Below are 57,671 nucleotides of genomic sequence, written 5' to 3'. Positions count from 1 at the left end.
ACCACACGGTAACCTCTTTTTTCCAGATAAGCATTCAGAAAGATTTCCTCTGCAGTCATAGATTTAGATTTTGCAATATTTTGAACGCCTTCTTTTCTGGCAATTTTTTCAATAATATCGTTAGCTTCCAGTGCGGTGCGAGCTCGATACACCACCGCTCCCAATTCTTCGGCTTTTTCTTTGAAGCGACTATACAGTTCTTCCAGCCTTTCAATCGCTGATTGACGGTATGAGGAAAGCTCCAGTCGCAGTTTCTCGAAATCAATTCCTTCAAAAGCCCGCTCACGTGCTTCTCTGTAGGACACAGCAAAATTATCCAGGGTTTTTCTTAGGTATTCGTTTTTCAGCGCCTTTTTCAAGCGCAGGTGGTATTCTTTTATGCTGGCAGGTGCTCCGTGCATTAAAATTACTCCCCGTATAAAATAACCGTAACCCTTTTAGGTCCATGAACCCCAATTGTAAGAACCCTTTCTATATCCGCCGTGCGACTCGGTCCCGTAATAAAAGCAACGTATAAAGAATCTCCTTTAACCATCTTTTCAAGAATCGGTTCTACATCAGGAAGTTCTCCGTAAAGAGCCGAAACGGGCAAGAGAATTATATGGTGATCTGCAAGCATTGATGCCAGCCTCACATTTTCTGATGTGCTTTCAATTATTATCGTTCCTGTTTCAGAAATTCCTGCATGACCGGGAGTAACAGAACACAGGAATCCGGGAAGACAATCTCTCACGGAACCGTTGAAACACTCTATTCCCTCTGCAGACAACCGCTTCAGGATCAAATCTGTCACCTGAGAATCAAAACCGCTTAAAACAACATGCTTGATGGCGGTCTCTTTCAAGTATGAAACGAGCTTTTCACAGGCATCACCAAGAGCACCGGCTATTAAGACTTCCGTCTGGACCGCTTTCGCCCTGTTTATAAATGTTTCGATTAAACTGCTCATCCCCTTAGCTCCTGATTAATTTGCCGGGTTTTAGCGGAAGAACAAAGAAGGAAGCCACGTAACAGTTTTAGGAAAGATGGCAACTATAAGCAACCCCAGAAGCTGCAATCCTACGAAGGGCACAATGCCTCTGTAAATGGTCATCATGTTATATTCTTTTGGCGCTACCCCTGCAAAGTAAAACAGCGCATATCCAAAGGGAGGAGTAAGGAAGGATGTTTGCAGATTAACACACACGAGCATGGAAAACCAGAGAGGATCAAAGCCTAATTCCATAGCTATGGGCATAAAGATGGGAACGGTTACCAGTAAAATAGCTGCCCAGTCGATAAACATACCCATGATAAAAATTATTGCCATCATTATGAATAGGACAACCCATCTGTTAAGGCCTCCTCCTATGAGGAAGTCGGAAACCACATCTCCTCCACCCATGCTGAGAAAAACCGTGCTGAAACATTTTCCTCCGATGAAGAGCATCATGACCATGCAGGTTATGCGCAGAGTAGCTACAGAAGAGCTTTTCAACATCTCCCAGTTTAAGGCTTTATTGAAGAGAGCCAGAAAAAAAGCTCCAAGCACACCCATGCCTGCTGCTTCTGTGGGAGTGGCAATGCCCAGAAGGATCGTTCCCATTACCAGAAAAATTAGCGCCAGTGGAGGAAGCAAAGATTTAAGAGTCATAGCCAATTTTTGGGAAGTTGTATACCTGGATGATTCTTCCTTTGATATGGGGGGACCAAGGGATGGATTAAGAGTGCAACGTATGAGTATGTAGAAAAAATACAGCCCTGATAAGATCAGACCTGGTATGACGGCTCCCGCGAAGAGATTTCCCACCGAGGTTTCTTTAAGTCCGGTCAACCCACCGTAAACAACCATCATAATGCTGGGAGGGATGAGGATGCCAAGTGTTCCCGCCGCGCATATGATTCCACTCGTGAGTTCCTTCTGATAGCCCTTCTGCAAAAGGGCGGGTGTTGCTAAAAGCCCCATGGCAACAACAGATGCTCCAATAATACCTGTTGTTGCGGCAAAAACTGTGCACACTACAACCACGGCAAGCCCCAGGCCTCCACGGATACCACCAAGGACGATGTAGAGCGCATCAAAAAGCTTTTTGGCAACTCTTGACTTGTCCAGGAGTTGCGCCATGAAGATGAAGAGAGGTATCGCTACGAGAACGTAGTTGTTCATAATGCCCCAGGCGTTATTAACGAACAGGTCAAATAAGGCTGGAACATTAAAGCCATTATCTATTAATCCGAAAATCGTAGCAACCCACATCAGGGTAAAGGCTAGAGGGTGCCCGAAAGCAATAGCAATGATAAGAGCAACAAACATTAACAGGGTAAGAATCTCCGGACTCATCAATGCTATCTCCTGGATAATTTTCGGTATTCTTGAACTTTCTCAATAAGCCTTAAAACACCTCGAAACCACAGGAAAAAGAAACCAAGAGCCATAAGTCCTTTTATGGGGTAGATGGGCGGAGCCCAGCTTGTTGAGTTGAGTTCGTTCTGGATTGTTGAAACATAAGCAAACTTAAAAGACCAAACCATTAAAAGAGTCATTAGCGGGATAAACATTAGACCGTAGGTAAGAATTTCCATAAGAGCTTTAGTCTTTTTGGAAAATCTGGAAGTGACTATATCAACTTTCACGTGGCCTTCGTAATGCTCCGTATAGCCAAGTCCCAGCATATAGTGGATTCCGTATAAAAAGGTTGTCAGTTCAAATCCCCAGATGCTGGGAGCGTTAAAAACATATCTTCTTATAACTTCCTGAACGACAACCAGAACCAGGGGGATGATAAGGAGCGAAGAAACTTCTCCCGTCCAGATAAAACAGTTCAGGACTTTTCCTGACAAATCCTTACCCTTTTCCATGATTGACCCTCATTGAGAGTTTCAGGAGAGGGAGCAACCCTCCCCTGATGAAAGACTTATTCGGTTGTGCGTCCCGATATGTAAATATCGTAGGGCCAGGGAGTAGCACCGCTTCTGGCATCGCGCCAATCGGCAAATTCCTTTATAAAAGCTTCCTGGCTTTCAAGAACTTTCTTCACATCCGGATGTTTTTCTTTGAGCGAGTCGAGATACTCTTTGGTGGTTTTTCTGAAGGATATGAGAGCTTCTTTGTTCATTTTCACAATTTCGATTTTCTTTTCTTTAAATCTTCTAATTGCTTCTGCGTTAAGGCTGTTTATCCAGTTATAAGCCCAGAGCTGAGTCTCTTTGGCAGCAATATCAACGATCCATTTAAGATCTTCAGGCAAGCTGTCCCACGCTTTCTTATTGAAGAAGACAGCACACTGAATCCCCGGTTGATGCACACCGGGCTGGATTGCATATTTTGTGATTTCATCAAACCCCATAGGATAATTGATCGCCGGGGAGGAAAACTCAGCCGCATCAATTACACCTCGTTCCAGAGCAAGATAGATTTCGCCTCCGGGAAGAGGACTGACCGACGCTCCAAGCATGTTGAGAATGTCCATATACCACCCGACAGTTCTGACTCTAAGCCCTTTGAAATCTTCCATTTTTTCGGCTCTTTTATTTGAAAAGAGACCCATTTCCTGTCCCAGCTGTCCGCAGGGAAGCGCATGCAGTCCGTAGCGACCGTAGAGTTCTTGCATCATCTCAAGACCACCCTTTTCATAGAGCCATATATTGTAGCCTTCTCCATCAAGGCCGAAAGGCACGGAGCCGAAGGCAACGAAAGCTTCATTTTTACCCTTCCAGTAGCCGGGCCAGTCATGTCCCACTTCGGCTGTGCCCTGAACAACGGCATCAAAGGTTTGCATAGCCGGCACAAGTTCACCCTCAGAGTAGGGTCTTATGTCCAGACGACCTCCTGATGCAAGTCTCACGCTATCACAAAAATGAACAGCGATGTCGTAAAAGAGAAGCCCTTTGGCCCATGGCATAACCATTTTCCATTTAAACTTTTGAGTAGAAGGCTGAAATTCAACTTTTTTTGCTATTTCGTGACGCTTATCGACACCGAATTTTTCTCTTTTTTCCGCCTTTTCCGCCATTGAAGGATTCAAACCAAAAAGGAAAACAAGGGCTATAAATGTGGTCAGGGATAAAACTTTTCTCATGGTTAACCCTCCTTTTTGTTAAGGCATTTATAAGGCTTTGCCCGGGTAGGCACTGATGCCGATTGATGTCTGACCATTGGACTGACATCCTTTCCTTTAGACATGGAAGCCGCAAAACATTGTTATTTATGGTTGCCATTCGAATGAATAGTCTATATGATAGAGGGTGTCAAGAAAGAAGTTACAGTGGTTATACCATAATGACATAAGACCATCTGGAGGATTCGATATGTCCGAAAAGGCTTTAATCAAAGATCTGAAGACAATGTTAGGAAACGACAGAGTTCTCACCGCCCCAGAAGATAAGGTAGCCTACTCCTATGATGCAGCAGTTGTTGAACAGGTCATACCAGTTGCAGTGGTTCAGCCCGAAAGCGAAGAAGAAATGGGCATGGTAGTTTCCTACTGTCACCGAAACAGTATTCCCCTCACAGTCCGCGGCGCAGGAACAAACCTGAGTGGCGGAACCGTGCCCCATGAGAAGGGAATCGTCCTCCTTACCGGAAGGCTCAACAAAATTATCGAACTCAACACCGAAGACATGTATGCGGTGGTTCAGCCCGGAGTAATAACAGCTCATCTGGCTAAAGCCGTCGAAAAACAGGGTCTTTTTTACCCTCCTGACCCGGGAAGTCAGGCTGTATCAACCCTGGGAGGAAATGTAGCTGAAAATGCAGGAGGTATTCGGGGACTTAAATACGGAGTTACAAAAGATTACGTCCTGGGACTTGAATTCTTCAGCGCTGAAGGGAATTTAATCAAAACAGGGTCAAAAACGGTAAAATGCGTATCAGGTTATAATCTTGCGGGTTTGCTCGTCGGATCGGAGGGCACTCTGGGGGTTATATCGCGAATAACCCTCAAGCTCATACCTCAGCCCCCCGCCAGAAAGTCCATGATGGCACTATTTGCCGATATTCGTTCAGCATCCCAGACCGTTGCCGCCATCATAGCGGAAAAAGTAATTCCAGCAACTCTGGAGTTTATGGATAAATTTACCATTGATGCAGTGGAAAGGTTCAGCAGAGCAGGACTTCCAACTGATGTTGAAGCTATGCTTCTAATTGAAGTTGACGGCCATCCTGCCCAGGTTGAGGACGAAGCCGGGAAAGTTGAAAAAATTTGTCGGGAGTGTGGATTTATTAAAATTCGTGTAGCGGAAAGCGAAGAAGAAAGAAACAAAGTCTGGGAAGCTCGTCGCAGTGCTCTCTCCGCACTGGCTAAACTCAGACCCACGGTGGTTCTCGAAGATGCAACGGTGCCCAGAAGCAAAATCCCCAACATGGTGCAGGCTATACAAAAAATAGCAGAGGAATATGATGTTAAAATCGGCACATTCGGTCATGCAGGAGATGGTAATTTACATCCAACAATTCTCACGGACAAACGCAACCATGAGGAATGGAAAAGGGTCGAAAAAGCCGTGGAAGCTATTTTTGATGCAGCGCTAAAACTTGGTGGGACTCTTTCTGGAGAGCATGGAATTGGCATAGCTAAGGCGCCGTTTCTATCAAAGGAGATAGGAAGGGACTCTATCTCTTACAGCATGCGTATAAAAAGGGCTCTGGATTCCCGCAATATACTTAATCCCGGAAAAATTTTATGGCTTAACGGTTCATATAGGGAGTAGCAAATGGCATCAATAACTAGATTGATTACCATGCTTGAAGGTCTTGAAGAAGATCTCATCGTCTGTATGCGCTGTGGTATGTGTCAATCTGTTTGTCCACTTTATAAAGAAACAAGACTGGAAACCGATGTAGCCCGCGGAAAACTGGCAATTATTGATGGGTTAAAAAAGGCGCTGTTTGAAAAGCCCGATGGAGTAGCCGAAAGGTTACATAGATGCTTGCTTTGCGGATCCTGTCAGGCTCAGTGCCCCAGTGGTGTAAAATCCATAGAAATCTTTCTGAAGACAAGAGCAATCATTGAAGAATACAGGGGACTTTCGCCCCTGAAGCGATTTATTCTCAGAAAGATTCTTTCAATACCGGAACGGTTTCACAGGGTTCTAGATATTGCAGCTAAGTGTCAGAAAATCCTGTTTAAAGAAGCGGATCCCGTCGTGGGAACATCCTGTTCCAGAATTCCTCTACCCCTAATCGGAAAAAGACATATAAAACCGCTTGCTCCTGAACCCTTTCATGAAAAGCTACCTTCATTTTATCGCCCGGCGTCAAATGGCCCTACGGTAGCGGTATTTACCGGATGTCTTATCGACAGAGTTTTTCCCTCTGTTGCGGAATCCACAATCAGAATCCTGGAAAAAAAAGGTGCAGGAATATACCTTCCCGAAAATCAGTCATGCTGTGGTATCCCTGCTCTTTCAGCAGGAGATAGATCTACCTTTGATGTTCTCGTCATGAAAAATATCGGAGTTTTCTATGGCGAGAAGTATGATGTGCTCGTTACTGCTTGTGCCACATGCACGGCTGTGATAAAAGAAATATGGCCAATTATGATGGAAGGAGAAACCCCTGCCTTGGTCGACAAAGTAAAAAGTTTATCTCAAAAGACGATGGATTTAACAGAATTTCTTGTTAAATACGGCTACATAGAAAACTCTGGAAAATTTCATAACCGGGCAAAGGCGACTTACCATGATCCCTGCCATTTGAAGAAATCTCTTGGCATATGGAAAGAGCCCAGAAAAATCCTTGATTCTTTGCCGAATTACGATTTTGTTGAGATGCTGGATTCTGATTCGTGTTGTGGGCTTGGTGGAAGTTTCGGTCTTGAGTATGGTAATCTATCTGAGAAAATAGGATTAAAGAAGGCACAGAACGTTATCGATTCCGGTGCAGATGTAGTTGCAACTGCATGTCCTGCCTGTATGATTCAGTTGTCTGATATGCTTTCTAGAATTGGGAACGGCAAACCAGTAAAACACATAATTGAACTTTATGCGGAGAGCCTATGACACTGCCATCAATACCTCTAAAGCCCATTAAACCCAGGAAAATTTCCGATCAGGTGTGTGACCAACTGATGGAGTTAATATATCGAGGTTATCTGAAGTCTGGTGAAAAGCTCATGTCTGAGCGGAGTCTGGCTGAGGTGCTGGGAGTAAGTCGTCAGACGGTAAGGGAAGCCATAAACAGGCTGGTCGCTATGGGGTTGCTTGAACACCGTCAGGGTCAGGGAACCTTCGTCCGTCACCCCGCTAGAGCGGAACGCAATCCTTTTCTTGAAGCTCTTGACATAGACAATGCGTCCCTTGTTGAGATTCTGGAGGTAAGGATGGGTCTTGAGTGTAATGCGGCATCTCTTGCGGCTTTGAGAGCTGATGAAAGGGATATTGAGTTCCTTAAAGAAAGTCTTGAAGAGATGAAAAAAGACGTGGAATCTGGCGGGTTGGGACATGAGGCAGATGTGTCTTTTCATATGGCCATTTCTTATGCAACCAAAAATCCAGTTCAGGTAAGAATCATGCGAAGTATGTATGATATTCTGTTTTTCGGCATTAAGCAGAATCTGCAGGGTCTTTACAAAAATCCAAAGAACATCGAAATAATAATATCCCAGCACAGAGCAATCTTTGAAGCTATTCAGAATAGAGATCCCGAACGAGCGGAAGAGGCTATGCGGCAACATATAACTTTTGTGAGGGACTACTTCGCAAAGAAACCGGAAATCATTTTGTCAGAATCAGGAGTATGATAGAAGGGCTATTTTTCATATTCCTTTTTCTCATAATAGGAGAAGCTATTTCAAAAGCGGCCGATTTGCCTGTGCCAGGTAATGTAATTGGTATGGTGCTCTTGACCTTTTCTTTAAGCAGGGGTTGGGTAGATATTTCAAAAGTGAAAGGAGTTGCTGATATTCTTGTAAAAAATCTTGCCCTTCTTTTTGTTCCGCCTGGCGTTGGACTTATGGTCTATTTTGATCTTTTAAAGAAAGAATGGCTCGCAATTTCAGTATCGTGGTTTTTGAGCACATTTGTGGTGCTTGGTGTGGTAGGTATTGTGCAAAAAAAGTTTGATGACAAGAGGAGACAAGGTGATTAGCTTTCTGGAAACTCACGCCTTTTCTATTTTCATAACCGTTGCTGTATTCTTCTTATCTCAGAAAATATATCTTCGCTTTAAGTATTTCTGGCTAAATCCTGTAATGATTTCCATAATCTTCCTGATGATATATATAAAACTCACAGGAATACCCTATTCAACTTATTTCGAGGGAGGCAAAATCATCAGTTTCTTCCTGGGACCATCTGTTGTGGCTCTGGGAGTCCCACTTTACCTGCAGTTAGAGGAAATAAGAAAGAGAGGCATTTCAATTTTAGTTTCAATTCTGGTCGGAAGCATATCTGGAATTATAAATGCCGCAGGTCTTGCGTTTTTTATGGGCGGCAGCAGAGAAGTAATTGTTTCTATAGTCCCAAAATCGGTAACAACTCCCATTGCTATGGGCATATCGGAAAAACTGGGAGGTATTCCCTCTTTAACGGCTGCCATTGTTATTGCAACAGGAATTCTGGGAGCCGTAATGGGACCGGTGTTTCTCAGGCTACTTAAAGTAAAAAATGGTGTGCCCTTTGGTCTCGCCATGGGAGCTGCATCTCACGGGATAGGAACTTCACGAGCCATAGAAGAAGGAGAAATTGAAGGTGCAACCGGAGGACTTGCAATATGCCTTAATGGTGTTGCAACAGCTATTCTGACGCCCATTTTTATAAAAATTTTCCCTCTATAATTGGGTCGTGAAGGAGTAATCTTTTATGTCTTTTGATGAAAAAAGACGGTTTTTTTAATACTATTTTTCAAAATTTGAAGTAGATAATCCCTCCGATTTGCATCAATCCACTGGAATCCTGGTTCCTTCCTAAACCATGTGAATTGACGTTTGGCGTAGCGCTTTGTCTCTAGCTGGATGTCTCTTATGGCGTCGTCAAGGCTCATGCGTCCTTCAAGGTGTTCGATGATTTGACGATATCCTATGGATTGAAGGGGCTTAAGGTCGGGCGAATAACCCATGTTGAGTATCTTTATTACTTCTTCGCATAGTCCCCGCTCTATCATTTCAAGCACTCTAAGTTCGATTCGTTTAGCAAGTTCTTGTTTATCTCGATACAGGAAAATCTTTACGCTGTGGTAACGTTCTGAAGCAAAACGATGCTGTTTTTGAAAATATGAAAGGGGTTTTCCGGTAAGGAGGAAAACTTCGAGTCCTCTGAGGATACGCTGAGTGTCGGAAGAGTGAAGTGATGCGGCTAATTCAGGATCTACTTTCCGAAGTTCCTGGTAAAGAGTCGCCAAACCATCTTCCTGTAGTCTGAGTTTCAATTCCCGGCGGATTTGATCTTTTCTGCTATGATCATCATCAGGGATCTGGCAAATACCTCTTGTGAGAGCTCTTATGTAAAGCCCTGTTCCTCCAACCACGAGAGGCACCACGCCTCGATTCCAGAGTTTCTGGATTACATCATCAGCCATTTCCTGATAGGTTCCGGCGTCGAAATTTTCATCAGGGTTAACGACATCAATGAGATGATGGGGAACCAGACGCCGCTCCTCTTCCGTTGGTTTTGCCGTTCCGATGTCCAGAAAGCGATAAACCTGAAGAGAGTCAGCATTTACGATTTCCATGCCGAAGGCTTGAGCAATCTCAAGCGCCACTTCGGTTTTTCCCACGGCTGTCGGTCCAGAAAGGATGACAATGAATTTTCCGGAAAGCTTCATAGGCTCCGCCCAAAACGCCTGGCTATTTCCTGTTCTGTGATGATAATCCACGCAGGACGTCCGTGAGGACAGGTGAGCACCTGGGGATTACGGTGGAGTTCATCCATCAGCCAGGAAATGGTTTCGCGGTTTATTGGAGTTCCGGCTCTTAGAGCTCTATGGCAGGCTACAGTGCTTGCAAATCGTTCAAGTAGTCTTGCCTCTTGACTCTGGGTTTCGTCAAGTCCGGTTCTTATAATTTCGCCAAGTATATCTTCGTGCCGGATTCCTGTATCAACTGCCGGGACGGCTCGAACAGCAACCGAGTCGGTTCCAAAGGGTTCCACCTCATAGCCCAGAAGACGAAGATCGGATCGCCTGCTTTCGATCATTTCGACCTCTTCGGGAAGCAGAGAAAGCAGGAACGGGATAGCAAGCTGTTGAGATGGAAGAGGCAGGCTCTGGGAGATAAGTCTGTTGTAAATGATGCGTTCATGGGCTGCGTGAAAATCAATAAGCACAAGACCCGACGGCGACGAACAAACAATGTAAGTGTTGTTTATAACTCCCAGGACGGTAAGGGAAGGAAGTTCGAGCTTATTTTTGGCAGGTTGAGAGGAAGTTACAGGAGGGGGTAAGGTATTTTTCCGTTCGGTAATTTCGGGATCGAGCAAAGGAATATCTTTTTCTTCGGAACTGTGAAGATTGGTTGTAAAAGGGCTGAAGTCGAATTTTTCCGTTGGTAGGGGGAGATCTTCTTTGCTTTCTCTGAAAGATGTTGAAATAAGGATTTGGGCTTTTGGTTCTTCGTTGAGGCAAATACCAGAGTGGGAAGCGGATGTAGTTGAAATTGAAGCATCCAGTAATGGTGCAAGCAGAAAGGGAGATTTTTTTTCATGCCCGGTTCGTCCTTCCATAATGGCGTCTTTAATGAGAGCGATTATAGCCCCGGTGTTTTTGAACCTTACTTCCTGTTTTGTGGGATGCACGTTTACATCCACGTCCTGTGGATTCATTTCGATAAATAGCACCACAAACGGAAAGATTCCTTCGGGGACAAAAGATCTGCAGGAATCTCGAATGACCTTCTGTATGAGAGCGTCTCTAAAGGGTCTGCCGTTTATGAAGAGAAAAATTGAAATAGGTGTGGGACGTCCTAGAGATGGATCCCCGAGATAACCTCGAACGGCTGTTCCATCTCTAGCGAGCTGGAAGGAAATCAAGCTTTGGGAAGCTTTAAGACCAAAGACCTGCGAAATACGCTCCCTGAGGTCTGATGTGGCGGGATAGTTGAAAAGCGGTTTTTTACCTTCGTAGAGTTCAAAGTGGACAAGGGGATTAGAAATAGCCAGTCGGCGAAATTGATCCAGAATATGCTGACGTTCGGTGTTTTCGGATTTAAGGAATTTTCTTCTCGCCGGGACGTTGAAGAAAAGATCACTAACGGTAACGGAACATCCCACAGGGCAGCCCACAGGTTCAACTGATTTTAGGGTTCCTCCTTCGGCGTAAACTCGAGTTCCCACGTCTTCTTCAGATGTTTTTGTGATTAGTTCAAAGCGGCTTACAGCGGCAATGCTTGCAAGAGCTTCACCGCGAAAGCCGTAGGAACTGATTCTATGAAGATCATCCACTGTTTTGATTTTACTTGTTGCGTGGCGTTCCAGAGCGAGCAAAGCGTCTTCTCTATCCATGCCTTCTCCGTTGTCCACTACGGAGATGAATTTAATACCTCCTCGCTCATAGCTGACAATGATGTGAGAACTTCCCGCATCGAGGCTGTTTTCCATAAGCTCCTTAACGACCGCAGCGGGTCTTTCCACAACTTCTCCAGCGGCTATATGGTGACAGAGAGCATCTGGTAAAATACGAATTTTTCCCATAGGTTTTTCCCTTGACTCATCAGAGTGTCATTTTTTTGAACATTTTATAATAAAATTTGTTGCATCTCCATAATATTCCCATTATATCCTGTTTCAAGCTAAAGTTCCGTGGATGGGGATTAGGGAGAAGAAAGAGTTTTTGGGGGTGGCTTTAAAGGGTTAAAAGCTCGAGAAAGGGGCAGAAGACATGGTAGAAGATCATGGCATTCTTCAGAAAACCGTGTGTTTTCTTGCCAACGCATTAGAAGCCCATACGGTTGCTTATGTAGATCATGATAAAAAGAATGGGGTTTTATCCTGTATCGCTTGTCATTCTCTTGGTGATTGTTTTCGCCGAGATATAATAATTCCAGTTGAGCAAAGCGGTATTTTGGGGGAGGTGCTAAGGCAGAACAGACTTGTAGAACATGGACGGCTCCCGAGCAAAAGTATTCATAGTTATGTGCCCTTCTACATGCCAAACCGTGAGGATCTTATTAAGGCTTTGTGTGTAATACCTATCGATTCTGGAAGAGGGCTTCTTTATGCCGATACAAAACAGAAATGGAATTTCGGCAGAAAAGAAATGTGCCTCATGCAAAATGCTGCAAACCTTATAGAGAAACTTATTGAAAATCTCGAGTATTCGTTGAATCACGATAAATACGTTGATATGCTCACCTGCTTCTATGAAACCGACGGTTTGATTGAATCGGCCAATTTGTTGAAGCCACAGACTCTGGATGCTCTGCTTGGTAAGATTTCTAATTTTACCGGTGCTGATTGGGTGTTTTTGGTAAGTCGAGATTTGCCCGGAGGACAGATTCAAATTAGGTCTTCTTTTCCAGCTTTTTCTTTGCCTTACAGCAAGAAGAAAATTTCTGGCGGATTGGTTGATTATGTCTTCGGCAGAAAAAAATTGACAGTGATTTCTAAGTTTAATGGAAAACGGTATGGAAATCATTTCCTCTTTGCGCCTGGAGAACCAATTCCCCGTGAAGGATCTTTGCTTGGGTTATACGGCACAACGGCAGGGAGTGAATGGGTGCTTGCGTTGCTTTCCAAAACAGGACGATTATGGGATTCAGACGACGTTTATACCGTGGACAGAATATTCAGACATTTCCTGATGGCAGTTGATAGGTTTGTTTTGCAGGAAAAGTGCGAACATCTTCTAAAGTATGATTGCTTCACAGGACTTTTACACATTAGAGCCTTTGAAGAATATGTTCAATCATGTTTTTCACACGCTGTTGGTAATAACTACAACTTGACTCTTGTTGTTATACAATGGGAACCCTATTTGAAGCTTTGCAGCATGGTTATGCCTTCGGAGTTGTCGCTCATAAATCACAGGATCGTGAACGCTTTACAGAAAGAAGTGCTTGGTGAGCGTGCAATAATTGGGCATCTTGGGGAAAATCGGCTTGGTATTCTTCTGGAGCAGGTCAATTCCTTCGATATTAAGAAGTGCGAATATTTTCTACACAGGCTCGGATTGGGAAAAGAGTTTGGCTGTCAGATAGAGTTTTATTCTGGGATGGCCAGGTATCCTCAAGATTCAAGCAATGTAACGGAGTTGTGGGGAAAAGCTTACCAGTCTTTAAGGGAGAGAATTGAGGGAAGGTTGTCTTCCACTGTTACCGCTTACGACGAAGCGGCTATTGATGTGCTTGTAAGAAGAGATCTTGCTCGCCTTGCGTAGTTCTTAGTTTCCACCATGTCTTCGTAAGTAAAGTTTTTGTTTCTACAGGCAAAGAAAGAATTGTTGTGATAGAGCGGTTCTCTGGCTAAATCGAAGGAAGAAATACGACAAGCTTCTTCCCATAGTTTGGTTCCGGGGAGAGGGGAGTATTCTGCAATAAAAGGAAGAACTTCCTGTTCTGCCACAAAATCTACGGCAAACCGAACATCTTCTGGCTTTTGACCTGGAACACCGCAAAGAAGATATACTCCGATCTGGTAAGTGGTAAAACCGACTTTTTTCAGAATTTTTACGGCTTTTATAAATTCACGGTTTTCAACCTTATTCCCCCAGGTTTTTTGATGAACCGGGGATGAAGTTTCCAGCCCCAGGCGTATGGTTTTAAAACCTGCTGCGAAAAGAAGTTCGCTTTTTTCCTCGTCAATGGCTCTTATGTGAATTGCGTTGGGGGTGTGGAATCTGAAAGAACGTCTCTCGCTGATGAGACGTCGCAGGAGAGGTGCTACACTCTGCCAGCCATAAATAAGCAGAGCATCGTCATAAAAGGCGAAGTCGCAGACGTTTCGGTTATTGAGCATCATAATTTCTTCGTAGAGACTTTCGGTTGAGCGGATGGCCATTTTTGGCTGCAATGCAGACGATGCACAGTAAGGGCAGGAAAAGGGGCAGCCAACACTGGCAAGAAGCACTCCGTAGAAGAGCTTTTCGTAGGCTTTCCAGAAAGGATGCGGAAAGCGAGATAAATTCTGCCATTGATCTCTGTTTCTGATTGTAATTCCAGCTTCTTTTTCCAGGATGTCTGGAAGATGGTTTGTAGGGTTGTCTATGACTCGATCGGCTCCAGAAAACTGAATGGCATGTTCTTTACATAGTTTGGCGTAGATTCCTCCAAGCCAGACGGGCACATCGGGGAAATGCAGTTTTAGCCGCTCTATGGTTTGCTGAACCCCGGGATACCAGTAAGTCATGATGGAAGTGACCATAATAAGTCGAGGTTTTTCCGGAAGTTTTGTGAGTATTTTGTCAAAGATATCTTCAGTTATGCCGTAACGATAATAGGTTCTCGGAAAGCCTTTGTAAGGCTCGGGCGGATCGATTGGTCGTTTGGGATACTTTCCTGTGCCGTAAAATCTATCCTGTCCGGGGATAACGTTTTTTGCCTGTTGAGCTTTCCCGCGATCCATACAATCTAAAAGCACCACGTCGTGCCCGCTTGATGATAGCAGAGATCCGATAAAAAGTAGTCCCAGCGGTTTTGCCCAGAAATCATAGGCTGCAAAATCGGTAACCCAGGGATTTACAAGCAGGATCAGTGCCACTTTTTATTACCGTTTGTCTAAACCGCTTCAGAAAGATTTCCTGCCTAACAGCACGGTCTTACCTTTTTTCCAGAAACCACTTTACGGTTTTAGCGATTCCTTCGGGGAAATCGGTCCATGCAGAAAACAACTTACTGATGGAGCTATTATCGAGAACGCTAACTTCTAGATCTCCCGGTCTGGGATTTTCAAAATTGATTGTTGGACGGCAATTTAGAGTGTTAGCTATGGCTTCGAGCACTTCCATGGTGGTTTTTCCCGTTCCTGTAGAGACGTTAAAAACTCCTTCAAGCCGCTGAGAAATCACCAACCTGTGGACATTTACCACATCATCTACGAACACATAATCCCGGATGCAACCAACATCACCTTTCGTGCGGCGTGCAAAAACAGTTACAGGCTTTTCATTTATAAGCCGCTCTGTAAATATAGCCACAACACCGGCTTCTCCGAAAGGATCCTGTCTGGGACCGTAAACGTTAGCATAACGCAGCACCGTGAAGGGCAAGCCAAACTGGGCGTTATAGACTTTCAGGTAGATTTCAAAAGACGCTTTTGCTGCAGCATAGGGGCTTTTGGGGTTAAGAGGCCATTCTTCTTGAGCAGCCTCGCCTTCGGGCACTTCACCGTAAATTGCTCCCCCGGTGGAGGCAAAGATGAAGTGACTTACACCTGTGGCAACGGATGCATCAAGCACGTTTACTCCCCCCACGACGTTTACAAGAGCGTCAAAAGCCGGGCGTTCCATGGATATTTTTACCGAAGCCTGAGCCGCCTGGTGGGAAACGATGGATGGTCTCCAGGTCTTGAAAACTTCAAAAACCAGGTCGCGGTCTGTAATGTCTCCTTCAAAAATTTTTATTTTATCAATGATTTCTGAAAGATTTTCCAGCTTTCCTGTGCCGAAATTGTCCAGCACCGCCACTTCGTAACCGTTTCGGACGAGATTATCCACTATGTGGCTTCCTATAAAACCTGCTCCGCCTGTTACTAACACTCGATTTGCCACTGTTAACCTCCGGTTGCTTAATTTTAAAAATAGTTTGACACGCAATAACAGCCGGTTTAACTTTTAGTGAACTGACTATGGCAGGAAAGGCGGAGAAAGTGTAGAAAAATTTTATTTGGGCATCGATGCCCTTACCAGCAGGCGGTTATGATGTTATCTTCGCTTCGTTTTGAAATTTTCTGGGGGAAGCAGGTGAGTGCGCCGGCATTTGGACTCTCACCTAGGAAAAAATATTTTTCGGTTGTCCGTATCAGGAGTTTGGATGACTAAGGGAAGTCATTATTTTTTGCTTTCTGATTCGGAGCCGAAGGGTCTTTTGTATTTAGAAATGAAGCGAAGATTTCTTTGCTCCCTCTGGGGAAGGCGTCGGAGGGGGATTATAATTACGCCCGATTCTGCTTGGAAGCGACAAATTTATCTGAGGAGGGAACACTGATGGGAACAAAGATGTTTTCAGAGTCTGCCATCGAACGGATTGAGCAGGAATACAAAGAATGGCTTCATGAGTATGAGAAGGCTTTGCAGAAGCTTCCTGAGCGGCTGGAAAGGTTTTCAACGGTTTCTGACATGGAGGTGAAGAACCTATATACGCCGCTTGACATCAAGAATAAGGATTTCATGGAAGACATAGGCTTTCCCGGTTGCTATCCTTTCACCAGAGGCGTTCAGACAACGATGTATAGAGGACGACTCTGGACGATGAGAATGTTTGCCGGGTTGGGAACGGCCGAACAAACTAACGAGAGATTCCACTATCTCATTGACCACGGTGAAACCGGCCTGAGTGTAGCCTTTGATTTTCCTACTCTAATGGGTTATGACACCGATTCTCCCCTTGCTCGAGGTGAATGTGGACGTTGTGGTGTTGCTATTGACACCATAGATGACATGCAGAGACTCTTTGCGAGAATTAACCTTGAGGAAGTTACTACGTCCATGACCATTAACCCGCCAGCTTCGGTCATATGGGCAATGTATATTGCCAATGCTGAGAATGAAGGCTACTCAAGAAAAAAGCTGGGTGGAACCATCCAGAACGACTGTCTTAAAGAGTTTATAGCTCAGAAGACCCTTATGCTTCCTCCGGAACCAAGCATTAGGCTGGTTGTGGATACTGTAGAATTTGGCACTCGAGAGGTGCCTCGATGGAACACCATAAGCATCAGCGGTTATCACATCCGCGAAGCCGGTGCTACGGCGGTCCAGGAGCTAGCCTTTACTATCTATGATGGTATTACTTATGTGGAAGAATGTATCAAGCGCGGGCTCAATGTGGACGACTTTGCAGGCAGACTTTCCTTTTTCTGGAACTCCCATATAGACTTTTTTGAAGAAATAGCCAAGATGAGAGCTGCCCGCCGTATGTGGGCTCGCATTATGAAAAATCGCTTCAAAGCTCAGAATCCTAGATCAATGATGTGCCGTTTCCATGTTCAGACAGCAGGATGTTCTCTGACGGCGCAAGAACCTTACAACAACATTATTCGCACAACTACCGAAGCTCTAGCTGCTATACTTGGAGGCTGTCAGTCGCTCCATACCAATTCTCTTGACGAAGTTTACATGATTCCCAGCGAATTTGCTGTTAAGATCGCTCTTAGAACTCAGCAAATCCTTGCCTATGAAGTAGGAGCGGCGAATGTTATTGATCCTCTTGCAGGTTCCTATTATCTCGAGGCTTTAACTGATCGGATGGAGGAAGAAGCTAACGAATATATTCGGAAGCTTGACGAAATGGGTGGCATGGTAGCGGCCATAGAAAAGAACTATCCACAGATGGAAATAGCTGAAAGTGCCTATCGCTTCCAGCAACAGGTGGAGCGAGGTGAAAAGGCCATTATTGGAATCAATATGTTCCCCTCCGAGATCCCACCGCTTGAAGTTCTCAAGATCGATCCGGAAATTGAGCGGCTCCAGATCGAGCGGCTCCATAAATTCAAGGAGAAACGCAATAAGGTTAAACTTCAGAAGGCTCTTGACGAACTTCGCCGCCGCTGTGAAGGGAAGCCCTGTTGGGAGAATAATGTTATGCCGGCTCTCATCGAAGCGGTTAAAGCTGGAGCTACGGAGCAGGAATGCTGTGATGTCTATCGAGAAGTTTTTGGCACTTATACCGATCCTGCATCGTTTTAAAAAGTGGAGGAGGAACATAAGATGGGAAATGAAAGAAAACTCAGAATACTTGTTGCAAAGCCGGGACTGGATGGACACGATCGAGGTGCACGAATTATAGCCAGGGCATTGAGAGACGCAGGATTTGAAGTGATCTACACGGGATGCCATCAGACTCCAGAACAGATTGTCCAGACCGCTCTGCAGGAAGATGTGGATATGATAGGGCTTAGCATCCTTTCGGGGGCTCATAATTATTCATTCCCGCGCATTATGGAGCTTCTCAAGGAAAATAATGCTGAGGATATTGTTGTGGTCGGAGGAGGTATCTTCCCGCTTGAGGATATCCCGAAATTGAAATCCATTGGGATTAAAGAAATCTTTACGCCTGGTGCAAAACTTGAAGACATCATAAAATGGGTCAGGGAAAACGTTAAGCCTAGAAAGGTAGCGGCTTAGGAAGCAAGAGCAAAAGCAGGGGCGTAGCAGCACACTGCGCCCCTGAAATATTAATGCGAACGATTGAAGATGCAAACTAGCGAGAGCTAGACAGTTTTTAAGCCTATACGGCGAATTAAATAACAAAAGAGGTGTTCTCATGGAGATAGTGGATCAAGTATTGAGAGGAGATGTTCGAGCGGTCGCTCGACTTCTTAGAGATATTGACGATCAGATTCCATCTACCAGGAGTATCCTTAAGGAGCTTTATCCTCACACAGGTAAGGCATACGTAATAGGATTTACTGGTCCTCCTGGAGCAGGAAAGTCCACCCTGGTTGATCAGATAACGGCTTACTACCGAAAAATTGGAAAAACTGTGGCGATCATTGCTATAGATCCTACCAGTCCATTCAGTGGAGGCGCCATCCTTGGTGATAGGATTCGCATGCAGAGGCATTTTCTCGACAAGGATGTCTTCATCAGGAGTGTGGCAACTCGAGGTCATTTTGGTGGGCTGACTAAATCGACTCACGATATGATTACAGTCTTTGATGCTATGGGAAAAGATATAATCGTTGTAGAGACTGTAGGAGTTGGTCAGGGGGAAGTGGAAATTGCCGATTGTGCCCACACAACCATAGTAGTGAGTGTTCCAGGTCTCGGGGACGATATCCAGGCCATTAAGGCTGGAATTATGGAAATTGGAAACATCTTTGTGGTTAATAAGGCTGATCGTGAGGGTGCCAAGAAGACCGTTCAGGAACTTCGGAATCTTCTTGAAATGGGAAGGCGATTCAGGATGGACATCGGGGAAGCCGACGATTGGGAGCCCCCCATCGTGGAAACTCAGGCTCACAAAGGCATAGGTATCGAAGAATTGTGTGAAGCTATTGATCGTCACCGTGCCTACCTAACCACTCAAAAACCAGAACAATTTCGGAAAGTTATGCTTAAACGCACGCTTCATCAATTTTCTGAAACTCTAAGGGATGAACTTTTCAAAGAGATGGTAAGGCGTATTGAAAGGCGGGGAGAAAGCCTTGAAGCTATAGCAGAAAAGATTTTCCAGAAAGAACTTGATCCTTACTCTATTTCCAGACAGCTTATTAGAGAAGAATTCGTTCAGCCCGATGATCAATAAATTAAGTGATAATAACCTTCTCCTTTTATAATTCTGCCATTTATCCCTGCCCGCAATAGTGTTAAAAAGATTTGTGTAAGGGGCGCACTTTGGGTGGGTGCGCCCGCTTATGTTTCTATAGCCATTCTCGCAGGATAGGAAAATGGGAATGTAAATTATCATTTTGCAAGAATACAGGTTAGGAACTGAGTAGTCAGGATGATATCTATTCCCAGTGCTCCACCATGGTTTTCGGAAAAGCTGGCCAGGAATGCTTTAGAAGCTGGATGTGTTCTAAATGATGAGCAAATTAAGCTTTTGCGGCTTCACGCTGAATGGGTATTTTTCTGGAATAGGGTTACAAACCTTACGGCAGTGGAAACCTGGGAAGATCTTATATTTAAGCATTACCTTGATGCGATTATTCCGGCGTGCCGATGGCTTCCTAGGGTTGGGCGAGTCCTTGATATAGGATCTGGAGCCGGTTTTCCTGGCATCCCCATAAAGATTTTTTCGCCAGAACTTGATGTTACCCTTTGTGAACTTCGCAGGCGTAAGGCTAGTTTTCTTAAAAGCTTTATAGCTTATGCGGGGTTGAAGAATATTAGAGTCGAGCAGTTGAAATGGCAGGAAGCGATTAAACAGGAATCTGAAAAGTTTGATCTTGTTACTGTCAGAGCGCTAAAGCTGGAACATAAGGAAATAGAAGGTCTTTTCAGAGAAGGGCTCAAAGATGGAGGTGTTATAGCTTGTTGGAGCACGCCTCACCTTGCTGAAAAGAGCCTTTCAAGAGGGATATTGGAATATGAATGGGAAAAAAGCATAACCACGGATTTGCTCTTTTACTCACTTCCGGGCGGGATTGAAAGGGTAGTAGTGCTGTTCAAGAAAAGATAACATATTTGAGCGTTTAAGTTGCAAATTATTTGCGGTTTTGTAAAAGATGGTGGAAGAAATGCGAAAGCTGTGCGATATTATTATATTGGAGCTTGAAGAAATATAAACCGAGTTGCAGGGCTTAAAAATAATGAACTGGCAGCGAGATAGGAAGACAGAGCAAAAAGATAAAGTGCTCATCGTGGATGATGATCCTGTAGTGGGTTCCTTTCTTGCTCATACAATAAATTCCAGAGGTTATGAAGCGGTTTATTACCAGAATCCTATAGAAGCTCTTTATCATGCTCAAAAAGAAGCCTTTTCTCTGGCTTTTATCGACGTTCAAATGCCGGAGATGAGCGGACTGGAACTTATTTCTCTTCTTAAGCGCTACAATCCTCGCATAGAGATTATTATGGTTAGCGGATACGGGTCTCTTGATGATACCGTAAAGGCAATCAAAATTGGTATCTCCGATTATCTTAAAAAACCCTTTTCTGTGGACGAAATTTCCTTTTGTCTAAGTCATTTTGAAGAGCGAGTTCGCATTCGCAAGCAACTTGAAAAGACCGAGGAGAGATATTCGAGGTTGGTTGAAAATGTGCCTCTTATAATTTTTTCCATAAACCGTGATCTTCAGCTTACGTTTGTTAACAAAACTTTGGAAACCATTCTGGGTTATACTTCCGATGAAATTACAGAGGACGAAAGGTGGTTTGAGAGAATTGTTCATCCTGAGGATAGAGAGCGGTTGAGGAGATCTTTTTTGAGGTTTTTCGGGGGCGAATGCACCCCTTTCAAAGAGGAATGCCGTTTTATACATAAAAGTGGACATATTGTTTACACTCTGGTCCAATCTCTCCCACTTTATCTGGATAATTCAGGTGTCTGTGAGATGGATGGTATTGTAGTGGATATAACCGATCGAGTATTTTATGAGAAATCTCTTGTTCAAGGGGAAAAGCTCAAAACTCTTGGAGCTATTGCCACCGAAGTAGCTCATGAAATCCGCAATCCTCTAACATCCATTGGCGGGTTTGCCAGAAGAATCAAGAAAAAATATCCGGAATTGAAAGAAGCCGATATTATTTTGCAAGAAGTGCACAGATTAGAACAACTCTTAAACCGCATTAGACAATATCTACAGCCAGTGGAGGCTCGTCGAGCCTGCCTTAATGCTAACGAGATGGTTGCTCGCTGTTATGAACTCCTGTTGCCCGAAATGGAGCAGAAAGGGGTAGAGTGTGAACTTTCCCTTGGTCAATATATGCCATACATTTTCGTTGATCCGAATATGCTTCTTCAGGTCCTTATAAACCTTTTTAGAAATGCCATAGATGGATGTAAGTGCGAGAAGAAATTCAGAGTAATAACCTTTGCGACTGAAAACCACGTCCACATTCAGTGCATTACACCTTTACAACCCGGGGAAGAATTAAATTGTGAATCAGTGTTTTTGCCGTTTTCAGAGGGTGGTAAAAGCATTGGACTTCCTTTGTCTTACCGTCTTGTGAAAAATATGGGAGGGGTGCTAACTTGTTTTCAGGAAGGAAATTATGCAATATTTACAGCTACTTTCCCTGTGGCTCAGCTTGAAGAATGTAGCTTAAGGGGCGAAGATGATCCTCAGAAATTCCAAAAGCTTAGTTAGCATGGCAGAGTTAATGAAAAGGCGGCTTAGCTTGTGCTGAAAGCGATCTGAAAGCAGGAGCATTGTATGGACTTTTTTCAGGAAGGCGAATGGGTGCTTATAACTACTCAAAAAGGTAAGGACTGGTTGGTGCTTTTAAAAAAGGGAGCAGTCTTTTCCTGCCATTTGGGATCGATACACCACGATGAAATAATGACAAAAAGAGAAGGTGAATTCTGGGAAACTCCTTCCGGTACAAAACTTTTGTTTTTTCGTCCCGCTCTGACCGATTTCCTTTTCCACATCAAGCGTAGAACTCAAATTATGTATCCCAAAGACATCGGAGCAATTCTTTGTTACGGTGACATTCGTCCTGGTATGAAAGTGCTTGAAAGCGGGGTCGGATCTGGTGCTTTGACGATGTTTCTCCTGGCTTTTATGGGGGGGAATGGCAAATTGGTATCGGTTGAAAAACGACCCGAATTCGCCTGTCTAGCGAGAGATAATATTCAGAAAGTTTTTGGAGAAATACCTTCTTCATGGCAACTTGTTGTTGCTGACATTGAATCTCCTCCATTTGATACAACTTTTGATCGAATTATTCTTGACCTTCCCGAACCGTGGCGAGCCGTAGATAGCGCTTCAATGCTCCTTAAGGATGGAGGCATTCTTGTGAGCCTGAGTCCCCAGGTTGTTCAACTTCAGATGGTTGCGAGAGCCCTAAGAAAAAAGGGTTTCAGGTGTTTTCAAATCTTTGAGATTCTTAAACGAGACTGGCTTATAAATGAACATCGAACAAGGCCTGCCGATAGAATGATTGCTCATACGGGTTTTTTACTTCTTGCTCGCAAAACGGCAGATTTGTTTTGGACTGAAGAAGTTAGCGATGACGTAAGCGAAAATCACGATATTACAGTATCTTAGCTTGAACTGCTCCTAAAAATTTGAAAAAGACAATCAGCAGGGTTGACATCAGAAATCAAAAACCGAATTGATATGAAAAATAAAGCCTTATACCCTTTTCTTTGAGCAGTGCTCTTACTTGAGGCGATGTTTGGTAAGTTACAGCAATGAGTATGCGATCTCCAAGAAAAAGATGCTCTATTTTTGCAAGTTTCTTAAGAAAGTCTTCAACGTCTTTCTTTTTGAATTGAGTCTTACATTCACCTATTATCCAGATCTGCTTGTGTCCTTTATAACCCTTCCCAAGGATGTTGACTTCTTCATAACGTCCGGGTGCGATTTCCACGAAATCTCTTTTTAGCTCATCAGGATCAATCTCAATTCCCTCATCCTTTTTAAGCAACCGTGGAAGATGGGCAAAAGCTCGGTCTTCGAGGATATACCCAATAGTATGAGAAAGCCCCCCAAGTTCTTCTCTGGTTTTTCTGTGTTCCCCGACAAGCTTTTTTAGTTCTTCCTCGGTTTTCTTTTGAGCCTCAGCTAGTTCATTAAGCCTTTGTTCGGTTTTCTTTTGGGCTTCGGCTAGGTCATTGAGCCTTTCCTCGGTTTTCCTTTGAGCTTCCGCTAGTTCATTAAGTCTTTGCTCGGTTTTCCTTTGAGCTTCCGCTAGTTCATTAAGTCTTTGCTCGGTTTTCCTTTGAGCTTCTGCTAGTTCATTAACTCTCTGCTCAGTTTTCTTTTGAGCTTCCGCTAGGTCTTTAACTATTTCCCTCAGTTCGTTGAATTCTCTTTTGGTTACGGATTCCTCTCTTTGCCGTTCAATTTCTTCTACCAGAGTGATCAGGACGTCGCGCAGGTCGGGCGAAACTCTTTCTAGTTTTCGAAGAAATGTGCTACTTATCATTTTTAATTTCACCTCGGAAAGATTTTATACTGACGTTGACAGGATGTCTCTATCGCATTCACATTATAAGAAATTTTATGAAAGGGCTCAAGAGAGCCCGCATATTTTTGGGTATATGACATGCACTCTCCGTTAGATTTGGAGAATTTAGAACAGCTATTTTTTAGAATATGGAATTTACTTGGATGATTAAGGGTGAGTGTTGTTGCTCCTGTTGCAGTGCTCAAACATGTAAAGGAGACCGTATAGAGTTTTCATGTGGGGGACCTTAACTCCGAGCTTTTCGGCTTTTCTTACCGCATTACCCAAAATGGCCTCCACTTCCATGGGTCTTCCTGCTTCATAATCCAAAAGCATGCTTGTTTTGTATGGCTTCATGATTTTTGTGGCGTTGATATGTTCGTCCACAATGGATGGGCGGACCGGGCTACCGTCAGCATTAGCAATAGCGACCACTTCTTCCATAACCGCTCGAACTACAGACTCTATCGTCGGAGTTGAGACCATCTTGTCGGTCGTGCAGCCACCCGCAAGGACCGAAATAGGGTTGAAGGGCGCATTCCACACCAGTTTTTCCCATCTTGCCGTTATTACATCTTCGGTGACGTCGGCAGGAACTCCTGACGCTTTTAAAAGATCTACAAGCTTTTCGGCTGACGAGCTTTTTCCTTTTGGATAAAGCCCGATGACAAGCCTTCCGTAATCGGTGTGGTGGATCTCTCCTGGTGCTTTCCTTTCACAGCAGATAAAAGCGAGCCCGCTGAGAATTTCGTTTTCCGGGAAAGCTTCTGCCACGGGAAGTTCAATGTCAATGCCGTTTTGTATTAGGACTATCACTGTTTTGCTTCCCACAAAGGGACGAATAATGGAAGGAACATTGATGGATGGTAATACTTTTGTGCATACGATAACATAATCGTAAGGGGCTTCTACGGAAGTTTCCTTTACGGAGAACACCTTCGCTGGAAAGTAATGAAAATCTCCCCAGATGCTTTGGATTTTAACTCCGCTGGTTTTAATAACTTCATAATCGGAGCGACACAAAAGATCTACCTTAACACCGCTCTGGACGAGTTTCCCTGCGTAGAATCCACCGATAGCTCCACTTCCTACAACTAGGATCCTTAAGGACTTTGTCACCATATCCATTTTTCTCCCAATTTATAAAGTTATGATCTCATAACCTTCTGCAATAAATTTTCCAATACTTACATGTCCCATCATATCGGCTACCACAGGAAGTCCCGACGCTTCAACAGCTTCAAGAACTCCAAGCTTCTGCGAACAGGCTCGACAGACAGCCACTATAAGGTTGGCAGTTTTGGCTCTTAAATACAAGCTATGAAGGAAATGATCGGGTTTTTCCATTTCAGGAATCAGCTTTACACTTTCTCCTTCAACGATTATTTTTCCTTCGAGTCCTTTTTCGTACATATCAAGAGCATTTAGAAGCACATGAATGAAACACATTGGTTCACCTCGAAACGCACAAATAACCACTTTTTTCATAACATCTCCTCCTTTATTTCATGGCAGAGGCGTTTCCATCTAGAGTGGATGGAGCGACGCAGTCGCTGGATGTCATTCCAGTCTTGATATTTTTCCAAATCTGCATCTTCTGCCCACAATCCCAGTTTTTTCAAAACATCCAGATCCTCCTCGGTAATTTCTTCCACATTTTTGCCAAGTAAATCAACTCTGTGTTGTAGTTTCCTTAAAACTGAATAAGCTCGAAGAAGTTCCTTTTTTTCGCTTTCTGACATTTGCCACAGGTCGAGCACAACAGGAAGAGTATCCAGCACAATAAGTGGATGGTTAATTTCGGGAATTTTCCCACTAATTGCGGTTGCTTGACACCAAAATTCAAGTTCCACCAAACCACCTCGTCCCAGCTTAAGATGAATAGCATTTTCACTTTCGTTTGTTCGTTCTTCTTCCATTCTTGTTTTTAGCTCACAGAGCCGTTTCAAAACCTTTTCGATGGGTCGATCCTGGAAACAGAAATCCCGAGCTTTGTTTCTGAGCTTTTCTGCCAGATTTGGATCCCCAACAATGGGGCGAAACCTTAAAAGAGATGCAATCTCCCAGATGTCCGCTCGGTTTTCGTAATATTCTTCCCAGGTTGGATAAGTTACTACCAAAGGACCGTAGTTTCCCGTAGGGCGGAGCCTCATATCAACTTCATATCCAGGTCCTTCCTGAAGATACATTGATATGAGACGAATGAATCGCTGAATGAGCCTGGTTACATCTTCTGGAATCTCAGATCTTTCTTCGTTTTGCTGGGGATTATAAACAAATACTAGATCCAGATCAGATCGGTAGCCCATCTCAAAACTTCCCCATCTCCCCATAGCCGCAACTATAAGGGGATATGATTCGGGGGAACGTTTAATTACATGGGAACAGACAATACGATAAGTTGACTGAACGAAAAAATCTGCAAGAAGGGAAAGTTCTTTTTCTAGGTCCTTTATAGGTGGGTTGAAGGTTATATCCCATAGGGCTATATGTAAGAGACGCTCGTTTTTGAGACGTCGAAGCCACATAAGAGCATCTTCAAAAGTTCCGGTGTCTAAAAGAATTTCATTTGCACGGTTTTTCCAAACATCATGGGAACAGATGTGATGTTCACTTTCAAAATCTTCCGTAAAACTTTCAGCCAGCGACGGAGTCTGTATAAGAAGTTCCCCCATGAGAGGGGTTCTGGTAACCAGAGAAAGAGCTTTTGCAAGAACGTTCTTTTCCTTTGCCTTTGGTGATGCCAGAAATTTCAATAAACCAGGGCGCTTTTCAACAGATTGGGCCCATCTTTTAAGACGGGTTTCTGATAATGGGGAGAAATAGTTTGGCATGTCTTTGCTATTTTGTTCCCCTACAAGAATTTCCCAGCTTTGCCTGGCCAGGTCTGCTCCCAGACTTTCTTCAAGCCACGGTGGAAGTGTTGGGTAAGAAGGAGCGAGTTCTTTCTCTGGTAAATCTTGATCTTTAGAGTTATCGGAAGCTGTAAAAAGCCGTTCAAAATGCCACCGCACCACCTCGGTGTAAGTTTTAAGACGATTGAACAGTTCTTCGGTATCGGAGCATCCAAGAGCCTGAACAAGCCTTTGAAATGAAATAGGATCTCGAGGGATTGTGTGAGCCTGACGGTTTTCGTCAAGTTGCACCCAATGTTCCAGTTCTCTTAAGAATACATAAGCGTCTGAGAGAGCTTTTGCTTCGCTATCTTTTAGAAGTCCTTCATTTTTTAGCTCCTCTATGCATCTTAGGGTGTTTCTATCTCGTAGATTTTTCTTACGTCCCCCGTAAGTTAGCTGTAAAGACTGCACGAGGAATTCTATTTCCCGTATTCCACCTTTTCCTAGTTTTACGTTATAACCTGGGCCTGGCTGATCTTGGGGTGTCTCCTTTAACATGCGATCCCGCATTTTCTTAATCTCGTCTATTGCCTGGAAATCCAGAAACCTTCTGAAAACGAAGGGATGAACTTCAGAAAGAAATTGATTACCGAGACCTATATCGCCTGCGACAGGAGCGGCTTTTATGAGAGCTAGTCTCTCCCAGGGTTTTCCTTCCAGCAAGTAGTAATGAACAGCATAGGAAAGAGAAGGCACAAGTTCCCCATCTTTGCCACCTGGGCGAAGTCTAAGATCGACGAGAAAAACTCGATCTCCTTCAATCATATCCGAAAGAAGAAGGGATAGGGTTTGAGCCAGCCTGGGGAGAAATTCCTGAGCAATGCTTGCTTCTTCTCTGGATGGAGCGTCGTAAAGGAAAAGAAGGTCAATATCGGAAACGAAGTTAAGTTCCCTACCCCCCAGCTTTCCCATGCCAAGAATAACAAGTTTTATACGGTCCCTGGCTTGTTCCCATATTACAATATCTTTATCGCCAGATAACCATAAGTCTGGATGATCCAGAAGGATTTTTAGAGCTGTCTGCAAAAAGGTTATTGCTAAATCCGAAAGCTGGGAAACGGTTTCGGAAAATGAATCCATTTGCAAAAGGCTTCTTGCTCCGAGCCTCAGGAAGTGCTGCTGTTTGAAGCTTCTGAAGGTTTTTGCCACATGTGTCCACAGATTTTTTTCCGGTAGTGGAAAAAGTTTTTCTGACAAGCTTTTGTAAAGTTCAGTTATGGCAAACCGTCGAGATAATTTTTGACGTAGCCATTCTTCATGTTCAGGAAAGCGCCTGAGAAGTATGGCAAAATAGCGAGAGCAATTCGTCAGAAGCTGGCACACCCTTTCCCATTCAGGCACATAACCGCCCATCTAATAACTCCTTAAATGTTTTTCGCAGTTACATCTGGATTCAACGAGTCGGATGGCACATTCTATTTTTTTTGGCAAGATTTTTGGTGGAAAGGATTCAAATAATTAGCCGGGGAAATCCCGGCTAATTATCAAATTATAAAATGGTTTTGGATTTATGTTCGCGACGCGAACGTTAGTGTTTAGGCTCAACCAATTCCGCTCTTCGTTGTCCCGCAACTTACTCCCGGGGAAGTAATAGTGGATCCGCTTCGTGCTGAAAAGCAGAGCGAAATTAACCTAACGCAGTTGGAATCGCCACAGGCGGGGCAGGTTACAATTTCATCTTTTCCCTCGCTCGTTTTCAATACCAGGGTTTCAAAACGATGTCCGCAGGTGCCACATTGATACTCAAAAATTGGCATAACAGCCTCCTTTTTATTGATTTATAAAATTAAAAATCGATTTTTTGATTAATCATTCCGATAAAAAAATCAATGCCTTTGAAGAGGGTGTTCGTAAATTATCCTTTACTTATGGGATCTTTTAACAACCTGCGTTTTGAGAACATTGGGACGAGGTCGTTAAAAGATAGAGCGTAATTTGTAGGGGCATGGCATGTCCCTACGACATGCAAATGTGACTTGTCATCGCGATATTTTTTCGAACACCCTCGTTTCTATGGTTTATGCCACTTTGCCACCCCGTAAGGGAAGTTTTCTAACAGCACCTGCCATGCTTGACTAAAGGAGCGATTTGCCTTTATGTGTGATTTAACAGGGACGTAACGGTAAACATTGACAACTCAGAAGAGGAGAAGAAGGTATGAAAAACTTATTTAGATTTGCTGCCTGCTTACTTTTGGTGACCTGTTTGATTACACCTTCCTATGCTAAGGAAGAAATCAAGCTTGGTGTTGTTACCAAACCCGGGTCAGCTCAAAATATCTGCGCTGAAAAATTCAAAGAGCTTCTTGAAAGTCGATCTCCTAAATATACTGTTACGATATATCACAGTGCTTCCCTTGGCACTGAAACGGAGATTCTTCAGCAGGTGCAGTTAGGCACAGTTCAGATGGCTATTATTACTTCCGGACCTTTTGATGTGTTTTTGCCAGAGGCTCGAGTGGTTGACTATCCTTTTTTGTTTGATTCTTATGAGCAGGTTGATGCTATGTTGGATGGTTCTCCGGGTAAGGAGATTCTTAAACGTCTGGAGAAAGTTGGCTTTAAGGGATTGGCTTTTTCGGAAAACGGTTTTCGCCATCTAACCAACAGCAAACGGCCTGTTCATTCGGTCAAAGACGTGGAAGGACTGAAGATAAGAGTTATGGAATCCGTGCTTCATAAGGAATTGTGGCGTCTTCTTGGTGCGAATCCGACCCCTATGGGATGGCCTATTTATACCGAACTTCAGCAGGGCACAATAGATGGGCAAGAAAATCCTTTGTCAGTAATATGGACTTACAAGCTTCACGAAGTTCAAAAATATCTATCTTTGACAAAGCATGTTTATTCATCCCACATTGATATAGCTAATTTGAAGTGGTTTAACAGCCTTCCACCAGAAGATCAAAAGTTAATCCAGGAAGCCATGGTCGAGGCGGCTCACTACCAGAGAAAATGGAATCGTGAAAACGAGGCGACATTCCTGAAAAATCTCAAGGAAGCGGGCATGATAGTGGATGAAAATCCAGATATTCAGTCTTTTAGAGAAAAAGCGAAGGACATTCAGAAACTAGATATTTTCCAGGTTAAAGAGGTTCAAGAAGTTCTTCCTCTATTTCTTAAGCGATAATGATCTTCTGATCTTGCTGAAGTATGGTAAGATTCTGGAATTGGTGCAAAATTTTGAGCGATCGTCTGAATCGTCTGATTGAGGTGGTTGTAGCTGTCCTTGGAATTATTATGATCTTGGTTATGGGTTCCCAGGTTGTCGCTCGCTATGTGTTCAATCACTCTCTTTTTTGGTCCGAGGAAGTTGGGCGTATCATTCTGGTATGGCTGACCTTCCTCGGGTCCACAATTGCTTACAAAAGAAAACTTCATATTGGTATCGATTTTATGGTTAGAAAGCTTCCATTTTCGGCTCGAAAACTTTCTTTTTTGATTGCCTGGGCGGCATCTTTCTGCTTCTTCGTAACATTTATCGTATTGGGTATTAAATTTGTGTTTTTTGCTTCCATGCTCAAGACTGCGGCGCTTGGGATTCCAGGTAGTTTTACCTATTCGGTTATTCCTCTAAGTGGATTAGTTTTCATCATTCACAACTTAGATCTTTTGAGAGAAGGGCTGAGCAAGTGGTAACCCTTTTGTTTTGTCTAATTCTTTTTGTGTTGTTCCTTGTAAACACCCCTATTGCTGTTGCCATTGGATCGGCTTCTTTGGTTGTGTTTTTCATTAAATCTGACATTTCACCTCTTATTTTTATACAGAGACTTTACGCTGGAGTGGATTCATTTCCTCTTCTTGCTGTGCCGCTTTTCATGTATGCTGGCTTTATCATGGAAGCCGGGGGAATTTCCAGACGGATCGTAGATTTTGCTGAAGCTCTGGTTGGTTGGATTCCTGGAGGGCTTACCACTGTAAGTATTATTTCCGCTATGTTCTTTGGCGGCATTTCGGGATCCGCTGCAGCCGACACTGCTGCCGTTGGAAGCATAATGATCCCGGCTATGATCAGGAAAGGATACCGACCTGCTTTCGCCAGTGCAGTTATAGCTTCGAGTGGGTCTCTGGGAGTTATTATTCCTCCGAGCATTCCTATGATCATTTTTGGATTTCTTACAGGAGCGTCCATAAGCAAGCTTTTTGCAGCGGGTATTCTTCCGGGTATTCTTATTGGGATAAGCTTGATGATTGTAGCCCTGATCAGGTGCTGGCAGGAAGGTATTCGAGAAAGGAAAACTTTCTCTGCAAAGCGTCTTATTAAAGCTTTTTGGGAAGCTAAATGGGCTCTGGCTACTCCTGCAATAATTTTAGGTGGAATCCTTGCGGGAATTTTTACAGCCACAGAATCAGCTTCTATTGCTACTCTTTATGCCCTTTTTGTCGGACTGATTGTATATAAGGAACTCAATCTAGCTGATTTGCCTGGGCTTATTCTAAAAGGAAGTATTACTGCCAGTCTGGTGCTTTTTATAATATCAGCTGCGTCGGTTTTCAGTTGGGTTATGGCGATTGAACGGATTCCTGCAGTGATTGCTCAAGGCCTTTTTAGCCTTACGGAAAATCCCACGTTTCTGCTGTTAATTATAAATATTGTGCTTCTTATTGTCGGAACCTTTGTTGAAACAACTGCAGCTCTAATCCTGTTTGTGCCTATTATCATGCAGATCTTTCCCCAACTTGGAATCGACATAGTGCAACTCGGCATGATAGTAGTTTTAAATCTAGCCATTGGAATGCTTACACCTCCTTTGGGGATTTGTCTAATAGTTGCCTGTGGCATTTCTGGAGAAAGAGTGGAGGCAACTGCAAGAGCTGTCTTTCCCTTTTTGATTGTTATCATTGTGGATCTACTTTTGGTTACCTATTGGAGTCCTATCAGCATGTGGCTTCCGGGGTTTCTGAAATGATTTTTTTTCAAAACTAAAAAGCTCCCGGAGCATTGCAGCTACCCTGGGAGCTTTTGTTTTTAAGGGTTTCTAATTAGTGATGATGTTCATCATGCACATAGAATGGCCATTTGTGGAAGAACCATTCGTTCCAAAGTAGCGGAATGATCCACCAGAAGTTCCATACGAGAGATTCTCCATAGGGGAAGCGATGAGCGAGTTCTTCCATATGATGATTCCCGAGTCCCCAGTGTCCAAAGTTAAGATAGTAGAAGATAATGTAGATAATCGCTGCAAATACGAGCACTCCAACGGTTCTGAACCAGAAAGCTCCCCAGGAGTCTTTGTCTTTCATGGGGCATATATCATCAAAATAATGATGCCATGCAAGGAATGGAATTAGAGTAAAGCCTGCAATTTCTGCCGCATGATACCAGAGGAAACGAACAAGTTCGGCGTTATTAGGTTTAGCCTTTGCAAGTTCATGTATTGTTTCTTCGGGAAGCCATAGAGGAGCAACTTTGGTGCAGATATAGGCGATAATATAACCCAGAATAAAGACGCATATAAAGGAAATAAGTCCTTTCCATGGTTGAGGAAGATCAATGAGCGTCCAGGGTTTCATTCTCCACACGTTTGGAGTCATAAACAGCACGATGATCATCCACTCCCACCAGCCGAATACCCAGTGCACATGGTTGATGCCCACAAGGCTCTCCCACCAGGGGAAGTTAAGAGCAACGGATTTTCCATATACCTTGCCGAATATAAGACCCCAGAAAGGCACAATGAGAATGGTGTAGAAAAAGAGTGTTAATAGTGAACACCACCCGAGTTCTGCAAGCCCTGCTTGAGGTTGAGTAAGGTTACTTGGACGGATGGGCCATTTGCCGAAAAGAATAGTTACAAAAGGATAAGAGAAGAAGCCGATAAGCACAAAACAAACTACAGCACTTTCGGCAAAATGAGCCTTTTTCATAGCTTCAAGAGTCATTGCTTTACCGTCAGGGCCGACAATTTGCCCTGCTTCCGCCAATGCGTTAAGGTTAGTCTGGCTGAGGAAATTAAAACCTAGCCCAAGAATCTTATAAAAGACTACATGAATCACGAACCAGACAAGAATAATATTTACAATTGTTTCGACAATGCCTCTGGCAGGTTGAGGGAGATTATGAAATGGCCAATCGCCTAGGAACATATGCTGCCATAATCCGACGAGAATCATCATAGCTAGCCAGAGAACAAAGGGATACGGAAAAGCCTTTACGGGACCTCTAGGATCACTGAAAATATACCATGTAATAAGAGCTATAATGGTAAAACAAATAAGAGAGATAATTCCTGTTAACGGTTGTCCCCACCTTGGTCTCAACTCGCCCGCCATACGTCACTCCTTTTTGATGGCTTGAGTTTAAGTGTTGGATTTTGCCAGACAAAAAGCCCCTTGCCTTAAAAAATGGATTGTCCCCTTAGTTCTTGATGTTTCTCACCCCCTCCATTTAAATTCATTTATTTCCCCGAGTTCTAGCATATGAAACACCACCAAACTAAATAAGAATTTCTGAAATAGTAACCCAAAACAGAGGGCTTCTTGAATTATGGCTGGGTTTACCTTGAAGCGATTTTTTCCAAAGAGCTTTAACGGCATCCAGAGAGCAAGATGAAGAAAAACCATGATGAACTCTGCAGCGAGAGTTGAGATAGAAACCAACTACGCCTTTTCCTGATACAATGAACTTGAAGTTTGAGTCAAGAAAAAATTGATTCATTATGCAAAATCTTAAGGTTATATTAGGCTCAGCTGGTAATGCTCTATGGATAGAAAAAAACAGGTGAGAATCGTTTACACGATTAAAGAGTTTATGGCGTTATATGTTTCAGATAATAAAAGCTTCATTTCTCAGCAAATATACAGAATGTTAGCCGATTTTCATCTCTGCGATTTTGTGGTCTATGTTTTTTCACCGGCTGGTGGAGAAAATTCTAAAACAGCCTCATCGTTACGACGGATTAGAAAGATGGTCGGGACGGGCGGATTTGAACCGCCGACCCCTAGCTCCCCATGCTAGTGCGCTAACCAGGCTGCGCCACGCCCCGACTCTTGTTTCCTAAGCAGGATGTTCACTTACTACATGAAAAAACCATCCCCTGTCAAGTAAAGCCGGGAGAGTGTTCGAAAATTTTTCCCATGCCGGGCGCACCAAATTAAATGGGCGACGGATGCGTCGCCCCTACATGCACCCGAAAGGGTGACGGTGGTGAGCCGGAGCGAGAAGTGAGCAGAGGCCGTAGTAACTGTCTACTCAACTTCTCGAACCGCCTGGTGCGGACCTGCATGCCGGGTGGTGTGGGATGGGATCGGTCAAACTGACCGCTACTATTCCAATTCTGGCGAATCACATATTGGGTCGTTTTCTTAACTGCCAGTGTCTGAAAAGGTCTTTCAGGTTGAGTTCTATCCCTGCGTTTTTTGTGGTTTATGTTACTTTGCCATCCCATAAGAGAAGTTTTCGAATACCCTCAGTAAAACCAGAGAGTATTCGAAAATTTTCTATCATGCAGATATGAACACGAGAGAGTATTTTAAAATTTTCCCCCAGAAACGTGCTCCCGCAACGTGGGTAATCGCATGAAGTTTATAACACTCTAAGTGGAACCAGAAATTTTTTGAGATTTGATTTAGTATGGTGTAAATTTTGTTTGCTCGGTTCTTGTAATCGCCAAAACCTGGGAGTAAATACTACATGGTTGAAAAGCAAAATCCCCGGAATGAAGATATATTGTTTCCCAAAGTGAAATGCGAATGCTGCAATAGCAGCTTCTCTTACGAAGAAATTATCTTCATCGATGGTGAACACCTCTGCAAAGAATGCTTTACTATGTTGGAAGCTTCAAGAGACACACACTAGACCTGTTGATTTCTTAGGTCAATAAGTCTTACGGCTTTCCCTTCCTGCCTCGGCAACCCGTTGGGTTCTACCAATTCAACATTTGGTGTAACTAAAAGTTCACTTCTAAGTTCATGCTGGATCTTGCTTCTCAGTCGATTCAGTTCTCTCATATCTTCCACAAAAACTTTGTCGGTTACTTCAACTTGGACGATCATCTCATCCACATTTTTTTCCCGCTTTAATACAATCCTGTAATTTGTTCCAACTTCAGGTATTGCCATGAGCACCTGTTCTATTTGAATTGGGAAGATGTTGACCCCTTTAATGATGAACATATCATCAGATCTGCCCTGAATTCTATCTATTCTTATATGGTTTCGCCCGCATAAGCAGGGACCCGATATAATTCTGGTAAGATCTTTTGTGCGGTATCTCAGTAGAGGCATCCCTTCACGATTGATGGTGGTCAACACCAGTTCCCCTATTGTGCCTTCGGGAACAGGTTCTCCGGTCTCGGGATTGATAATTTCCACTATATAAGAATCTTCCCAAAGGTGCATCCCATTCTGGTAGGGACATTCAAAGGCAACCCCGGGCCCGTTCATTTCTGACAAGCCGTAGCTGTTATATACTTTGACCCCGTAAAATTCTTCCACTCTCTTGCGGACTTCTTCAGAATAAGGCTCAGCTCCTAGGTAAGCAATTCTCAAGTTCAGATCTCGTTTTGGATCTACACCCTGTTCTACAAGATAGTCCATAAACCTCAGAGCATAACTGGGAATAATGTGGATAACGGTAGTGCCAAAATCTCTCATAAGCTGGAGCTGGCGTTTGCTATTACCCGCTCCAGATGGAACGGTCAAGAGCCCTATGAGTTCTGCTCCGTAGTGAAAGCCAAGTCCTCCAGTAAAAAGTCCATAACCGGTCATGTTTTGAAAAACATCACCAGGACGAGCTCCCGTCATATACATGCATCTTGCCATGAGTTCTGCCCAGGCGGAAATATCAGATCTTGTGTAGAAAATCGCCGTTGCCTGACCAGTGGTGCCAGAAGAAACATGAACTCGAATAAGCCGGTCTTTCGGGACACACAGAAATCCGTAGGGATAAGATGATCGAAGATCCTGTTTATCCGTAAAGGGAAGTTTTTGCAGGTCTGCCAGACTGTTAATACTGTCGGGAGTTAATCCTGCTTTGGTCAACTTTTCTTTGTAAAAAGGAGATTCCCATGCAAGCCTGACCGTCTTTATAAATCGCTCTTCCTGAAGAGATTCCAATTTGTCTCTTGAAAGCGTCTCCAGTTCGATGTTCCAAAAGTTGTCGGAGATCATTTGTTTTTCCATTGTGTTACACCTTCCAGTCACTTTCCCGAGCTAGATTTTCAAACTTTGTGTAAGATCCTATAAAACTAAGCTTTAATTCTCCCGTTGGACCGTTTCGCTGTTTTCTTACGAGCACTTCAACAATGCCTTTATCGTTTGTGTCTTTGTTGTAAACCTCATCGCGATAGAGAAAAATGATCACATCCGCATCCTGTTCAATGGCTCCAGATTCTCTCAAATCACTTAGCTGAGGTCGTTTATCATGGCGTTCTTCTACTTTGCGGTTTAGCTGGGACAGTGCGATGACAGGGATATTGAGTTCTTTTGCGAGAGCCTTTAATGAACGAGATATTTCTGAAATTTCCTGTTCACGTCGTTCCAGTCTTTCGTTGATTCTCATGAGCTGGAGATAATCCACAATGATTATGCCCAAGCCTCTTTCTGCCATAATTCTTCTCGCCTTGGCTCTAAGTTCCAAAGGCGTGATTGCGGGCTGATCATCGACAAAAAGCGAAGTTCGCATAAAAACCTGCCCAGTTGCCATCAATCTGGCACATTCCTCCTGGCTGATGAAACCGGTCCTGACTTTTTGAGAATCAACGCGGGCTTCCATGCACATGAGTCTCATCCCTATTTGTTCTTTGCTCATCTCCAGTGAGAAAAACGCAACCGGAATCTCGCTTTCTACAGCAACATTGCGAGCTATATTGAGAGCGAAAGCTGTTTTCCCCATGCCAGGTCGTCCAGCAATAATTATGAGATCACCCTTTTGGAAACCGGCCGTTAGTCTATCAAGATCGGTGAAATGAGATGGAACTCCTGTTACGATCTCTTGGCGATTTTTTAGAGCTTCAATGCGGAGCAAATTTTCTTTGACTATGCTTTCTATGGGAAAGTAAGAACTCTGAATGCGAGCTTCAGAAAGCGAAAAGATGGATGATTCGGCTCGATCCAGCACTTCATCTACGCTTTCTGGATTTTCGTAGCACCATCCGGCGATTTTTCCAGAAGTCTCTATAAGACGGCGAAGTATAGCTTTGTCAGCGATAATTTTTGCATAGGTTACAGCATGTTCTGCCGAAAAAACCCGCTCGGTGAGTTGAGCAAGGTATGTTGCCCCACCTATAGATTCCAACTCACCCTTTGTTCTAAGCCGTTCAGCAACGGTTACAAGATCTATGGGTTGATTTTCGCCGAACAATTCAGTTATGGCTTTGAATATTTTTCTGTGGGAGGGGATGAAAAAATCATCCCCCTTAAGGATTTCAAGCACCCCCGGCACAGCATCTTGATCCTGCAGAAGTCCTCCCAGTAGAGACTGCTCCGCCTCTTTGCTGTGAGGAGGAATATGCTGAGCTTCCTCAATAAGGGTTGGCATTATCCTTCTGGTTCCACGATGACTTTGATCTGTGTCTTGATCTCAGCCTCCACTCTTATTGGCACAGTAAATTCCCCAGTTGTTTTTATGGGTTGTTCAAGCACAATGCTTTTTCGATTGAGTTCCTTAAATCCCATCTCATGTAACGCTTCAAGGATGTCCATAGCACTTACCGAGCCGTAAAGTTTATTTTCTTCTGCAACCTTACGTTTCATGGTGAGAGTTACACTATTTAGCTTTTCGGCAATGCTCATAAGATGCTGACGGAAGAGTTCTCTTTTTCTCGCCAGCATTCGTTTTTGATGTTCCAATTCCTTTACGTTCTTCCCGGTTGCCGGAATAGCGAGACCTTTGGGTATAAGATAATTCCTGGCGTAGCCAGCTCGGACTTTTACCACCTCACCGATTTGACCCAGGGTGGGAACGTTTTCAACTATAATGACTTCAACTGACTTCATTCTTCCGTCACTCCTTTATGTCCTTAGTTTTGGTTTCAATTCGTCGTATATCAAACCAGACATCAAATAGTCCCAATAAGGCTAGGGCAATAGCCAGGTATTGTTGAGTTATGGCAAACACTGTAAGCAGTATCCTTGACCATAAAGGCAATCTCCATTGGGATAGGAAAAATAGCATGATAGAAAGTCCTTGGAAGAGGTAGATCGTGCCGAGAGCAATCAGGATATTGAGTCCGAGTATGCGAGATGCTGGGACCAGGGTTAAAAAACCTGCTCCAATGAGAAACCACACAAGCCAATCAGATGATCGCCATTTTGCTGTTTCCTGCCATTTGGGGAGAGAAAATCCCTGTTTCTCAGCATAGCGCCTGGTGGCTAAGGCATTAATAGCTCCAGTTAGTAAAAGTGAAGCAAAGGAAATTCCAGGAAGAAGTCTTACCATAAAATGAACAGCCTGGCCAATTTGTTCTTCCACGTAAGGAGTGATCTTGACGTTACCATTGCCGTGCTCTTTTGCAATTAGCACAACAGTTTGAGCAACTCTCCTGGCGAGTGTATCCCAAAGTGAGCCTTCTTCTACATTTCGCACCTGGAGCCAGAACATGGTTGCCCCTGAGATAAACACTATCGCTACGGGCATAAAAACAGAATAGTCGAGACTTCGGTTAATGCGTCCGTTTAAACCAATGAGACTTCCCATGAGCAGAAACAGCCCAAAGTAGGGAAGGGCTGCCACACCCCCCAAAATGGCAAAAACAACTCCTCCGCTAAGCAGGGTTCCGACTGGAACTATCAATCCTGACGGAATTCCCCACTGGTAAACAGCAAACGACGAAGGAAAAGAAGCAAGGATACCCCCTATGAAACCACCAGCAGGAAACCAAAATACAAAGGTGAAAAAAAATATGGAAAGGCAGATCCAGAGCAAGATCTGCCTCGTTTTTATCGGAACGATAGGAGGAATGTTTCCTGCAAAGCCTTCTATTTTCATGTTCGGGGATCCACGTAATTTGATCCATTAAATTGGTGTAACAGTTGTATATGGGAGAAGAGCAATTTGTCTTGCTCGCTTAATGGCTTCGCTCAACTGTCTCTGATGTTTTGCACAGTTTCCGGTGATTCTTCTTGGGACAATTTTTGCTCGCTCAGTTAGAAAATGCTGAAGTAAATTAGCATCTTTGTAATCTATCTTGAGAGAACTGTCCATGCAGAAGCGGCAAGCTTTTTTGTGCTTAAAGAAACGGCGTTTTTTCTTTAATGTCGTTTTGGTGATAACCATAATTACAATCCCCCTTTTGATACTTTATGTTTTCAAGCCTTATATTCTATCTATTGTTCTTCATCTGATTCCTTAGACGATTCTTTTTCCGTTGCAGATTCCTCATCAGATGAAGCGGGTGGAATCTGTTTGGTGTCTTCCTTTCCAGGCACGTAGCTGTCTTCAAGTTTGACTGTTATGAATTTTAAAACTCGCTCATCGATTTTAAGATTTCTTTCCAGTTCTTGAGGAATATCCGGTCCCCCCGCGAATTCCATAAGAAAGTAATGTCCTCTTGTTCTCTTTTTTACCGAATAGGTTAGCTTTTTTTTGCCCCAAGAATTGTAAGAAAGAGTAGTTCCACCTTCTCGAGTTACAATTTCTTTCAGGCGTGTTTCAAGGGATTTAAGATCGCTATCGGGTAAATCCGGATCGACAATAAAAAACACTTCATACTTACGCTGATACATTTAGTATCCTCCTTCCTTGTGGGTTTGTTAGCCCCTGGTCTTTACGCCAGGAGCAAGGAAGCATAAGGCTTTCAGCTTATGCTAAACTCTTCAAAGAACGCAAACGGGCACATCTTGCTACCACATGGGGCTTTCAATCGTCAAGAGCTATTGAGGGTGTTCAAAAATTCCCCTATGGAGTGAAGAATTAACGTAAACCACACAGAAAGCACGGGGATAAAACTCACTTGTAGGATCGTTTCAGGTGTAGGCGGTTAGGAAACGACTCAATATATAATTCACCATAGGGGCGACCAATCAGTCGTCCCTCAAAACCTACACTGCGAACTTATAGAGAAGAGTCACACCGATAGCCCTCGTGGTTATCCCATTGTAGGGGCAAGGCATGCCTTGCCCCTACAATGATGTGTTATTACAACGATCTTGTTCCAACGTCCTTAAAACTTAGATGGTTAAAAAATCCCAAGTAAAGGATAATTTTCGAACATCCATAAACCTATGAGAGTATATTCGAAAAGGTTAAAGAGTTATCATGTGTGTTGCCCATATATGTCCTACAATATCCCTTTGGTTGAAGGAATTCCTTTGTAAAAATCACTTAACGAAGAAGCTTCGTGAAGTGCCCTGCCCAAAGCCTTAAAGAGCGACTCAACCATGTGGTGGGAATTTGCACCATACAGAATCCTGGCATGAAGTGTTATTCCACCGTGTTGAGCAAAGGCTCGAAGAAACTCCGGCACAAGTTCTGTTTCCATTGTCCCAATTCTTTCAGCCATAGGGGGGGCTTCATATATTAAAATGGGCCGTCTGGACAGATCTATCACAACCTGAGAAAGAGCTTCATCCATGGGGATAAGGGCATGTCCGTATCGGTTTATGCCCGCACGATCGCCTAAAGCTTCGTTAAAAGCCATACCAAGAGTTATGCCCACGTCTTCAACGGTATGATGATTATCAACATGCACATCTCCAGAAGCTTCTAGAAAAATATCGAATTTTCCATGTGCAGCCATAAGAGTCAGCATGTGGTCAAAAAATCCAACGCCTGTTCTTATTGTTGCCATTCCTGATCCATCTAGTTCTATTTCTGCTTTAACTACTGTCTCCTTCGTTTCTCTGACGATTTTTGCTCTTCGTCCCGGCATTTTCCGTCCTTCCTCGCTTTAATAATGAAGGCATATTAGAAAAAGATGTCCCTATCTCCTCTTTTGCCTTATTGTTACCGTGAGCTTGTCTTATCGCGGAATGGGTGATATGGTCAAGCCGAAGCGTTAGGTCTGGAGGGGGAACAAAATCAATGCACGAAACAAGTATTGCTGAGATGCTTTGTGATATAGCGTTAGAAGAAGCAAAGAAGTATTCTATTTCGCGTGTTTCAAGCCTTACCGTTCAGATTGGAGAAATGGCAGCCGTGGTGCCGGAAGCTCTCAAGTTCGCCTTTTCTATAATTTCTCAAGGGACTCCACTTGAAGGCGCTCAACTGAACATTGAAATCGTTCCCATTGTAGCCTGGTGCTCTCAGTGTAATGAACCTTTTGAAGTGGAAAATTTTTCTTTTAAGTGCCCTGGATGTGGGATGGTGAGCGATCGTTATTTAAGTGGACAGGAACTTCTTTTAGTATCGATTGAAGGAAAAAAGGAGGGGAATTAGCAACTATGTCCGACGTTTCCGTAACCGTTGTAAGGAATATTCTGGAAGCACAGGAAAAGATAGCAAGATCCAATCGTGAGTTTTTCGATTCTAAGGGCATATTTGTCATCAATTTAATGAGTTCTCCAGGGGCGGGTAAAACTTCCTTACTTGAACGGACTATTGCTTTGTTGAAGGATCGCTTCAAAATCGTAGTTATTGAAGGAGACATCCAATCTCAAGAAGACGCCCTGCGCATTAAGCGTTTGGGAATTGAAGCTGTTCAAATCAATACGGGGGGAGCCTGTCATCTTGATGCTAACATGATTCAGTCGGCGCTTGAGCGGGTCTCACTTGATGGATGCGATCTTCTTATCATAGAGAATGTGGGAAATCTTGTCTGTCCTGCGGAATTTGAACTAGGTGAGCACAAGAAAGTGATGATCCTCAGCGTTACAGAAGGAGATGATAAACCTCTCAAATACCCGCTTATGTTTCAAAAGTCCTCTGTGCTTCTTATTAACAAGATTGATCTTCTTCCCTATGTGGTATGTGATGTCGATAAAATAAAGCGGATTACTAGAGAACTTAATCCGCGGGTAGAAATCTTCGACGTGTCTTGCAAAACGGGTGAAGGTATTGATCGATGGGCTGAATGGTTAAAGGATCAGATTCATAATAATCGCAACCAGTAGTTATTTTGTATGGGCGGACGATTTAGAAGTCCGCCCATGCATTTTGCTTTTTATTTTAATTGAAAGGATTTCCGACGCCTATTCCGGTTGTTCTAACAGCGGAAAAGCTCTCCCAGTTTGAGCTATCCCCGTTGTAAGAAAATCGCCATTTGCCTTTCATTTCGGTGGCGCTAAGCGATGTTACCCAATATTCATAGAATATTCCGCCTTCCATAAATTCGATCTTATAAAGAAGTGTTTTTCCATCGGCTATTGATGCGGTTACCGGAGTTGCACCCCAGTTCCCAGAATAGGTCATACCGTCCGGATTTTGAGCAAGTCTCAGTATCCTGTCTGCTCCGTAGGTGTAAGTTTTGCCTTTGTAATTTTCCGACACGATCCAGGAGCCTTCCAGAGTGTTAACATTAACCTGAACTTCCTGCATTTCTCTTGTTGAATTCAGGTTAGTGCCGGCTCTAACGCTTATGAACATTTGTCCTTTAAGTCCAGCAAGAGTCATGGGACCAAAGCTAGCTTCGGGGATAGGCCCTATGCTGAAGTAAGGATCTATAGTCTCATTAACTCTTGCGCCGTTTTGATACACAAGGAGGTATTTATCTGTAATCACAGGAGTGTAAGCGTAAACTTTGTTCGGTTGCTTCTGTGGAGCGCTGAGAAGCACGTAAACCTTTTCGCTAGCACTACAGTAAGGAAGCCCGGTTCCGGATGATCCTTCTCCTCTGAACGGATCAAGCCAGGTTCCTCCAGCGGCTGAGCAGGCTTCAGGGGTCTGATACACAGCCAGGTTGTCGTCAACATGAAGAAGCATGTGAAGTGAATGAGCATCGGTAGCTTCAACCATTATGAAACCGGGTGCCATTTGAGTAAATGTGGGCTGACTTACAGGAAGGGATACAGGATCTCCGGGGTTTCTGATTTCGACAATGATAGGCACTTCTCTGTAAAAAGCGGTTCCTCGATCAACAACAGTGATAATACCTTCATGACGTCCCACACCATAAGTCTGTAGCACTTCTTTGATGGGTTTTATCTGAAAGATTCCTTCAGCTTTTGCTGTGGCAAGCGAAGATCCGCTTTCACCTTCTCCAGGATTTAAGAATGTCGTCTGAATCCACGGCACGTTGTAGCTTATTGAAAATCCAGCGGCACCCGCATAGACATGCAGAATCTGTTCTGTAAAGTCATCTATTGTTCCATCCGATTTTATTTCAACACTCCAGAATAGATACGATGGGAATACGGTAAGTTCATTTGGTGCCTGGATGACGAGGTTTACTATAAGGGTAGCTTCGGCATCTTCGGCATTGGATGTTGGAAGATTGCTTCTGAACGTGATTTTGCCTGCTGGATGTTCACAGTCGGCGGTGTCACAATACGATCCAGCTGGAAGTGTTGATGGGTCAACCGTTATTTGAACCTGGGTAGCTCCTTCACCACTGGTAGGAGTTACAGTTAACCACGGTGCTGAAACTTCGGCGCTCCATTTGAAATCGTTTCTTTCGTAATTGGCGTTTCTCACTTCAGCAGTAAAGGTTTTCTTTGCTAAATTCGCTCGAGTAAACCTTAGGGTAACTTTGCTTGGATTAACTGTTAGCTTGTCAGCAATTATTCTTCTTATGGTCAGATTCACCGTAACTGTTGCGCTTGATCCAGTATCGCTTGTTACAGTTACGGTTCCAGTGACGGTGCCCCCGTTGGGAAGTAAATTGTTTGATACTGTGATAGTAAGAGTAAAGGAGCCAGGAATGTCTCCAGTTGCCGGGTTAACAGTCATCCAGCCCTGGTCTGCCGAAGCGGTATATTTAGTTTCACTGGTATCTGATGGTGCCACCCCAATTGAGTAATTATAAGTGGCAGTTTGTGCTCCTGGTGCAACCTCTACAACAAGATTAATTTCCGTTGGAGAAACCACAATCGCTATAGCCTGAGATACTGTCAAAAATAAAACAGAGAAAAGACTTAAAATTAACACTCTAACAAATGCGGATTTAACACGCATGACTTTCCTCCTCATTTGTTGCCCTTGCATTACTAACCTGCCGCGTTATAAAAACCCCTTTTGCCTTTTAACTTTTAACATCGCCTATTCTTAATAACATTTCAACAAAAAATTATTTCTTGTCTGTTAATTTTGTCTTTGTGAGATTTGTTAGCATCCATCGTGCCATGACCGAGTGAGGATTTTTCTTTATGGCTTCCCGAAGAAGTTTTGATTTTTCATCTTTGTCTGTTACGCATTCAGCCTGATAAAGATATGGTAAATAGCTTTTTTTATCCAGTTCCGAAGCAAGAAAGAAATAATATCTTGCTTCATTGAGATTTCCCTCAGCAAGAGCGCTAAGACCATACCTTATGGCTATCTCAAATCTAGAAGGAGTTAGCATGACGTAATCTCCCAGGGAAACAGCTCCTTCTACGTTCTTTATTTTGAAGAAATCTCTGTCGGCTTTCCTGTCTTTTCTTCTGTTTAATTGCAAATCTTCAATGAGTTCCAGATAAAATCTTTCTCGTTCTTTTATGTGTTGGAACATCATACGTTCTCTTAAGATGTAGTTTCTAGCGTTTTGGGCAATTTGCTTTATTTTTTCTGGGTTATTTAGAAGGTTTTCTAAAATCTCGATACATTCGCGAGAATTATTAAATAACAATCCCGTTTCTCCATGCTTTACAATATCGGAGTAGGGAGGAGTTTTTTGTAAAACTGGCACTACGCCGTGAGATGCATATTCCAGAAATTTCACATCAGATCTCGAACGGTTAAAAGGTGTGTCGAGTAAAGGAGCTAGCCCAATATGGAGTTGTTTCAGGAAGTCATAATATTCAAAAATAGAACCTGTGGGAAACGTTCTAAGTTGACTGGATGGAACGGATGAAAAAAGATCAACAATGGGCTTTGCCGCCATGATATTCAAGCGAACGTTTTTCTTGCCTTTAATCCAGTCAGATATATCCTGAGCAATTGATGCTACATCGTAAAAATGCCCTGCAGATCCTCCGTAGCCTATTTCTAAAGTTGAATTTTCTTGCCAGCTTTTTTGCATATCAGGCACGGTCAGAAGGTGATTAACAAAGATAGCGTGCCTTTTGTTAAGCCATCCGTAGTTTTCCTTCAGGATGGGTGAACTAAACTGAACAGCATCTGCTATTTGAGCAAGCTGTTCTATCGTTTTCCGGGCGTGTGGTTGCGTGAAGAATCGATATTGGGGATTCCAGGGAGGAATATTGTAAATATCGTCGTTCCATTCATATACGGTTACAAGCTTTCTTTTTCGACGCATCATTACATAGGGCACTATATCAGGATCGCCAACAAGATTTAGAACAACCACATCTGCTGTTAGAAGCAAATAGTTCCTTAGTCGATGTTCATTTGTGAGACTTATGGTGTAAAAGTAAGGAGATGAGTTACCCAAAGCAAAAAGTGGCACATAAGTGCGATAGTAGTGATCACCGCATAGTTCTTTTGTGGGCGGATCAATCTGCACAAGAAGGAAGGGTTTTTCAGTGCTCCCCATCTTTTGGCCTTTGCCGTTTCTTGTTATTGAGTCTTTTTTATTATAAAGTGTTAAAGACACATAAAGTTTTTACCATAAAAGCATGAGAAGGAGTTACTTCAAGTTATGGAGTATAGATTCGATTTTCTAATTATAGGTAGTGGCATTGCCGGACTTTCTTTTGCTCTCAAGGCGGCATCACTTGGTGAAGTGGCTATAGTGACCAAGAAAGATAAGCTCGAAACCTCTACAAATTACGCTCAGGGCGGTATCGCTTCTGCTCTTGGTCCCGACGATTCTTTTGAACTTCACATTCAGGATACCTTAACTGCAGGTGATGGGTTGTGCGATCGAGAAGTTGTAGAAATGGTTGTAAGGACGGCTCCTGATAGAATTCGTGAGCTTGTCGAATGGGGGGTTGAATTTAACCGCCGAGGGGAAGGACCTCTTGACTTCGATTTGGGAAGAGAGGGAGGACACAGCAGGAATCGCATAGTGCACGCTCAGGATATGACAGGACAGGCTATTGAACGAGCTCTTGTGCGGGCAGCCGAGCTTCATCCGAGAATTCATATATTTGAAAACCACTTTGCTCTCGATCTCATTGTTGAATACGAAGGACTTCGGATTGGGGACAGAGCTATAAAAAAAGGAAGTCGATGCTGGGGAGCCTATGTGCTGAATGTGCCTTCCGGTCAGGTGGATCTGTTTCTGGCACATACCACTCTTCTTTGCACTGGTGGAGCTGGTAAGGTTTATCTTTACACGAGCAATCCTGATGTGGCTACCGGTGATGGGCTTGCTATGGCATATCGAGCTGGCGCTGTGCTTGCAAACCTTGAATTTGTCCAATTTCATCCAACATGTCTTTACCACTCTCAGGCAAAAAATTTCCTAATTTCAGAAGCTCTTCGCGGTGAAGGTGGAAGGCTCATTGATAAGCATGGAAGACCCTTCATGCACAAATATCATCCTCTGGGTGATCTTGCTTTCAGAGACGTCGTCGCCAGAGCTATCGATACGGAAATGAAAAAATCAGGTGATGATTGCGTCTTCCTCGATATTACTCATCGAGGTAAAGATTTTCTCATGAAGCGCTTTCCAAACATTTACGAAAAATGCCTATCTCTTGGGATTGACATTTCCAAAAGCCCTATTCCAGTTGTTCCCGCCGCTCATTATATGTGTGGAGGTATTAAAACCGATATTTGGGGTAGAAGTTCAATAGAAAAACTTTACGCTATTGGAGAATGCGCCTGCACGGGGCTTCATGGGGCAAACAGATTGGCAAGCAATTCCTTGCTCGAAGCTGTGGTTTTTGCTCATCAGGCTTACTTGGACATAAAGGAACATATCAACAAATGGCGACAGGATTCCTTTCCTTCACTCTCATCCCAGGATTGTCCATATAATGCTCTCGAAAGTAATCAGCAGGGGGAAATGGTTTTTATTGCTCACAACTGGGACATTATCAGAAAGATTATGTGGAACTACGTTGGAATTGTTCGCCGTGATTCCAGGCTTAATCTTGCTCAGAATCATATTGCCCAGATCCGCCAGGAAATCAGAGAACATCTCCCCAATATTCCTTTGAACACCGACGCTATGGAATTGAGGAATCTTGCTTTGGTTGCTGAATTGATACTTTCCTGTGCGGTGGCAAGAAAAGAAAGTAGAGGGCTTCATTACAATTTGGATCATCCTCACAAAGACGATCTAAGGTGGAAGAGAGATACGCTTATATGGCGCGAGTTTGAATAAGTTTTATCGACGGCGAGGCATGTGGAAAAAGAGTGAAGATAAATAACAGTGTAAGGTTTATCGCTTTTGTTATTTTTTGGGTCGGTTTTGTTGTAGCCTCAACGATCCTGATAATTCGATTATATAACACTATTAAAACTTCCCCCCTTTGGCAGGTAAGAAAAGTCCAGGTGGAAGGGCTAAAAAGAGTTTCTGAAAAAGAGATACTAAAGATTCTTGATTTGCCTCCACAAGTATCCGTATGGGATCTTAATCTTCTCAGTCTTGAAAATAAGCTATCCGGTCATCCCTGGATAGAAAAAGCGGTTGTCAAATGGCGCTTTCCCGGTGTAATTTTAGTGACGGTAGTGGAACGATATCCTGTCGCCATTTTGTGCTGCGATGCCTGTTTCTATGTGGACGCAAACGGGCAACTCTTTAGCCAAATTAATCGTAAAGACATTTCCGATAGCGATGTTCCGTGGTTTACTTTTTGCCCTCAGGTTTTGGATAAATCCTTTAGAGTTTCAGAAGTAACTCTAGCTGGTTTTTCAGCTTTGATGCAGGCTTTGAGAAACTTTTTTGGTCCCTTGTGGAAAAATGCGGAAGTTTCGTATTCGCCTAAAGATGGGTTTGTTGTTAAAATCCAGGGGATTAAGGCCTTGTTAGGCACAGAGGATGTTTATAAAAGTGTTGCAAGATTACAGTATATGATGCAAGGATTGAAGATGTTAGAAAAGAGCGAGAATTTTCATGAGATTGATGTTCGATATCCCAGATGGGCATTCATAAGATGATTCTGAAGGGAAGGAGAAATGCCAAAAAGCCGTGACATCGTGGTTGGTCTAGATTTAGGGACGACAAAAGTCTGCGCTGTTGTTGGGGAACGCACTTCCGAAGGCATTAACGTAATAGGGCTGGGAACGTCTCCTTCCCATGGGATTAGAGCTGGAGTTGTTGTTAACATAGATAAGACTGTGAAGGCAATTCGTAGAGCTCTGGAAGAAGCTCAATTCATGGCTGGTTGTGATATCGATGGCGTTCACGTTGGAGTGGCTGGAACTCATGTTCAGGGACTTAATAGCCATGGCGTTATTGCTATAAAGAATCGTGGAGAAGTTACCGAAACGGACATATATCGGGTAATGGATGCGGCTCAGGCTGTGGCAATGCCGGCTGATAAAGTAATTCTCCATGTTGTTCCTCAGGAATTTATCGTTGATGATCATAAGGGCATTATGGATCCTTTGGGGATGAGCGGGGTGCGCCTTGAAGCAAGAGTTCACCTGATTATTGTTTCAGGGTCTGCTATAAAAAACATCGAAAAATGTTGCGCTCAGGCGGGAGTGCATGTTGAAAGTTATTCACTTGAGGTTCTAGCTTCCAGCCGATCCGTACTTTACCCCGATGAACTCAAGCTAGGCGTGGTGGTTATTGATATTGGAGGCGGAACCACGGATATTGCCGTGTTTCATAACGGTTCTGTGAAATATACAGGAGTGTTACCTCTGGGAGGAAATCATATTACGGCCGATATCTCTGTCGGGCTTAAAACATCCCTTGATGAAGCTGAACGGATTAAAAAACAGCATGGGTGTGCTATCGCAGAAGCAATACCAGAAAATGAGTCTATAAAAGTTAGGTCTCTTGATGGACGTAGAACCTTTTCCGTAGATCCTCTCGATTTGGGCAGAATTATTGAAGCTAGAGTTGACGAAATACTCCAACTTGCATGGAGAAAGGTTGTGCAGTCAGGTTATATGGATCACCTCCACGCTGGAGTGGTATTGACTGGGGGAGTGGCTATGCTTCCTTACATTAGAGAACTTGCAGAAAATATATTCGAAATGCCGGTAAGGATTGGCATCCCCGTTGGTTTTGGTGGTCTTAAGGATGTAATTGAAAACCCAATGTATGCCACAGCGGCAGGTCTGTTGCTTCCAGACATTGACGAAATGAGCGAAAGATATGTGGCCGCTTCGGAGTCGTTATTTCCTTTGGGATGGGTTAAAAAATTTTTTGTTTTTGTAAAGAGATGGTTAGGGGAACTGTAAAGTTATCAGGGCACGTTGAATCGTGATCCCAGGAAAAATGATATGTTATTGAAAATCCAAGGTGAGCAGCTAGGAAGCTTAACCTAATTGGAATAAATTCCAAAAGAGAGGGCAGGATATGACAACAAAAGATAAAGTTACGCCTTTACAGCAGTATTCAAAGGATTTGGTAGACAACGGTGATCAGGAAAATGAATATTTTGCGGAATCACCCGCTAAGATTAAGGTGTTTGGAATAGGTGGTGCAGGAAATAACGCTCTAAACAACATGATAAGATCTGGCCTTCTAGGAGTCGAATTTATAGCAGCTAATACAGATGTTCAGGTCTTAAGGAGATGCCAGGCTCCTGTGAAAATTCAACTTGGTTCCCAGCTTACTAGAGGCCTAGGAGCGGGAGGAAATCCAGAGATTGGTGCAAAGGCTGCCGAAGAGGACATTGATAAAATCAAAGCAGCGGTGGAGGGAAGCGATATGGTTTTTATTACTGCCGGACTCGGTGGTGGCACCGGCACTGGAGGCGCTCCCGTTGTGGCAAGAGTATGTAAAGAACTTGGAATCCTTACCGTCGCTGTCGTGACAAAGCCCTTTGCTTTCGAGGGCAGAGTTAGATTGAGAAATGCTGAAGAAGGGCTTGTTAAGCTTCAGGAAGTCGTTGATACTCTTATAACCATTCCCAATGACCGCCTTGTAACTCTGGCTGATAAAAGAGCCGGCTATCTCGAAATGTTCAAAAAAGCCGATGATGTGCTCTATTATGGTGTTAAAGGTATTTCTGACCTTATTGTGATCCCGGGTTACGTTAACGTTGATTTTGCCGATGTTAAGACCGTCATGAGCGAAAGAGGTCTGGCACTCATGGGAACGGGTATAGGACGGGGAGAGAATCGAGCCTCCGAGGCGGCTCAGCAGGCTATTTCCAGTCCACTTCTTGAGGACATCTCCATTAAGGGGGCTCGCGCTGTGCTGGTAAATATAACAGCAGGTCCAGATCTTGCCATGTATGAATTTGAAGAAGCTTCCACCATTATACACAGTGAAGTTGATAGTGAAGCCAATATCATTATTGGCACAGCTTTCGATCCAGAACTCAGTGACGAACTGAGAATAACCGTAATCGCAACCGGCATAGGAAAGAATAACCAGCAGAAAGCAGTCTCTTCTGGTTACACTGCTCAGCGCCGCCCTGATAATAAACCTTCATCGTCTCGCTACCCATCTTACCCCCCACCACCAACTCCATCATCGACTTCCGCTAAGAAAGAAGAACCCAGGAGAATATTTATAGATGACGATGTTTACGAAGATTCTGATTTGATTTCTTCCGAATCGGATCTTGAAAGATCCCGACCGGAATACAACATTGAGTCAGAAAAAAAGCAGTCTTTTATAGATCGATTTAAACGAAAATTCACTTCTGATGAGGATGAAGAAGATCTTTCTATTCCTACATTCATCCGCAGAAAATCTAAGAAATGATGTGGCAGGGGAGGTAAAAAGGGCGGTATAGCCGTCTAATAAAGATTTCATGTCATGGAAAGATCGTAAAATCCTTCGGGAAAGGCTAGAAGATGAGAGTGGTTACGTCATTAAGGATTGGGGAGGCAAGACCAGAGTAGCTCTTGCTTTCCCCAACACTTATTTCATTGGTATGTCCAATCTTGGATTTCAAAATGTTTACGGCCTTTTTAATGCTCTTCCTTACGTAGTATGTGAGCGCTTTTTTTATCCTGATTCGGAAAAGTTCCCCGTTCTTTCGCTTGAATCTCAAAAGCCTTTATCAGAATTTGACATTGTCGTTTTTTCTGTTCCCTTTGAAATGGATTACCCTTATCTGCTTGAGATTCTTCAAAAGTCTGGCATCCCCCTTAGATCGAGCGATCGCACGAGTGCTCATCCTCTTGTTGCGGCAGGTGGAGTGACTACCTTTTTGAACCCTCAACCTTTATCCCCTTTTATGGATTTTTTCTTCCTGGGAGATGCCGAAGTTTTCGTTGATACTTTTTGGGATTTTTGGAAAAGCCAGCCCTTTACAAAATCTGAAGAAAAACAGAAATGGCTTAAAAAACTGGCTCAATCGGTTGAAGGCATCTATGTACCAGAGTTTTACCATGAAGATTATAATTCCAACGGAACAATTAAATCTCTCCGTCCCATGCCGGATTTGCCAGCCCGCATTCGAGTTCAGAAAAGCCCTTTAGTGGATGCTGAACCTGCTAAAACCCACATATTTACCTCGAATACAGAATTCAGTAATGCCTTTCTTGTGGAGATCGGAAGGGGCTGCGGGCGAGGTTGTAGATTTTGTGCCGCAGGTTATGTTTACCGTCCCCCTAGATTCCATAAGGTGGAAGCAGTCTTAAAAAGTGTGTCGAAAGGAGAGTTTCCTAAAAGATGGGGTCTAGTAAGCGCCGCTGTAGGAGATTATCCATACCTTGATGAGTTGGCTCGTTTTCTTATTGAAGAAGGGGTGGAGGTTTCCTTTTCTTCACTTCGAGCTGACGGCATTCAGCCGATTATTAAAGAAATTTTCAAAGCAGGTCAGCATCACGCCGTAGCGATAGCTCCAGAAGCAGGATCAGAAAGACTTCGTCGAGTGATCAATAAAAAACTTGCCGACGACCAGATTTGTGAAGCTTGCGTGTTCTTGACCGAGGCTGGTATTCGCCATCTGAAGCTTTATTTTATGATAGGACTACCTACAGAAAAAGATGAAGACGTGGCTGCGATCGCACATCTTGTAAAACGTATTCGCCACGAAGTTATCCGAACTTCTAAGGGGCTGAAAAATTTAGGAACTATTGTTATCAACATCAACTCCTTCGTGCCCAAGCCCTTTACTCCCTTTCAGTGGGTATCCTTTGATGGGGTGGTAGCACTTAAAGAAAAAGCAAAAAAAATTCAAAGACTGCTTGCTGGTTTTTCCAATCTTAGAGTTCATACCGATGTGCCAAAATGGGCGTATATCCAGGCATTGCTTTCCCGAGGAGATCGAATGGTAGGGGATTTGCTGGAAAAAGTGGTGCGGGACGGCATCAGTTGGTCGAAAGCTTTTAGAGAACTACCGTGGAATCCTGACTTTTTTGTCATGAGAGAACGAAGGAAAGATGAGCTTTTTCCCTGGGAAATTGTAGATCACGGGATTGACAAAGAATTTCTCTGGCATGAATATGAAAAGGCTCTTGCCGGTAGCGAATCACCCGGATGTCCTTCTGTAAATGGCTGTGGTTTTTGCGGAGTGTGTAATAGGCTTAAGAAAAGTTAAAATTTTTGTTCAGAAGGGAGAAAAAAGAGACAAAGTATGCGAAATGTGCCCGATTATTACAATATTTTGGGAGTTTCCCCAGGAGCAACTCCTGAAGAAATAAAGAAAGCCTATAGAAAGCTTGCTCTTCAATATCACCCTGATCGAAATCCAGGAAATCCTCAGGCTGAAGAACAATTTAAGCTCGTAAGCGAAGCCTACGCTGTGCTAATGGATCCTTCCAAGCGAACTCAATACGACCGTATGCGGACTGTTGGTGAAAGTTATACCTATGACTACGGTTTTTCTTATTCACAGGAAGAAATCTTTCGAACCTTTTTCTCCAATCGTGAAGCCTGGGATGTGTTTCAGGAACTTCAACGCGAACTTGCCAAAATGGGAATTCGTTTTGATGAGAATTTTCTAAATAGCATTTTCTTTGGTGGAGGAAGAAGGATTATTTTCAAGAGTGTTTTCTTCGGCCCGGGAACCTACAGGAATGACTCATCAAAATCCAATTGGGAAGATTACAAAAAAGGCGAACCCTATTCCGAAGGAGAGTCTTTTCTTAAAGATACTCTGGGTTCTCTTGCCATTATAGGCAAAAAGGTTTTTGGATTCATCAAAGATAATATCAAGAAACGCCGTGATAAGGAAAAAATATCTGAATCGCCTGCTTCTGATCCTGTGCTTGATCTTCCTCTATCGGCAGAGCAGATGGAAAAAGGGGATGAAATCGAGGTTATTCTTCCTTATGGTTCGGAAGGAAAAACCGTAAGTGTTAAAATCCCCCCTGGGGTTAGGCCGGGTATGCGTATCCGTCTTAAAAGTATAGGACCCACAAAGGGAGAAGATGGCTCACGATGGGACGTATATTTGAGGGTCCAACTTCGTGAGCCTAAGTAAAAGATTCCAGAGAATGATTAATTTATATCGCGACCTGTGAGCCTTTTCAGTGCTTCTAGATAGCGTAGTCTTGTATTTTCTATTACTTCAGGTGGAAGATGAGGGGGCGGATCATCGGATTTCCATCCAATTTCCACCAGAAAATCCCTAACATATTGTTTATCAAAACTTTCTGGGTTTTTACCCACTTCGTAACGATCTTTTGGCCAGAATCGGCTTGAATCGGGTGTCAGGACTTCATCCACGAGAGCGATTTCGCCGTCTATCATTCCGAATTCAAACTTTGTATCGGCGAGTATTATGCCTCGCTCCTCAGCATACTCAGCAGCTTTTTTGTAAAGCCTTATACTTAGATCTTTTAGTTTGTTTGCAATATCTTGACCGACAATTGCTTCCATCTGCTCAAATGAAATATTTTCATCGTGTTGACCAATTTCAGCTTTGGTTGAAGGAGTGAAAATGGGTTCGGGAAGTTTTTGAGCTTGTTTGAGTCCTGGTGGTAAGGGAATGCCGCAGACCTTGCCGGTTTTTTGATAGTCCTTCCATCCCGATCCTACAATGTAGCCTCGAACAATACACTCTACCGGAAATACTTTTGCTTTGCGAACAAGCATAGATCTTCCATCAAGCACCTCGAGATAGGGGCGGCATTCAGAGGGATAGTCCTTTATATTTGCCGATACCAGATGGTTTTTGCAGATGTCTTTGAGAAATTCCAGCCAGAACAAAGAAAGAGCTGTTAAGATTTTTCCTTTATCTGGAATCGGGTCCGGCATAACTACATCGAAAGCCGAAATTCTGTCAGTCGCAACAATAAGAAGATTGTCTCCTAGATCATAAATGTCTCTTACTTTGCCTGTGCCCCAAAGCTTAAGTCCTTCAAAATGGGTTCTGTATAGGGAAGAACTTACCGATTGCATCCTTCTTTACCTCCTTTTCCTTTATAGAATTGGATAAGAAATTCTGCATCCTTGGGGGATAAGTCAAACTTAAGGATTGCTTCATTAATGAAGCTGTTTAGATGCTCCATGCCTTTTTCTTCAATCATGGAAGAAACCCACTTAATAGCTTTTTTGATCGCTTCGCCTTCCGGCATTATTGTTGCCATATTAAACTTCTCCTTTTTTATCTTTTTGTTGCAATAAAAAGTTACCTTGATTTTCTACGTCTAACATAACTTTCAATAACGACGTATTTTTTAGGAATTTCTCTAAAAAATCGGCTAGGTTCGGCTGGTTTTCCTTGCCTTTCAAGAGCCCAACTCAAATGGAGATATTCCGCCGCTCTCGTCATGGCAACATACAAAAGACGCCTTTCTTCTTCAATACCTTCCAAATTTTCTTCCCAGTTGCCCGGTACGGTTATAATCGATCTCCAGTGAGGCAGAAGTCCTTCTTCAACCCCAATGACGAACACAACCTTAAACTCCAATCCCTTTGCTCCGTGAAAGGTCATGAGCTGGACAGCGGAAGTTTTTTCGCTTTTACCGGCTTCGTCCTGTTCTTCCTGAACCAGAGCCGCCTTTTCGAGCAATTCGCTTATTGTGTTACTTTCCGACGCCATATAAACAAACTGTTCGATATTACCCTGGCGGTGGAAGAAGTCTTCTTCATTCTTGGAGTAGTCTCGAAGATATTCGAGATAGGATGTGCGAGAAAGAAAACATTCTATAGCTTCCCTGGGTGGCAGTTTAGCAATGTCTTCAAGAAGGATTTTTAGGCTTACTAAAGCTTTGGTAACCTTCTTAGAAAGAATATTTGCCTGAAGCGCCGCCCATGTTGCTTCCTGTAATGACATACCGGGTTTTTTAAGGGCTTCGATTTTCTTTAATGTAGCCGATCCTATTCCTTTTTGAGGAACACCGAACACTCGCTCAAAAGCCATATCGTCCCTGGGATTTAGAGCGCTTACAAGGTAGGCGTTAATGTCCTGAATTTCTTTGCTTTCAAAAAATCCTCTTGCGCCTACAATCCGATACGGGATTTTAAGTTTTCGAAAGGCCTCTTCAAAACTTAGCGAGCAAAACCTCGTTCTGTAAAGCACGGCTATTTCGTGAAGAGGGATACCTTGTTGGTGATGGTATTCGATGCACTTCAAGGCTACCCATCTGGCTTCTTCTCGCTCGTTAGCAAATTCCGCAATCACAATTGGAGGACCAGGGCGTCTGCTAAAACATCGTTTTTCAAGACGCATTTTATTGTGGGCTATAAGTTCATCAGCGGCTGATACTATGGGCGTTGTGGAGCGAAAATTTTCTTCAAGTCTGAACACAGCACTTTTCTTAAAGCGTTCGGGGAAAGATACAAAATAAGCCAGGTCGGATCCCCTGAAGCCGTAAATACTCTGGTAATCGTCCCCTACAACCATCAAATTACCGTCCCGCATGAGAAGTTCTGTGATTTCATTCTGTAAACGATTTGAATCCTGAAACTCATCAACCAGAATGTAATCAAAGGCGTTCTGATAGGTTTTCCTAACTGTTTCGTCCTCTTTGAGGAGATTTCTTGCCAGAAGCAGAATATCATCAAAATCAACAGCATTGAGGCTTCTTAGGGCTTCGTTGTATTTTAGATAAGCATCAAATAGTTTAGGTATATTAGGATACTGTTCCAGAAACCGTTCCGGGTAACCACTGTTTTTAGCAAGGGAAACGATTTTATGAGTCGACCCGAGGAATTTTTCTGTGCTTACGTTCAAGCTTAAGAGAATTCTTTTCAGGAGAGTCTTTTGTTGGGATTCACTGTAAACAGAAATTGGTGTTTGGTAACCAACTTTAGCTGCTTCCCGATTAAGAATTCTAAAGCATGCGCTATGAAATGTTCTTATCCAAGGGAAATTCTGTCGAGAGAGTCCTGTTATGGCTTCAAGCCTGGATTTCATTTCTTCCGCAGCCTTGTTGGTAAAAGTTATAGCCAAGATGCGGGATGGATCGTAACCGAGTTCGCTTATAAGGTATGCTATTTTAGCGGTGAGAGTTCTAGTTTTGCCGCTTCCTGCCCCGGCTGATACCAGTATCGGTCCCCTTTGGCAACACACCACTTCCTGCTGAATAGAAGAAAGAACTTCTTTTATTCGATACCACATATCCTAACCTAATTTGCCAACCCGTTAGAAGTTTTCAAAATGACCTGTCTCATTTGCCGAGTCGGAGTTTATATCAACCGGATAAAATATGCCACTGTTTCCTTTTGTAAGTTGCGACAAACAAAAAACCCAGAGCGGTTAAGCTCTGGGTTTTTTGTTAACTAGTGATTCTTAGAAGCGGATTATTTGTTTCCGTTCAACCGCCTTACGCGAACGGCTTGAGGTCCCTTAGAGCTCTGTTCTATTTCAAAGCTCACTCGATCTCCATCATGGAGCGTTCTGAAACCCTTGCCTTCGATCGCAGTGTAATGCACAAACACATCACCCTGGGTCTCGGTTTCAATAAACCCATAACCTTTTTTCTCATTGAACCACTTAACTCTTCCTTCAGCCATGGTACTCCTACCTCCTTAAAAAGCTGAACCAACTTTACTTCGTTGGAAGGATAGCCTCCCGGGAACTACCACGCTCAACCGGACCCAGGCTTTCTTCATCCCTTCCGGATTTCTTCCTTCCAACTCACCACACACAAAAAAAGCGATCCTGCACACCGCAGGCTCGCTTCCTTCCTTTGTTATTTTACTTTGTTGACCATCTAAAAACATCAAATTCCTTTATCTTAAAATCTAAATTCACCCCGACTATACACTTTATCTGGCAAAGTGCAAGCTTTTTTTGATCCATCGGAAGATTTTTTACCACATGGACACAATTTTTTTCGCTAGATCCATAGAAGCTGTGAACGCTGGGGAAATTGGGTTCAAAACGTGGAGAGAATCTCCATCCTGGATCACAACGAAATCCATAATGAGTTTCTTCTGGTGAAGATCGATAAGCTGAGGGCGTATGCCTGCTTTAGATGATGGCACAAGAGCATCTTGTGTGAGTCCTTTGACAAGACGTTCAGCGTCTCTATAGAAGAAGGGACGGAGATACTTCAGCGGTTCTCGTAAAGCCATTTTTCGGAAAGAAGGATCTTTTATAAAAAGTGTAGCATTTCTGGCTAATATTAGCGGAGCTTCACTGTCAATTCCCCGAAGTTTTCCGTAATGCTCTCTTCCCAGAGCTGGAATTGCCGTTGGTCCCACAAAAACTTCACCATACACGTTTTTAGAAAAATGAACGCCAAGGAAAGGATAACGAAGATCCGGAGCTGGATAAATGTGTCCTCTGATGATTTTCGATAGAGGATGGTTCTGTCTAACTTTCCAATAAATGCCTTTAAAAGGGACCAGTTGATAGTTTTTAGCCAGACCGAAACAATGTGCCACTTTATCGGAAAAAGCCCCGGCAGAGTTAATAAATCGTTCAAACCGGATTTCTCCCTGGGAAGTTACAGCTATCGAAGATCCTTTTAAGTTTTTGAACGCACATCCAAAGAGAATTTTTACTTTTTTTGAAGTTTCAAGATCTTTATGTAGAGCCTTAAGAACCTCTTTTGGGTCAACTGAAGCCGTTTCTTGAACATAAATTGCTTTTTCGATTGTTCTCGCCGCCGGCTCTATTTCGGTTAATTCGCGATCACTTATCCACTTAACCTTTGCGCCATTTGCCACAGCTCTTTTGAATAGTTCTTCCAGACAAACCAGATCATGTTCACTACTCGCTACAATAACTTTGCCTGTTTCCTTTAAGGGTATCCCT

Annotated in this window: 52 protein-coding genes, 1 tRNA gene and 1 pseudogene (2 of these 54 running past the window's edge); 24 read left to right on the top strand and 30 right to left on the bottom strand. The window is 43.4% G+C overall.

Annotated features, from left to right (window positions below):
- The 5 genes in view from ldhH to dctP are tightly spaced (at most 56 nt apart) and all read right to left on the bottom strand, a layout consistent with a single transcriptional unit that may run on beyond the window.
- Positions 1-401, bottom strand: partial view of an L-lactate dehydrogenase (quinone) large subunit LdhH gene (gene ldhH, locus WHS38_06450; GenBank protein MEJ5300612.1) — the beginning only. Its footprint begins 1,765 nt before the window's first position; 401 of the gene's 2,166 nt are visible here — the first part of the coding sequence; the start codon lies at positions 399-401; its stop codon lies beyond the left edge, outside the window.
- Positions 402-406: 5 nt separating this feature from the next.
- Positions 407-949 (bottom strand): lactate utilization protein, encoded by a 543-nt coding sequence (locus WHS38_06445; GenBank protein ID MEJ5300611.1) that lies wholly within the window; start codon positions 947-949, stop codon positions 407-409.
- A 30-nt stretch (positions 950-979) separates the two neighbouring features.
- Entirely contained in the window at positions 980-2,320 is a 1,341-nt protein-coding gene (locus WHS38_06440; protein ID MEJ5300610.1) for a TRAP transporter large permease subunit, read from the bottom strand.
- 5 nt (positions 2,321-2,325) lie between these two features.
- Positions 2,326-2,838, bottom strand: a complete 513-nt coding sequence (locus WHS38_06435) for a TRAP transporter small permease subunit (GenBank protein ID MEJ5300609.1) — start codon at positions 2,836-2,838, stop codon at positions 2,326-2,328.
- Positions 2,839-2,894: 56 nt separating this feature from the next.
- Positions 2,895-4,058 (bottom strand): TRAP transporter substrate-binding protein DctP, encoded by a 1,164-nt coding sequence (gene dctP, locus WHS38_06430; protein ID MEJ5300608.1) that lies wholly within the window; start codon positions 4,056-4,058, stop codon positions 2,895-2,897.
- Between the two features lie 229 nt (positions 4,059-4,287).
- On the opposite strand from dctP, the gene WHS38_06425 reads away from it, so the two are divergent.
- The 5 genes from WHS38_06425 to WHS38_06405 are packed head-to-tail and all read left to right on the top strand — an operon-like array spanning position 4,288 to position 8,753.
- Positions 4,288-5,688, top strand: coding sequence for an FAD-linked oxidase C-terminal domain-containing protein (locus WHS38_06425; GenBank protein ID MEJ5300607.1), 1,401 nt, complete (start codon positions 4,288-4,290; stop codon positions 5,686-5,688).
- 3 nt (positions 5,689-5,691) lie between these two features.
- Complete coding sequence (locus WHS38_06420; GenBank protein MEJ5300606.1) at positions 5,692-6,978, top strand: (Fe-S)-binding protein; 1,287 nt, start codon at positions 5,692-5,694, stop codon at positions 6,976-6,978.
- Positions 6,975-7,718 (top strand): FadR/GntR family transcriptional regulator, encoded by a 744-nt coding sequence (locus WHS38_06415; protein MEJ5300605.1) that lies wholly within the window; start codon positions 6,975-6,977, stop codon positions 7,716-7,718. The genes WHS38_06420 and WHS38_06415 overlap by 4 nt, the downstream gene beginning before the upstream one ends.
- The gene (locus tag WHS38_06410) at positions 7,715-8,065 is read left to right on the top strand and encodes a CidA/LrgA family protein (GenBank protein MEJ5300604.1); all 351 of its coding nucleotides are present in this window, start codon (positions 7,715-7,717) and stop codon (positions 8,063-8,065) included. The genes WHS38_06415 and WHS38_06410 overlap by 4 nt, the downstream gene beginning before the upstream one ends.
- Positions 8,058-8,753 (top strand): LrgB family protein, encoded by a 696-nt coding sequence (locus WHS38_06405; protein MEJ5300603.1) that lies wholly within the window; start codon positions 8,058-8,060, stop codon positions 8,751-8,753. The genes WHS38_06410 and WHS38_06405 overlap by 8 nt, the downstream gene beginning before the upstream one ends.
- A 23-nt stretch (positions 8,754-8,776) precedes the next feature.
- On the opposite strand, the gene miaA is transcribed toward WHS38_06405, so the two are convergent.
- Both miaA and mutL read right to left on the bottom strand, forming a co-directional pair.
- On the bottom strand, positions 8,777-9,739 hold the full coding sequence (gene miaA, locus WHS38_06400) for a tRNA (adenosine(37)-N6)-dimethylallyltransferase MiaA (GenBank protein ID MEJ5300602.1): 963 nt from the start codon (positions 9,737-9,739) through the stop codon (positions 8,777-8,779).
- Positions 9,736-11,601, bottom strand: coding sequence for a DNA mismatch repair endonuclease MutL (gene mutL / locus WHS38_06395; GenBank protein ID MEJ5300601.1), 1,866 nt, complete (start codon positions 11,599-11,601; stop codon positions 9,736-9,738). The genes miaA and mutL overlap by 4 nt, the downstream gene beginning before the upstream one ends.
- 187 nt (positions 11,602-11,788) lie before the next feature.
- On the opposite strand from mutL, the gene WHS38_06390 reads away from it, so the two are divergent.
- Complete coding sequence (locus WHS38_06390) at positions 11,789-13,285, top strand: hypothetical protein (protein ID MEJ5300600.1); 1,497 nt, start codon at positions 11,789-11,791, stop codon at positions 13,283-13,285.
- Here the strand turns inward: WHS38_06390 and WHS38_06385 are convergent.
- On the bottom strand, positions 13,228-14,604 hold the full coding sequence (locus WHS38_06385) for a B12-binding domain-containing radical SAM protein (GenBank protein ID MEJ5300599.1): 1,377 nt from the start codon (positions 14,602-14,604) through the stop codon (positions 13,228-13,230). The two genes, WHS38_06390 and WHS38_06385, sit on opposite strands and share 58 nt — an antisense overlap.
- Before the next feature lie 58 nt (positions 14,605-14,662).
- Positions 14,663-15,613, bottom strand: a complete 951-nt coding sequence (locus WHS38_06380; GenBank protein MEJ5300598.1) for an SDR family NAD(P)-dependent oxidoreductase — start codon at positions 15,611-15,613, stop codon at positions 14,663-14,665.
- Between the two features lie 435 nt (positions 15,614-16,048).
- Between WHS38_06380 and WHS38_06375 the strand changes: the two genes are divergently transcribed.
- The 6 genes from WHS38_06375 to WHS38_06350 all read left to right on the top strand — a co-directional run bounded on the left by WHS38_06375 (position 16,049) and on the right by WHS38_06350 (position 22,716).
- Positions 16,049-17,746, top strand: a complete 1,698-nt coding sequence (locus WHS38_06375) for a methylmalonyl-CoA mutase family protein (protein MEJ5300597.1) — start codon at positions 16,049-16,051, stop codon at positions 17,744-17,746.
- Positions 17,747-17,767: 21 nt separating this feature from the next.
- On the top strand, positions 17,768-18,184 hold the full coding sequence (locus WHS38_06370; GenBank protein ID MEJ5300596.1) for a cobalamin B12-binding domain-containing protein: 417 nt from the start codon (positions 17,768-17,770) through the stop codon (positions 18,182-18,184).
- A 139-nt stretch (positions 18,185-18,323) separates the two neighbouring features.
- Positions 18,324-19,307 carry a methylmalonyl Co-A mutase-associated GTPase MeaB gene (meaB, locus tag WHS38_06365; GenBank protein ID MEJ5300595.1) on the top strand — a complete coding sequence of 328 codons (984 nt, stop codon included), beginning with the start codon at positions 18,324-18,326 and terminating at the stop codon, positions 19,305-19,307.
- A gap of 198 nt (positions 19,308-19,505) precedes the next feature.
- The gene (locus tag WHS38_06360; GenBank protein ID MEJ5300594.1) at positions 19,506-20,183 is read left to right on the top strand and encodes an RsmG family class I SAM-dependent methyltransferase; all 678 of its coding nucleotides are present in this window, start codon (positions 19,506-19,508) and stop codon (positions 20,181-20,183) included.
- Between the two features lie 130 nt (positions 20,184-20,313).
- On the top strand, positions 20,314-21,813 hold the full coding sequence (locus WHS38_06355; GenBank protein ID MEJ5300593.1) for a response regulator: 1,500 nt from the start codon (positions 20,314-20,316) through the stop codon (positions 21,811-21,813).
- A gap of 66 nt (positions 21,814-21,879) precedes the next feature.
- Positions 21,880-22,716 (top strand): tRNA (adenine-N1)-methyltransferase, encoded by an 837-nt coding sequence (locus tag WHS38_06350; protein ID MEJ5300592.1) that lies wholly within the window; start codon positions 21,880-21,882, stop codon positions 22,714-22,716.
- Between the two features lie 55 nt (positions 22,717-22,771).
- Here WHS38_06350 and WHS38_06345 read toward each other — a convergent pair whose 3' ends face one another.
- From WHS38_06345 to WHS38_06325, 5 genes are all read right to left on the bottom strand, one after another.
- Positions 22,772-23,599 carry a hypothetical protein gene (locus tag WHS38_06345; GenBank protein MEJ5300591.1) on the bottom strand — a complete coding sequence of 276 codons (828 nt, stop codon included), beginning with the start codon at positions 23,597-23,599 and terminating at the stop codon, positions 22,772-22,774.
- 189 nt (positions 23,600-23,788) lie between these two features.
- Complete coding sequence (locus WHS38_06340) at positions 23,789-24,742, bottom strand: 2-dehydropantoate 2-reductase (GenBank protein MEJ5300590.1); 954 nt, start codon at positions 24,740-24,742, stop codon at positions 23,789-23,791.
- 18 nt (positions 24,743-24,760) lie between these two features.
- A complete protein-coding gene (locus WHS38_06335) occupies positions 24,761-25,108 on the bottom strand; it encodes a hypothetical protein (protein MEJ5300589.1) in 348 nt (115 codons plus the stop codon).
- Positions 25,105-27,870, bottom strand: coding sequence for a hypothetical protein (locus WHS38_06330; GenBank protein ID MEJ5300588.1), 2,766 nt, complete (start codon positions 27,868-27,870; stop codon positions 25,105-25,107). Before WHS38_06330 ends, WHS38_06335 begins: the two co-directional genes overlap by 4 nt.
- 188 nt (positions 27,871-28,058) lie before the next feature.
- Positions 28,059-28,274 carry a zinc ribbon domain-containing protein gene (locus tag WHS38_06325; GenBank protein MEJ5300587.1) on the bottom strand — a complete coding sequence of 72 codons (216 nt, stop codon included), beginning with the start codon at positions 28,272-28,274 and terminating at the stop codon, positions 28,059-28,061.
- A 400-nt stretch (positions 28,275-28,674) separates the two neighbouring features.
- On the opposite strand from WHS38_06325, the gene WHS38_06320 reads away from it, so the two are divergent.
- Genes WHS38_06320 through WHS38_06310 form a run of 3 tightly spaced genes read left to right on the top strand, consistent with a single transcriptional unit; the run spans position 28,675 to position 31,426 of the window.
- Positions 28,675-29,646: a TRAP transporter substrate-binding protein gene (locus tag WHS38_06320; GenBank protein ID MEJ5300586.1), complete on the top strand. Its 972-nt coding sequence runs from the start codon at positions 28,675-28,677 to the stop codon at positions 29,644-29,646.
- A 53-nt stretch (positions 29,647-29,699) separates the two neighbouring features.
- Positions 29,700-30,155: a TRAP transporter small permease gene (locus WHS38_06315; protein ID MEJ5300585.1), complete on the top strand. Its 456-nt coding sequence runs from the start codon at positions 29,700-29,702 to the stop codon at positions 30,153-30,155.
- Positions 30,149-31,426, top strand: a complete 1,278-nt coding sequence (locus tag WHS38_06310) for a TRAP transporter large permease (protein MEJ5300584.1) — start codon at positions 30,149-30,151, stop codon at positions 31,424-31,426. The genes WHS38_06315 and WHS38_06310 overlap by 7 nt, the downstream gene beginning before the upstream one ends.
- 73 nt (positions 31,427-31,499) lie before the next feature.
- Here the strand turns inward: WHS38_06310 and WHS38_06305 are convergent, their stop codons facing one another.
- The 9 genes from WHS38_06305 to hisB form a co-directional block, all read right to left on the bottom strand.
- Positions 31,500-32,789: a hypothetical protein gene (locus WHS38_06305; GenBank protein MEJ5300583.1), complete on the bottom strand. Its 1,290-nt coding sequence runs from the start codon at positions 32,787-32,789 to the stop codon at positions 31,500-31,502.
- Between the two features lie 635 nt (positions 32,790-33,424).
- A tRNA-Pro gene (locus tag WHS38_06300) sits at positions 33,425-33,502 on the bottom strand.
- A gap of 808 nt (positions 33,503-34,310) precedes the next feature.
- The gene (locus WHS38_06295) at positions 34,311-35,639 is read right to left on the bottom strand and encodes a phenylacetate--CoA ligase (GenBank protein ID MEJ5300582.1); all 1,329 of its coding nucleotides are present in this window, start codon (positions 35,637-35,639) and stop codon (positions 34,311-34,313) included.
- Between the two features lie 4 nt (positions 35,640-35,643).
- On the bottom strand, positions 35,644-36,996 hold the full coding sequence (gene dnaB / locus WHS38_06290; protein ID MEJ5300581.1) for a replicative DNA helicase: 1,353 nt from the start codon (positions 36,994-36,996) through the stop codon (positions 35,644-35,646).
- Positions 36,996-37,454 carry a 50S ribosomal protein L9 gene (gene rplI / locus WHS38_06285; protein ID MEJ5300580.1) on the bottom strand — a complete coding sequence of 153 codons (459 nt, stop codon included), beginning with the start codon at positions 37,452-37,454 and terminating at the stop codon, positions 36,996-36,998. The genes dnaB and rplI overlap by 1 nt, the downstream gene beginning before the upstream one ends.
- 7 nt (positions 37,455-37,461) lie before the next feature.
- Positions 37,462-38,445, bottom strand: a complete 984-nt coding sequence (locus tag WHS38_06280; protein ID MEJ5300579.1) for a DUF2232 domain-containing protein — start codon at positions 38,443-38,445, stop codon at positions 37,462-37,464.
- Positions 38,446-38,472: 27 nt separating this feature from the next.
- The gene (gene rpsR, locus WHS38_06275) at positions 38,473-38,733 is read right to left on the bottom strand and encodes a 30S ribosomal protein S18 (protein ID MEJ5300578.1); all 261 of its coding nucleotides are present in this window, start codon (positions 38,731-38,733) and stop codon (positions 38,473-38,475) included.
- Between the two features lie 50 nt (positions 38,734-38,783).
- Positions 38,784-39,182 (bottom strand): 30S ribosomal protein S6, encoded by a 399-nt coding sequence (gene rpsF, locus WHS38_06270; GenBank protein MEJ5300577.1) that lies wholly within the window; start codon positions 39,180-39,182, stop codon positions 38,784-38,786.
- Between the two features lie 554 nt (positions 39,183-39,736).
- Positions 39,737-40,327, bottom strand: a complete 591-nt coding sequence (gene hisB, locus WHS38_06265) for an imidazoleglycerol-phosphate dehydratase HisB (GenBank protein MEJ5300576.1) — start codon at positions 40,325-40,327, stop codon at positions 39,737-39,739.
- A gap of 152 nt (positions 40,328-40,479) precedes the next feature.
- Here hisB and hypA point away from each other — a divergent pair, with 152 nt between their 5' ends.
- Together hypA and hypB are read left to right on the top strand one after the other, a co-directional pair.
- Complete coding sequence (gene hypA / locus WHS38_06260) at positions 40,480-40,833, top strand: hydrogenase maturation nickel metallochaperone HypA (GenBank protein MEJ5300575.1); 354 nt, start codon at positions 40,480-40,482, stop codon at positions 40,831-40,833.
- Between the two features lie 5 nt (positions 40,834-40,838).
- Positions 40,839-41,507 (top strand): hydrogenase nickel incorporation protein HypB, encoded by a 669-nt coding sequence (gene hypB, locus WHS38_06255; protein MEJ5300574.1) that lies wholly within the window; start codon positions 40,839-40,841, stop codon positions 41,505-41,507.
- 55 nt (positions 41,508-41,562) lie between these two features.
- Here hypB and WHS38_06250 read toward each other — a convergent pair whose 3' ends face one another.
- Both WHS38_06250 and WHS38_06245 read right to left on the bottom strand, forming a co-directional pair.
- Positions 41,563-43,506 (bottom strand): BACON domain-containing carbohydrate-binding protein, encoded by a 1,944-nt coding sequence (locus WHS38_06250; protein ID MEJ5300573.1) that lies wholly within the window; start codon positions 43,504-43,506, stop codon positions 41,563-41,565.
- 112 nt (positions 43,507-43,618) lie between these two features.
- On the bottom strand, positions 43,619-45,022 hold the full coding sequence (locus WHS38_06245; GenBank protein MEJ5300572.1) for a glycosyltransferase: 1,404 nt from the start codon (positions 45,020-45,022) through the stop codon (positions 43,619-43,621).
- 105 nt (positions 45,023-45,127) lie between these two features.
- Between WHS38_06245 and nadB the strand changes: the two genes are divergently transcribed.
- The 7 genes and pseudogenes from nadB (at position 45,128) to WHS38_06210 (ending at position 52,943) form a co-directional block, all read left to right on the top strand.
- Positions 45,128-46,762: an L-aspartate oxidase gene (gene nadB, locus WHS38_06240; protein ID MEJ5300571.1), complete on the top strand. Its 1,635-nt coding sequence runs from the start codon at positions 45,128-45,130 to the stop codon at positions 46,760-46,762.
- Positions 46,763-46,794: 32 nt separating this feature from the next.
- On the top strand, positions 46,795-47,538 hold the full coding sequence (locus tag WHS38_06235; protein ID MEJ5300570.1) for an FtsQ-type POTRA domain-containing protein: 744 nt from the start codon (positions 46,795-46,797) through the stop codon (positions 47,536-47,538).
- A gap of 18 nt (positions 47,539-47,556) precedes the next feature.
- Entirely contained in the window at positions 47,557-48,795 is a 1,239-nt protein-coding gene (ftsA, locus tag WHS38_06230) for a cell division protein FtsA (protein MEJ5300569.1), read from the top strand.
- 118 nt (positions 48,796-48,913) lie between these two features.
- Positions 48,914-50,272, top strand: a complete 1,359-nt coding sequence (ftsZ, locus tag WHS38_06225) for a cell division protein FtsZ (protein MEJ5300568.1) — start codon at positions 48,914-48,916, stop codon at positions 50,270-50,272.
- Between the two features lie 49 nt (positions 50,273-50,321).
- On the top strand, positions 50,322-52,058 hold the full coding sequence (locus WHS38_06220) for a radical SAM protein (protein ID MEJ5300567.1): 1,737 nt from the start codon (positions 50,322-50,324) through the stop codon (positions 52,056-52,058).
- Positions 52,059-52,094: 36 nt separating this feature from the next.
- Positions 52,095-52,301 (top strand): annotated as a pseudogene (locus WHS38_06215) (DnaJ domain-containing protein).
- On the top strand, positions 52,302-52,943 hold the full coding sequence (locus tag WHS38_06210; GenBank protein ID MEJ5300566.1) for a DnaJ C-terminal domain-containing protein: 642 nt from the start codon (positions 52,302-52,304) through the stop codon (positions 52,941-52,943).
- Between the two features lie 17 nt (positions 52,944-52,960).
- Here WHS38_06210 and WHS38_06205 read toward each other — a convergent pair whose 3' ends face one another.
- From WHS38_06205 to lhgO, 5 genes are all read right to left on the bottom strand, one after another.
- Positions 52,961-53,863, bottom strand: a complete 903-nt coding sequence (locus WHS38_06205) for a phosphoribosylaminoimidazolesuccinocarboxamide synthase (GenBank protein ID MEJ5300565.1) — start codon at positions 53,861-53,863, stop codon at positions 52,961-52,963.
- On the bottom strand, positions 53,851-54,051 hold the full coding sequence (locus WHS38_06200; GenBank protein ID MEJ5300564.1) for a hypothetical protein: 201 nt from the start codon (positions 54,049-54,051) through the stop codon (positions 53,851-53,853). The genes WHS38_06205 and WHS38_06200 overlap by 13 nt, the downstream gene beginning before the upstream one ends.
- 41 nt (positions 54,052-54,092) lie before the next feature.
- Positions 54,093-56,027 (bottom strand): ATP-dependent helicase, encoded by a 1,935-nt coding sequence (locus WHS38_06195; GenBank protein MEJ5300563.1) that lies wholly within the window; start codon positions 56,025-56,027, stop codon positions 54,093-54,095.
- A 182-nt stretch (positions 56,028-56,209) separates the two neighbouring features.
- Complete coding sequence (locus WHS38_06190) at positions 56,210-56,422, bottom strand: cold-shock protein (protein MEJ5300562.1); 213 nt, start codon at positions 56,420-56,422, stop codon at positions 56,210-56,212.
- Between the two features lie 300 nt (positions 56,423-56,722).
- Positions 56,723-57,671, bottom strand: the 3' portion of a protein-coding gene (gene lhgO / locus WHS38_06185) for an L-2-hydroxyglutarate oxidase (GenBank protein ID MEJ5300561.1). Its footprint extends 239 nt past the window's final position; 949 of the gene's 1,188 nt are visible here — the last part of the coding sequence; its start codon lies off the right edge, out of view — the gene reads right to left on this strand; it ends in the stop codon at positions 56,723-56,725.

It is taken from the genome of Thermodesulforhabdaceae bacterium, assembly GCA_037482015.1.
GTDB lineage: Bacteria > Desulfobacterota > Syntrophobacteria > Syntrophobacterales > Thermodesulforhabdaceae > JAOACS01.
This window is presented reverse-complemented; position numbering and strand designations above follow the sequence as displayed.

Excerpts from the sequence above, each read along its gene's own strand:
- WHS38_06445 (MEJ5300611.1), bottom strand. The coding sequence starts at position 949 with ATGAGCAGTTTAATCGAAACATTTATAAACAGGGCGAAAGCGGTCCAG.
- WHS38_06440 (MEJ5300610.1), bottom strand. The coding sequence starts at position 2,320 with ATGAGTCCGGAGATTCTTACCCTGTTAATGTTTGTTGCTCTTATCATT.
- WHS38_06435 (MEJ5300609.1), bottom strand. The coding sequence starts at position 2,838 with ATGGAAAAGGGTAAGGATTTGTCAGGAAAAGTCCTGAACTGTTTTATC.
- dctP (MEJ5300608.1), bottom strand. The coding sequence starts at position 4,058 with ATGAGAAAAGTTTTATCCCTGACCACATTTATAGCCCTTGTTTTCCTT.
- WHS38_06425 (MEJ5300607.1), top strand. The coding sequence starts at position 4,288 with ATGTCCGAAAAGGCTTTAATCAAAGATCTGAAGACAATGTTAGGAAAC.
- WHS38_06420 (MEJ5300606.1), top strand. The coding sequence starts at position 5,692 with ATGGCATCAATAACTAGATTGATTACCATGCTTGAAGGTCTTGAAGAA.
- WHS38_06415 (MEJ5300605.1), top strand. The coding sequence starts at position 6,975 with ATGACACTGCCATCAATACCTCTAAAGCCCATTAAACCCAGGAAAATT.
- WHS38_06410 (MEJ5300604.1), top strand. The coding sequence starts at position 7,715 with ATGATAGAAGGGCTATTTTTCATATTCCTTTTTCTCATAATAGGAGAA.
- miaA (MEJ5300602.1), bottom strand. The coding sequence starts at position 9,739 with ATGAAGCTTTCCGGAAAATTCATTGTCATCCTTTCTGGACCGACAGCC.
- mutL (MEJ5300601.1), bottom strand. The coding sequence starts at position 11,601 with ATGGGAAAAATTCGTATTTTACCAGATGCTCTCTGTCACCATATAGCC.
- WHS38_06390 (MEJ5300600.1), top strand. The coding sequence starts at position 11,789 with ATGGTAGAAGATCATGGCATTCTTCAGAAAACCGTGTGTTTTCTTGCC.
- WHS38_06375 (MEJ5300597.1), top strand. The coding sequence starts at position 16,049 with ATGGGAACAAAGATGTTTTCAGAGTCTGCCATCGAACGGATTGAGCAG.
- WHS38_06370 (MEJ5300596.1), top strand. The coding sequence starts at position 17,768 with ATGGGAAATGAAAGAAAACTCAGAATACTTGTTGCAAAGCCGGGACTG.
- meaB (MEJ5300595.1), top strand. The coding sequence starts at position 18,324 with ATGGAGATAGTGGATCAAGTATTGAGAGGAGATGTTCGAGCGGTCGCT.
- WHS38_06360 (MEJ5300594.1), top strand. The coding sequence starts at position 19,506 with ATGATATCTATTCCCAGTGCTCCACCATGGTTTTCGGAAAAGCTGGCC.
- WHS38_06355 (MEJ5300593.1), top strand. The coding sequence starts at position 20,314 with ATGAACTGGCAGCGAGATAGGAAGACAGAGCAAAAAGATAAAGTGCTC.
- WHS38_06350 (MEJ5300592.1), top strand. The coding sequence starts at position 21,880 with ATGGACTTTTTTCAGGAAGGCGAATGGGTGCTTATAACTACTCAAAAA.
- WHS38_06345 (MEJ5300591.1), bottom strand. The coding sequence starts at position 23,599 with ATGATAAGTAGCACATTTCTTCGAAAACTAGAAAGAGTTTCGCCCGAC.
- WHS38_06340 (MEJ5300590.1), bottom strand. The coding sequence starts at position 24,742 with ATGGTGACAAAGTCCTTAAGGATCCTAGTTGTAGGAAGTGGAGCTATC.
- WHS38_06335 (MEJ5300589.1), bottom strand. The coding sequence starts at position 25,108 with ATGAAAAAAGTGGTTATTTGTGCGTTTCGAGGTGAACCAATGTGTTTC.
- WHS38_06330 (MEJ5300588.1), bottom strand. The coding sequence starts at position 27,870 with ATGGGCGGTTATGTGCCTGAATGGGAAAGGGTGTGCCAGCTTCTGACG.
- WHS38_06325 (MEJ5300587.1), bottom strand. The coding sequence starts at position 28,274 with ATGCCAATTTTTGAGTATCAATGTGGCACCTGCGGACATCGTTTTGAA.
- WHS38_06320 (MEJ5300586.1), top strand. The coding sequence starts at position 28,675 with ATGAAAAACTTATTTAGATTTGCTGCCTGCTTACTTTTGGTGACCTGT.
- WHS38_06305 (MEJ5300583.1), bottom strand. The coding sequence starts at position 32,789 with ATGGCGGGCGAGTTGAGACCAAGGTGGGGACAACCGTTAACAGGAATT.
- WHS38_06295 (MEJ5300582.1), bottom strand. The coding sequence starts at position 35,639 with ATGGAAAAACAAATGATCTCCGACAACTTTTGGAACATCGAACTGGAG.
- dnaB (MEJ5300581.1), bottom strand. The coding sequence starts at position 36,996 with ATGCCAACCCTTATTGAGGAAGCTCAGCATATTCCTCCTCACAGCAAA.
- rplI (MEJ5300580.1), bottom strand. The coding sequence starts at position 37,454 with ATGAAGTCAGTTGAAGTCATTATAGTTGAAAACGTTCCCACCCTGGGT.
- WHS38_06280 (MEJ5300579.1), bottom strand. The coding sequence starts at position 38,445 with ATGAAAATAGAAGGCTTTGCAGGAAACATTCCTCCTATCGTTCCGATA.
- rpsR (MEJ5300578.1), bottom strand. The coding sequence starts at position 38,733 with ATGGTTATCACCAAAACGACATTAAAGAAAAAACGCCGTTTCTTTAAG.
- rpsF (MEJ5300577.1), bottom strand. The coding sequence starts at position 39,182 with ATGTATCAGCGTAAGTATGAAGTGTTTTTTATTGTCGATCCGGATTTA.
- hisB (MEJ5300576.1), bottom strand. The coding sequence starts at position 40,327 with ATGCCGGGACGAAGAGCAAAAATCGTCAGAGAAACGAAGGAGACAGTA.
- hypA (MEJ5300575.1), top strand. The coding sequence starts at position 40,480 with ATGCACGAAACAAGTATTGCTGAGATGCTTTGTGATATAGCGTTAGAA.
- hypB (MEJ5300574.1), top strand. The coding sequence starts at position 40,839 with ATGTCCGACGTTTCCGTAACCGTTGTAAGGAATATTCTGGAAGCACAG.
- WHS38_06250 (MEJ5300573.1), bottom strand. The coding sequence starts at position 43,506 with ATGCGTGTTAAATCCGCATTTGTTAGAGTGTTAATTTTAAGTCTTTTC.
- WHS38_06245 (MEJ5300572.1), bottom strand. The coding sequence starts at position 45,022 with ATGGGGAGCACTGAAAAACCCTTCCTTCTTGTGCAGATTGATCCGCCC.
- nadB (MEJ5300571.1), top strand. The coding sequence starts at position 45,128 with ATGGAGTATAGATTCGATTTTCTAATTATAGGTAGTGGCATTGCCGGA.
- ftsA (MEJ5300569.1), top strand. The coding sequence starts at position 47,557 with ATGCCAAAAAGCCGTGACATCGTGGTTGGTCTAGATTTAGGGACGACA.
- ftsZ (MEJ5300568.1), top strand. The coding sequence starts at position 48,914 with ATGACAACAAAAGATAAAGTTACGCCTTTACAGCAGTATTCAAAGGAT.
- WHS38_06220 (MEJ5300567.1), top strand. The coding sequence starts at position 50,322 with ATGTCATGGAAAGATCGTAAAATCCTTCGGGAAAGGCTAGAAGATGAG.
- WHS38_06210 (MEJ5300566.1), top strand. The coding sequence starts at position 52,302 with ATGCGGACTGTTGGTGAAAGTTATACCTATGACTACGGTTTTTCTTAT.
- WHS38_06205 (MEJ5300565.1), bottom strand. The coding sequence starts at position 53,863 with ATGCAATCGGTAAGTTCTTCCCTATACAGAACCCATTTTGAAGGACTT.
- WHS38_06200 (MEJ5300564.1), bottom strand. The coding sequence starts at position 54,051 with ATGGCAACAATAATGCCGGAAGGCGAAGCGATCAAAAAAGCTATTAAG.
- WHS38_06195 (MEJ5300563.1), bottom strand. The coding sequence starts at position 56,027 with ATGTGGTATCGAATAAAAGAAGTTCTTTCTTCTATTCAGCAGGAAGTG.
- WHS38_06190 (MEJ5300562.1), bottom strand. The coding sequence starts at position 56,422 with ATGGCTGAAGGAAGAGTTAAGTGGTTCAATGAGAAAAAAGGTTATGGG.